Genomic DNA, 57,671 nt, shown 5'->3' on the forward strand with positions numbered 1-57,671 from the left:
AGGCAAGCCGAATGAGGCTTTCCTGAAGCTTGCCATCGAGTCGGCGGGAGCTCACTTTCCCACCGAACAAATATGGGTTGTCGGTGACGACGTCACGACTGATATCCGAATGGGCAGGTCCGCCGGAGTGACGACAGTTCAGGTTCGGACTGGAAAGTATGAGGCTCAGAGCGACTTGAATGATCATGCAGGACCGGTCCATCTGATTGACAGTCTTGCACTGCTTCCGTCGCTGCTCCAAGACATCTCGCCATGACTACCTATTGGCTTGTGTGGGACGGTGCTCCGTATTGGATAACTCAGGAACTTGTGCGTCGAGGGTCGCTACCCGGTCTCGCATCGGTTCAAATGGCTGGCATGGCGACGGGGCTATCCCCGTCGGCGCCGAGTTGCCAAACGCCGCCGGGACTCGCTTGCCTTTTCACGGGAACACAGCCCGCGGATAATGGCGTTACCGGATTTTGGGTACCGGGTGCCCTAGATAATGACATGACCTCCCAGCGGCGTGGATTTGAGCCAGGGGTTTGCCATGCACCGATGCTCTGGCAACGGCTGGGAAAACGTGGAGTGACGTCGATTCTTGTTCATGCCCCCTGGACGTTTCATGCGGACAACTCCGTGGATCCTGGTGTCCTCGGCGCTATCGAAGCCTATAGCGGTCGCGTCGCAAGAGAACGATTCAGTCCTTTAAAGCCTGGCGACACTTTGGTCTGGGATGATCTCGAAGAATCTGTCCAGATATACCGACCTGATTTCCAACCTCGAGTGATTCTCACTTCTCCCAATGGAGACTCGAACGAAGTTGGCTCGGAGTGGACCAGCTTTCCGTCTCGGTCCGACGGTGCTGGCTGGTATCGAACTGTGACTGTGGGTTCCCAGCTGCTTTGCGTGCGGACTGCCGTCTGGACCACAAGAGTCGCGGGTTTCGACTCTTCCCTGGTTGACGTACTTCAACGAGATATCGCATCGAGTCCGTTCTGCGGCGAGAGCACCGGCGCGCTGTACCGGGACGGCATCTACGGTCGCAAGCTAGTGGACGGCGGTGACGGGGCTGCCGAGGAAGTCTTGATTTCTGCTTCGAAGCTTGTCGCTGAACGTTTTCTTCGCTCCACCAGAGCCGCATTGTCCGTCTCAAGCGTCAAGCCTGGACTCGTCGTGATCTACGTTCCGATCACTGACGACCTAGGGCACGAACTGATCGGCCTGGTCGACCCGAGTCAGATAGCGATCGCACCTGAGACTCGCGAGCATGCCTGGGATCTCCTAGCACGTGGCTACCGGCAAGCTGACAACATCCTCGCCGAAGTCTTGCGATACGCCGCTGACGATGACACCGTCGTCGTGTCCTCCGACCATGGAATGGCGGCGGTGACCACGACTTTTTACCCGAATAACCTCCTCGTTAGCGCTGGCCTTGCCGTTCCTGGCGAAGTAGGGGACGACGGGGCAGACCCTGGCCTCTCGCTTGTGTTTTACCACCTTGCTAACAACGGAATGCTGGTTCGCGGCACCGGCACCCGTTATGACCTCGCTGAGGCCGTCCGACTACTCAAGTCCACTTTACACAGTGCAACAGGACAGCCTGGCGTCGACCAGCACATCCCTGCTGCCGGTATCCCCGTCGGAGAGGATGTGATACAGCTTATTTTCGGTGATGGAGTTCTCCCGTCCGCCGAGATTACTGATGATCGACGCGTTTTCGGGCCACCGCTAAGATCCGCGGCCCACACGACCAACAATGGCGATCCACGCCTGAACGCGATATTTGCGGCAGCAGGCCCGTCGGTCAAGTCAGGGAGTTCAGCTCCTGCGGTTCGACACAACGGCGATGTAGCTGCGTTCGTCGAGCGATCTTTACTTCTGGCACCGCAGGCGAGTGATCGCAAACACGCAAACCAGATCCGGCTTTGCGTGATTGGACAGTCTGGTGCAGGCAAGTCGACCTTTTTCGAGATGGCAAAGGAGTTCGCATCGGTCGGCGGATTGACTATCGCCAGGCTGAAACTAGCCGAACCGCTCTATACGCTTCAGCAGGCGATTCGATCTGTGGCTGGGGTGACGTTGCCAGCAGATCGACAAGATCAATTGCTGATGGAATCACTGGCGTCCCACCTCCGTCGGTTGAACCCTCGAGCACTTGTAGCACCCGTGATCGCGCTGCTCAGTGGCGAACATGCCGACCTGGTGATTATCGACGATCTTCGCGACCCGTACGTCGACTTTCCAGAACTTTTTGAACACGGTTTCCGGGTAGTGCGTATTGAAGCATCCAGTCAAGTTCGACAGGAGCGTCTCTGTTACCGTGGCGACGAAACAACCTCAGGCACTTCAGCGTCCGGCATCGATCAGATCCCTGCTAACTACACTATATTGAACGATGGGTCAATTGATGAATTCCGGCGTAATGTCAACGAGTTACTGGAGGTTCTAGTTGATTCTCACAGGTAGCGAGATCGCTCTCGAGGTCGAGCGCGGCCGAATCCATATTGATGATTTTGACTCAAGCCGTATTGAACCAAACAGCTATGGCTTCCGATTAGGTGCCACTATTCTCGAATACAACGACGAAATACTCGATGCATATCAAGAGGTTCACACAACTAGACGCGTTATACCTGAGGTTGGTCTGGTCTTTGAGCCAGGAAAGATTTACCTTGGCGCAACAAAAGAGAGCATGGGCAGCGATTTCTATGCTGCAACCCTGTACGCCCGACTGTCTGTGTCGGCCCTCGGCGTATGGATTCAGCATTCGGCACCGTTAGGGCATTGCGGCGCGATGATGCCCTGGACGTTGGAGATTAGAGTCGCCCAGCCTGTCAGGTTGTACCGGGGCATGCTGATAGGGAAGATAGCGTTCTGGAGTGTGCTGGGGAGTCGACTTAAGTATTCAGGAAGATACTCCGATTCAAGAGACGCGGTGCCGTCACGGTTTTCCCTTCGAACCCCCGCGACCGGTCAGAGCGGTGTGGCATGAAGCTGAACGACCAACGATTGCGCACTCTTCTCATTGGCACGAACAAATTCGGCATTACTGACACTCTGATCAGCCGTCGTGATCTCCAGGTCACAGTGCTGACCGAACCCTGGTATGCAGAAGCGTATCGGGACCGTGGGTTTAGCGACGTCCAAGTTGTCTCCCGAATCACAGACCTCACCGAAGTGCTGCGTGTTGTGACGCCACTCATGCAAGACAGCCCCTTCGGAGCCGTCTTAGCTCCCTCGGAGCGGAGTGTTCAGATTGCGGCTTTTCTCAGAAGTCGATATGGCATACCGGGGACTTCGTTCGATGTGGCCGTGCGATTCACAGCGAAACACGTCATGAAGTCCTGCTTCGCGAACGCGGGACTGCCGATAACAGACTTCGCAACAGTTTACGGACTGGGCGAGCTTCGTGACACAGTATCCAGAATGGGAGCTCCACTAATCGTTAAGCCAAGTCTGGGAACCGGTACCCGTGGCGCAGTCGTGCTCTCGTCAGACCTAGATGTGAAGCGATTTCTTGAAGAGCCACCGAAAGAATTGTGTGAACCGGACCCAGCCGCAGTTGTGGAACGATTCCTGACCGTAAGCGCTGAGTTCCACATCGACGGCCTCGTAACAGACGGAACTACTCGCTTTCTATCTGTCGCTCAATACGGTAAACCGTTGATTCGTCGTAGCCCAGCTGAACCGCTGTGCACCAAGCTTCTCTCAGAGGATCATCCGCTTCGCACCGTCTTGTCCGATCTGCACGACCTATCAGTCCGAGCGCTGGGCTTACCTCACGGTATTACCCATCTTGAGGTACTCCAGACAACAGGCGGCCAACTGGTCGTCGGCGAGATTGCCTGCCGCCCCGGAGGTGGATCAATTGTGCCGTTACTTGATCGGGCCTACGGGATTGACCTGTGGGATCTCTTCATAGATGTAGAGGCGGGCCTGCCCGTGAATACAAAGTGTCTACCAACCTCCCCTAAACAGAACATTGCACTGTGCATGCTTAGTGTCGCGGCTGGGAGGGTGGAATCCGTCACCACGGCACAAACGCTAATGACGATTCCCGGAGTGATTGAGGCCACCGTCCAAGTGATTCCCGGACAAGTATTGGGACCGAGGTTTACTTCTTCGTCGCAGGCCGGTTATGTGCTGATCGAGCCTTCAGCAGAACGGCCTTTCGAAGCCGTTCTGCACGATATCAATAACTCATGGCACTTGGAACTCGTCGATGATGCCACGGAAGGGGCCCAATGACACGCATCCTGCTCCTGCAACAGCCTGCTTCGACCTCGCCGCTGGATCGCTGGATCATCGAAGCTGATCCTTCAACGCAGATCACCATGGTGACTGGCAAGGACCATCGACGAGACCTGGAAGACATGGCACCTGGAACTCAAATTGTGACTGTCGATGATTATTTTTCAGATGAAGCTACCGGGACGATCATGGATGTAGCTCGAGACCTTAAGCCGGACCGCGTGCTATGCAATGCCGAGGATGATGTTGTGCGCGCAGGAACTCTGCGTTCGCTTCTGTCAATCCAGGGGACGACTGCATCACTTGCAATGCAGTTTCGCGACAAGCTGCGGATGAAGAGAATCTTTCACAATGCTGCTCTCACGGCTGTTCGATGGGTCGATTGCCAATCAGTCGATGACTTGTTTGCCGCGTCGGATCAGTTCGGCGCAATTGTCCTCAAGCCACGTGCTGGTGCTGGATCTAAAGGTATCCGGATCTTTGAGGATAAGGAAACCGTGATACATGCCGTCGCGAAGGATCCTGCACTGCTTGCCAGCCTGCACCAGCACGCGCTAATTGCCGAAGAGTACGTTGCTGGCGATGTCTTCCATACAGACGCGGTCCTCGACGGGGTGAACGTGTTACTTGCCTCCGTCTCGCGTTACGTATACCCGCCACACACATTCCAGGAACATCCGGTGATGTCGGTCATGGTGGATAGTGGGTCTCGAGACGCCCAGGACATGTATGAATGCACGGAAGCAATAGCTCAATCACTTCCCGAAGATCATGGAATTTACCTTATTCATTTAGAGACGTATCGCCGTCCCACCGGCGAGTTACTTGCTGGTGAGATCGCCGCCCGGTTGGGTGGCGGAATGATTAAGGCCTCGATATCTCGTGCCTACGGTGTTGATCTCTCAAAGGAGTCATACCTTTTGGGCGCAGGACTTCGACACGCGTCTGTCTTGGCGAGCCAGCCCACTCCGCCGAAGAAGTTGACGGTCGGACAAGTCTTATGGACATCGACGGATCCGGGTCTTTCCGAAGAGGTACTCCCAGAATGGGCCAGCGGCTACTGGAGCAAGCCGATTAGACCCGAAGAACACGCTGTTCATTCGACCGACGCGTTTGGGGGTGTACTCGTCGACGGCAAGGATGAAGTCGAAGTCATTGAAAGGATGGTGTCGCTTGCCTGATCAGGATCGACTATCTCCCAAACAGTTGCTCTCTGCGGTCAAACCTTCAACAATTGCTCACCTCTCCGACTTACACCTCGACGGATCACGTGAACGCTCTGAGGTGCTTGAGCGGACAATTGCCCTGTTGCAGGAGATGAGCGGAGAGCTTGATTTGATTGTGGTGTCCGGAGACTTATCTGAGCAGGGGCGACTCAGCGACTACGAAGAACTTATTGCAGCGTTCAAAGCGCTGCAGGTTCCAGTACGCATGTGCCCCGGAAATCACGACGACCGATCAAACTTCGCGCTCACGGTGCTGGGTCAGCAAGAAGTCAATGGTCCGGCCCACCAGCATTGGCAAGAAAGCTCCGTCTCGGTGTTGGCGCTCGACTCGACCGTCCCTGGCCGGGACGAAGGAACGCTCACTCCCGAGACCGGCGACTGGCTCGACCGTGAACTCGCGAGAGTACCGACGGGCCGGCACGTCGTTGTTATGCTGCATCACACGCCCATCCGCTGGCAAGGACAAGACATCGCCTCTCTTGACGATCAAGGTACCCGTACTCTCGGAGACGTTCTAAATCATGAAGTTGGAGTTACCGCAATTCTTGGGGGCCACATGCACAACATGATGATCTCTTCTCTTCGAGGCACACCTGCAATTGCAGCGCCGTCGCTCGCCCCGCGTGTTTCACCGCCATGGAGTTGCGTGACCACCTCGCAGCTAAACGACCCGGCATTTGCGATACACGCTATTGATGCTAATGGCCTTTTGACGACGTATCTTCAAAGAATTCCGTGAAGTTGTTCGGCATCTTTCGGGTCTCTGATTACACGTCGGACCAGCGTCGCTTCACCGTCGCCATGGTGATCAACTCGATAGGTGGAGGCCTCTTCGTCACCGTATCTGCGCTGTACTTCACTCGCATTGTCGGGATGTCTCTGGAGTTTTTTGGTCTCGTGATCTCCCTCGCAGCCGGATGTGGACTGATAGCTGGCCCTCTTATAGGACATTATGCAGATACCACGGGAGCACGTCGGCTATACGTAGTCGTGCTTCTCTTCGAGGGCGCAGGCTCCATCTTCTACGTGATTCTTAGAGGGCCTGCCGTGGTGGCTGTTCTGCTGTGCGCGGTGACGGTCTTCGATCGCGGTGCTGGGGCTACTCGCGGTGCATTCATCGCCGACCTCGTTGCCCGGGAGGGTCGAGTAAAATTTCGTGCGGCGGTTCGCTCAATGTCTAATGCCGGGGCAGCGGTCGGAGCCGCAGCAGGAGCCGCGATTCTTGCAGTCGATACTCCTTTCTCCTACAGGGTTGCGATCGGTGTCAATGCCGCTTCTTATGTTGTCACCGCGGCTCTTATATTTTCCACGTCGGCATCGCCGAAACTTCATGCGCCAGACAATTCCGGGAAATCTATCGGCCCGGCCCCTCCAAAAGCTCACCTATTCGGTCATGACAGCGCTCTGAGAAATATGCCTTTCATGGTGATCACTCTTCTTAACGCCGTCCTGCTCCTGAATGGCAGCATGATCACAGTGGCCTTACCGCTGTGGGTCGCAAAGCGAACTGACGCTCCTCTCTGGATCGTCTCAGTTGTCTTGGTGATCAACACTGTTGCTGTCGTCTTTCTGCAAGTGCCAGCGAGCCGTCGAGTGAATTCCGTACCCTTGGCAGCACGCGCCGGTCTTCGAGCCGGAATTGCATTGGCGGCAGCGAGCTTGCTGATTGCACTCAGCGGCTTGACGACTGGAATACTTACCGTCGCGATCATCGTTGCAGTAGCGCTGACCCAAGTTGCGGGCGAACTGTGGCAGTCAGCGTCATCCTGGGCGCTCGTCTTCGAGTTGGCCCCTGAGCGTTCCCTGGGCCAGTATCAGGGCTTCTTCAATGCTGGGGTGGATATCGGTGCTCTCGTCGCTCCGGCTCTCTTCGCCTTGATCGTGGCGGAGGGCGGATTCCAAGGATGGGAAATACTTGCCGGAGTATTCGTTATCTCAGGGATGCTCCTGGTCCCGGTCGCACGCTGGGCCAGTCACTCACATGGTTCTGCGCTGCCTCCTTGATCCTGATTGACTCCCCAGGCAAGTGAACGTGCTTCATACTTGCACTGCCCCGATGCACTCGAAAGATTGTGGGATGGGTGCAGCCCAACGCCCTATCTATCTCAAGGTTCAATCCTTTTGCCCGCAGCCGGAATACCCACTGAGCCACTCATCCGGCGCATTTAGCTGAGCCAGTTGCCCTCAAGGTCTGGGCCGTCACCGACGCACGCCCCACAACTCTGCGCTGCTGCTGAAAGAATATTGATCCGCGAGCATCACCGTTCGTGATGATCGGATCGTTGGCGAGTTCAAGCGGTCAGTGCAACGACAGCAGCACTGTAGCGGTCCTTGGCTGACCCCCATTGGAAGATTCTCCGAGGCATGGTGTTGAGGCGGTGACTGATCACGTCGAGGTCCTCTTGCGAGTAGACCGAGAGGTCGGTGCCCTTGCCGACGTAGCATCGAAGGAGCCCGTTGAAATTCTCGTTGGATGGGCGTTCCCACGGACTATGGGGGTTGGCGAAGTAGACATCGATGCCCACGGCGTTGGCGAGGTCGTCGTGACGAGCCATCTCACGACCTTGATCCCAGGTCAGCGTGCGGTGTAGCTCTGCGGGCACGCGCTCGAGTAGCTCGATGCAGCACGCCAGCACGTTCTCGGCTCCGTAATTACCGGGTAGGTCACCGATGAGATTCAAGCGGCTGGTCCGGTCGATAAGGGTGACGATGGCCGACTTGCCCCGAGCCCCGATGATGAGGTCGCCCTCGAAGTGACCGACCTCGCTGCGGGTACTCGCTACCTCGGGGCGCTGGGTGATCAGGTTGAACGTTCCTAGTGTCCCTCCTCAGAAGTTTGCGGAGAAACAATAGGCTCCAGGTATTTGCGCATAGAAGCGAAGATCTCGTCGGCGCTCTTGGTCCAGATGAAGGGCTTGGGGTTCTCGTTCCAGGCCTTGGCCCACTTGGTAATCCCTCGGTCTAAGTTCGGTCACAGTGTGGTGAACGCTGCGCTGGAGGTACTTGGTGGTTAACGCTGAGAACCACCTCTCTACCTGGTTCATCCAAGAAGAATAGGTTGGGGTGAAGTGGAACTCGAAACGGGGGTGGGCAAGGAGCCAGGTTCTCACCGACTCGGTCTCATGGGCTGCGTAGTTGTCTAAAACAACGTGAACTCCCAGCTCCTTGGGTACTTGTCGGTCGATGAGCTCTAAGAACTCGATGAACTCTATCGCCCTATGGGCAACCGTCATCTTGGTGATGACCTTGCCCGAAGCGACATCGAGTGCAGCATAGAGATTGGAGATACCGTTGCGCTTGTACTCGGTCGTTCGCCGCAGAGGCACCCCTGGCACCATGGGGAGCATGGGCTGGGTACGATTCAGAGCTTGCACTTGGGTCATCTGTTAACGGTCACGGCTGAGGTGGATCAACTCTTGGGGGAGTCCATCTTCGATCGAGTAGATCTTTACAACGCCATTCTCCAGGTGCTCCTGCAGTTGGAGACAAGGCTCCTTAGGACACCTAGGAACATATCTATGATTGCTACTGAAATTAGCGGATTTCCAAAATTTGATTCTGTGGATGAGCCGGAGATCCGGGAGGCATTGTGGGACTTAGCGCGAGCGAGCCACGGAATGCTTTATGTTGCGGAGGATGGTACCGTGTCCGTGCTCGGTTCGATTGATGAGCTGCAACGACGCGTCGTCAATCTGACTGGCGCGGATGTCCCCCCTCGTAGGAAGGGAACGTTTCGGATTGATGAGGGCTGAGGAAGTTAGTGACATATCCGCTTATTGCCACCGTTTCGTGGACGTATATCGCTTATAGGCTTTGTGCGAAACCAACTAAATGCTCGAAGCGAAGCGGACCTGGCATGAGGGGCAGTCCAGCGATGTGATGTAAAGGGTCTGTCCTGACGTGGTGAAGAAGGTTCGCTACTCGGCTGCGCATGCCCGATGAATCAATGGTGTCGAAAAACTGTGTGCGGGGGAACCTCATGGATCCTTTGATAGGGGTCTGCTGGTTCCAGGCGGTGGGCCTGAAGGTGCCCCGCATGGCCTGGTTGGGACCTCAACCGCGGTTGGACGGTGCTCCAGCAGTGCCCTACCTTACTCGTCTAGCGCGCTAGCGAGGTGACCTAGTATGTCCTCGCGGAGGGCGGGAGATTGGTCTTCGTTGGGGGTTCCTTGCTTGCTTCGCTGTACGAACGCCATTGCCACTGGCTATTCTTGTACTCCTGAAACCACTTTCTTGTAACTTGTGAAAGCCGATTCTTCTAACTCCTGAAACCACTTTCTTGTAACTTGTGAAAGCCGCTAATTCTATCTCCTGAAACCACTCGCTTCTAACTCCTGAAACCACTCGCTTCTAACTCCTTCAAAGGGTCGGCCGAGCGCTGAGATCCCCTCTCCTCGATCCCCTTTGGTTATCCTCCTTCCTCGTCTTGGTTGGACTCCTCCTGGGCTTTGACTTTGCGCATCGATTCACCGGTGAGCTCAATGACCCGTGAGGCATGAATAATGCGGTCCATGATGGCATCAGCGGCAGTCGCATCCTCCATGAGTGCATGGAACTTGGCCACCGGGAACTGAGAGAGAAAGATCGTCGAGCGCAGATCCACTCTAGCATCGATGATCTCTAAGAGTTCCCGAGAGCTCGTCACCGAGACGGGCGAGAGTCCAAAGTCATCGAGGATGAGCAGATCGAGTCGGCGAAGGTTGGCCATCAGGTTCCGGTAGCTCCCATCGGCCCTCGCGAGACTGAGACGCTCGATGAGATCAGAGGTTCGTAGGTAGCGCACCGAGTACTCCCTGCGAATCGCCTCCATGCCAACGAGACAGCCGAGGTAGGTCTTACCGACTCCGGTAGGACCGGTGATGATGAGACCATGTCCTTTGTCCATGAACGCAAGTGAGGTAAGGCTCGCAAAGGTCTCCCTTGAGATCCCGCGATGGGTCTCAAAGGAGAACTCCTCCTTGTAGGCCATGACTCGAAGAGAGGCCTCGCGGAGTTTGCGGGCTACCCGACGGTTGTGACGCATGGTGATCTCCTTGTCGAGGATGAGATCGAGCCGGTCGATGAAGTGCAAGGACTCGACGGTCGCATCCTGGAGCTGGCGCTCGTACTCGGCTCTGGCATCAGGGAGTCGAAGCGCTCGGAGGTGTTCGAGATTGGCAAGATGGCTAGACATGGGTGCTTAGACCCTCCTTTCGGTGTTGGTGAACTCGTCGTGGTGACGGAGGTTGTCATGGATGGGTGAGACCGGTGGTGCTGGTTGATCCCCGGTGAGATAGACCTTGGTGGTAAGGATGGACACGAGAGAGGCGAGACTCGTCGTATTGTTGGCAAGTGCCCAGCCACAGGCAGCCTCGAGCTCATCGGCACCATGGATGTGGTAAAGATCGAGGAGTCGGGTGAGTGAGTGACGCTTTCCCTCTGTGAAGGGAGGCTCACCGCCGAGAAGCTCGGCGAGTTGACCAACACTTGGACCAGCCTCAATGAGGCGAGCCTTCAAGGTCTCTGACGAGAGTGAGTCAAGATAGGCGGCGTGCTTTGGGTGCAGGTGGGCCGGATCGGTCATGACCTCACCCGAACGGTAGCTGCGCTGATGAGAGGCCACCCGTTGACCGGCGTGAAAGATCTCCACGATCCCTTCCGTGATGCGTACCTCAACGGTCTTTCCAGTTAGTACATAGGGCACCGAGTAGGAGACCTCGCCGATGATGAGGTGATAGTTGGGAGGAACCCTGAGGCTCAACCAGCGCCCATAGCTAAAGGGTGTCTCGGGGAGGGGACGAAGGTATGGGCGCTCTTGGCAGAAGCGCTCACTCCTCGACCCTTCCATCTTGGTGAAGGGACGATCGTTGAGCTCCTTGACCCCGCGAGCGATCGCCTCATTGAGTGCGGCTAGCGAGGTGAAGTGCTCATCACGCAAGGGAGCTAGCACCCAGTTCTGAACGGCTTTGACCCGCTCTTCGACCTTGGCCTTATCCCGTGGTCGACGTACCCGTGTGGGGTCGATCCAGAGATGGTAGTAGCTGGCTAGTTCAACAATGGCCCGAGAGAGTCGGATGACCCGCTTGGTGTGAGAGATAACCCCTGCCTTCAAGTTATCTGGCACCAGGGTGGCCACGACACCGCCAAAGAAGCTAAGAGCACGCGCAATCCCATTGACAAAACACTCCTCGGACTGAGCACGCTGGGCCTCGGCGTAGGTGTAGCCAGAGTAGGCGAGGGTGGCAACGAGGATCTGGGCACAAAAGAGCACCATGTGCGTGATGGCGTCATAGATCGGGATGGTCATGCCGGCATAGTCAAGGTAGCACACCTCACCAGGGGTGTGCGTTAACACCATGGTGACCTGGTGGCTTTGCTGGTACTCCCTCAACTGAGCACAGAAGTTGGAGTAGCTATAGACCTCGCCTCCCTCATTGGCCTTTGCGTACTCCTGGTACAGAAGCGCTCGGGTCATGGATTTGCGACCTAGTTCGGACAGCACCCAGGCGAAGTCGATCGGAGCCTTGGTCGTCGATGGTTTTGGACCAGCTGGATTCGGATACATCAACGCTTTGAGCTCAGTGTCGCTAAGCGCCAAGAGCTCGACTCCGCGTTCCCCGGCGAGCGAAAGGATCCGCGTCACGGTCGCATGGGAGATCCCAAGCGACTGGGCGATCTCGTTACGATTCTTCTCGAGTTCATAGTGGAGGCGAATCACCTCCCTGACATAGTTCATTTCAACTCCCCACGTTTCTTTCTTCTTTGCCACCTGTCGGCCCCCTCCTCCCATGGATCCCCTCTTTGGGGCTCCTATGGACGAGTATGGCCGATTCGTTGTACCCATCAATCACTTGAAGGAGTTAGAGTTCTCCGGTTTCAGGAGTTAGGGTTCCTCACTTCCAGAAGTTGGAATTGAGAGGTTTCAGAAGTTAGAGTCGATGAGCTTCAGAAGTTAGGGTTGAGACGTTTCAGAAGTTAGGCCCGTAACCAGCCACCTCCGCTTTTAACGGATCAACCCGCTTTGATGACCCGCCTCGATCGTAGCAGTATTCGTTAGTCATATGACTCATGAATCAGGAAACCGGCTAGGGTGGTGAAATGGACTCGACCTACCGAACTCTCCGCGCGGCTGCCGATCTGGGCTCATTCACCATCAAGGCGCTTGCGCACACGGCGCGCGTCAGCGAGGTGACGGTCCGGACCGTGCTTAAGCGGAACTCCTGCTACTTCGAGCGAGGCACCGACCAACAAGACGTAACGCGTCAACGAGGTGGACAGGCACACGCGTGGTTGGTCAAGCCGGAGCGACGAGACGCGCTGGAGGACCTACTCGCGGAGCGTCTCGCAAGCCTTGAACGCAGTCAACTCGCTGTGACAGAGCTAAGTTCGACCGGGCAGCTCACCTTGCGCTCACCAAGTCCTTCACCGGAACTGCTCAGTGCAGACGAGTTGGACAAGGGTTTACTGATGCCGGAGGTCGAACTTCTTCCGCGCCTTCTTCAGCGCCTCTTTGCGGTGACGAAGGGCCTGAGCGGCCTCACGATCCGTTCCGGTGCTGGAGTCCTCGTCCAAGGTTACGACGGTGTCGTTCAGTCCCTCGAAGGAGTGCCGCCGTATGTGCCAGCAGGTCCGAGCGTGTGGGAACTCGGCGCGGGAGGAGATGCAAAAAAGAAGGCAAATAGCGACATTCGCGAGCGAACGACTAACCCTCGCAATGTCGTGACTAAGCGTACTGCGTTTGTGTTCGTGACCACGCGGCGGTTGCCCGATTGGACCGGGGGGAAGCACTCCGCTTCTTGGCGCAAGGTTCTAGTCATCGACGCCGACGCCCTCGAAACATGGATGCTCTCGCAGCCGGCGGTACACATCTGGGCTTCGGAGATCGTTGGCCTTAAGCCGCTTGAGATCTCGACGATTGAGCACTGGTTCGATATCTGGCGCCAGCACACTCATCCCGTGCTGCCCGCTCGTCTTCTGGCGCTGGGCAGGGACAAAGAGGCTGCAAAGGTTCGAGAAGTCGCGTTGGGCACAGGAGGCGACGTCGGTATCCACGCAAACTCCAGAGCGGAGGCGCTGGCGTTCATCGCTTCAACATTGGGCACCACCGAGAACCTCGGGGTCGAGGAGGAATACCGCCTCCGGTCGGCCTTGCTCGTGGAGACACCAAACGAATGGACCCGGCTCGTGGCGAGCCTCAGTTCGGGAATTCTCGTCCCAGATTTCCCCGACGCTGATGTCGCAGCGGCAGTCGGCAAGGGTTTGACCGTTTTCGTTCCGCTGGGGCTCGGCGATCCTGTCCGTCACGGCGACATCGTGCTGCCGCGCATTGACCGCGTTCGTGCCGCGGAAATGCTGCGAACCGAGGTCCTCCTACATGATGTGGAGTTCGGGGTCAGCGAGGAACCAATGAGTCTCCAGGCCGCCGACCAGCTAGCCGCTGAGACCGATCAGAGCTTGACGGCGTTTCGTCGGAGCCACGGACGGAGTCGAACTAGCGACAAGGCAGCATGGGCAACCGATTCGCGGATATCGACGTGGCTCGCGCCGTTGGTCCTCCTCGGAAGTTGGGAACCCGCGTGTTACGGTGATAAGGAGATCGTGTCGAGGCTTGTGGCCCGCGAGTACGAGGAGGTCGAACAACAGCTTATTGCGTTAGCCGCTGCCGAGGACCCACCCTTCTTCAAATCCGGTGGTGCATGGCGACTCTCCGCCCCCGCGGACGCGTTCGAGCAACTTGGCCGAATCATCACAGACGCGACAAGTGCGCGTTGGGCTGAACTCGCCGTTGATGTACTTGGTGAGTACAACCCAGTCTTTGCGGTCGAGCTACTCGACGACGTCCCTGACGCGTTGCCAGACCACCTGACCTACTCCAGTTCGCTTCGCTCGGGAATCGCTCGCGGTGTCGCGTTACTCGCCGTGTTCGGAGATGAGGGCAAATCGATACCAAATGCTCTGGTGCGATCAGTCGTTCGAAACATGCTTGAGCCACTCGATATCGTGTGCTGGTGTTCGGCAGCGCCGACGTTTCAGTCGCTTGCAGAGGCAGATCCCGATGCCTTCCTCGCTGCGGTCAATAGTGCGCTGCGAGATCCGGGAAGGCCGTTGGAGGCGATGTTCCGCGACCGCGGGTACGGAGGCTTCGGTGGCACATCACCCCACGTCTATCTGGTGTGGGCGCTAGAACTCCTCTGTCGGTCCCGTGACCATGCGCCAGCCGCGTGTTTTGCGCTTGCCGGGCTAGCGCAGGTCGACCCTGGGGGAAGAAATGGCAATCGGCCGGCCGACAGCCTTCGCAAGGTGCTCCTACCTTGGTCGCCGCAACTAAATGCCACGGTTGGTCAGCGACTTGACATTGCGAGTGTGATTCTGGAGCAGTACCCATCGGTCGGCTGGCAGCTACTCATAGGTCTTCTGCCGCAGCTGCATGATTGGACCGGGTCGATACCGGAGCCGACCTTCCGCAACTGGAGAATCGGCCTGGACAACCCTACCGACAAGGTCTATTACTGGCAAGCGCTTGTATCGTTGGCAATCAGCGCAGCCGGCGGCGACCCGGTCCGTTTGGAAGAACTCGTGAAGCGGCTACCTGCCCTCGGAACCAATGAACGTGAGTCGATTGTCAAGGCGCTTGAGCAAACGGACATCAGCAGCTATCCCGATGCTGTGCGGACGAGGGTCTGGCAGGCACTGCACGACGAGGTCGCGCATCACCGCCAGTTTCCCGATGCCCCTTGGCGATTACCGGACTCGTTATTGGTACAACTTGAACAGGTGATCGAAGCCTGGAAACCGAACGATCGTATCGCCCGATCGGCGATGTACTTCCAGCGCCATCCTCAGCTCCCATTGCCCAACCTAGCTGACTACGAGAACTATCAGCGCGCCGTCGAAGAGCGTCGCATCGCCTCATTCTCTGAGCTCTGGCAAAACGAGGCCGCTGCAGGACTTGAGCGCCTCGCTGTCGAGGCACCTGAACCGGACACAGTGGGATGGGCGGCGGCATCTCTCTTGGGTGACGAAGTGAGATCGCTCATGCTCGGCTGGCTTCCCGTTGACACCCCGAAGAGTCAAGTCGCCGTCGGGTGGCTCGGACATATGGCTGCGAACCAGCCCAATGGTTGGGTCGAGCCATTCCTTGAGGAACTTGGTAAACGCGACTCTGCCACGAAATTGGCTGGCTATCGGGCGCTCCAAGACCGTCCGGAGACGATCGCACGAATCTCAACAGAGGATGCAGAACTTCAGCGAGGTTTCTGGCAGAGCGCTGACCAGCGGATGCATTGGAATCCCAACGTCGAGGGTGTCGTCCGCGGTCTCGTTGCACACGGGCAGGCGAGTAGTGCAATCCACGTGTTGGGGCTGAAGCTCGGTACCGATGTCGTCACACCCGACCTCGTCAAATCGACACTCGATGCGGAACTTGCGGCGGATACCGATGCTGCACCAGCCGACGCGATGCGGGGGTTTCACATCGGCCGTCTGCTCGATTTCCTTGGTCAGAACGGCGTCGACCGTAGCCAACTCGCGCGCCTTGAGTTCTCGTTCATCCTGGTCCCTGGGATCGAGCACCAGCCGACATCGCTCCATTCCTTGCTCGGTGAGGACCCAAAGTTGTTTGTAGAGCTTGTCGGCTACCTCGTGGGTCGTGGTAGTGATGAAACCAGCAGCAAACAGGTCGTGACGGTTCTCGGGCATCGCAGTTACTATGTGCTTCGACAGTGGAGGACCCCTCCGGGTTCGAAGCCAGGAGGCGAGATCGACATTGACATCTTGGAGGAGTGGGTCTACGCAGCTCGTGAGCTTTTTGCGCAGGAAGACCTAAGCGATCTCGGGGACGAGTTCATTGGTCAACTCTTGTCGGGTGTTGGCGAGGGTGCCGATGGCATCTGGCCGAGTGAGCCGGTGCGAGTTGTTCTCCGAGAGGTGCCGTCAGATCATCTTCGAGCGGGCATCTCCATCGGTCGTTTCAACGCGCGTGGCGTGACGATTCGGGATCCATTCGACGGTGGTCAGCAAGAGCGATCACTCTTGGAGGTGTATGCGAGTGGAGCGAGGAAACTGGCGGCGCGGTGGCCCGAGACTGCCCGCCTGCTCCGAGAGCTGGCTGACCACTACCGCGACCTTGCGAATCAACAGGACCACATCGCCGATCGCTTTCGAGATGGGCGGTGAGTAACCCGTCGGGAGCCTTGTAGAGGGCGATTTGTCGGGCCGAAGTGCGAGTTCGGCGCCCGACGACGGGAAGTTCTCTCCCGCCGCCCAACTTTGCCCGTTCAAGGACTATTCAGGAGCCGAGAGCGAATGGATGCTGTACTCAGTCTGTCGTAACTTACGGAAGCTTGCCAGTGAAAGAGTGAATGTAGGGTTGGTGCTGGTTAGAACGCGAGTGAATAGCTTCAACTTGGGATCATCGAGCCAAATTTGAGACCGAAGCTAAGAATTCAAAGACCACAACCCGAATTTGGGCAGATTCTGGGGCCCCAGTCCTGGATCCGGGAGGGGATTCGGACCGACGTCCCTAGTAGAAGGGATGTAGCAGACCCTAATCGGGTAGCGCTTGCTCAAGCAGTGGTATGCATCAAGATCATACATGTTGCGGTGAATATCTGTATATCCAACTTGGAGAATGAAGTTGGGTGCTACACCAAGTACTGCACTCGTCCCTAGGTCTCAATAGAGGTATGTACAGATATTGTGTACGGAGCATTCTAAATCCGTGATCAGGACCAGTTTGGATGTCGGTTGCTGACAGGCTAACCAAGCAGGTGTGACTCCTCTTCAAGCTTCTGTGTTGATGGCAGCAGTGGATACCAGCGAGAGACATCTACAGGACGGATAGATTGACGCTGGCGCATGCTACTTGGGTGCAGCTGTGGATGAACTGCTTAATTTTGTCCGTAAATCGAAGAGAGATCACGGCGCTACAAGTGTCGGCGGACGGAAAGCAGCCAGATGGCGAGCCGGTGTGGAGCCGTCAATTTCGACTTTCCCAACGGCCTAAAATAGGTTTTGGGCGAGATCAAGCCAGCCTGGTTCTAACCATCGTACGCACATCGTCGGCCGAAGCAGGAAACGTCGTGGCTCCTCGGCGAATGTAGTAATGTGGGTTCGCTGGATCGACGCCGTAAGGCGGTGAGGTGCCTTCTTGGACCTCGACGTGAAGAACCCTCAGCCCATGTTCGTGCCAAAGGATGTCAAGAGAGAAATCAAGGTGTGGATCAATAAGATCTGCTATCCAGTGTGTGACTGTGTCCTTGAGAGTTCGGCCGTCATGGTCGGTGTTAATCCCGACGATCTGGCCGTCGTCATCCACGCCGAATAACAGGTGTCCGCCGTGGTCGTTCGCGAATGCGGCCAAGGTTCGACACACCTTTTTCCGCTCATCCCGAGTTTCTGGAGCCTGTCGTTTGAACTCGATTTGTGGTCCTTCCCCTGCCGCGACCAATGCCTCGATCATCGAGACGGGCTCCTCTATGATCTCGACACCTGGATCCGGACTCGAATATTGCCAGTTCAGAAACTTTCGGTCCACGCAAGTAGCAGCCGTCTTTAGCACGACCCATGCCTGCGCACCCAACCCGTCCGGGGTAGGAAGCTCAACGGTTTGGCAGCGAGCCCTATCCTGGAGCCGCACTTGGGGTCCCGGCACCTGTCCCGCGAGCTCAAGGGTGAGTCCTGACAACGTCTCGCCTTCGAGATGAACTTCGACTTTCGTCGGGTGGATAACCACTGAGCTGATGCGGCCAGTGCGGTCCTGCGTCCGTATCGATGAGCTCGGAAGTTGCGAAATGATCCCGGTCACCCCTGTTGCTAACCCGAGGAATGCTGTGGCCGCATCCAAGAACCCGAGGAATGATGGTGCCCCTTCTGCAATGAGCATTTCTGTTGGTACGTAGGAACCCCCACCAGACCTAGGAAGTGTGTAGGACGTAGCTGGCCAAGTCAGTGGCATATAGGAATCCCAGCTTTGACGACTAGCCAGCCCGTAGGCTTGTATAGTGGCATTCGGATTATCAAGTGGCAGATCGGGGAGCGCGACTTCGAGATTGCCGAAGATCACCTTGCCAGTCTCAAGCCAATCTGCGATGTTTTGACCGTTCTCCACGAAGGCGTAGAACACAACGCCGGGGTACTTCCAAGTTCGCTCCTCCCAGTCAGGTGGTTGCGCCAATGCGACTGCATCGAAAGCCAACACTGTCCAGGTCTTCTCCTTGAGCGCAGCTCCGATGCGCACCCAGATGCGTTCTTGGGAGCGAACTGCGGCGACAAGCTCCTGGAAGGTCACCTGACCGTTCTCGATCAAGCTACGGCCTCTGCGGCCAGACGTTCGGTCTGGTCCATCACGAGGGCGATGGTGCACTCCTGCTTGTCGGGAGAGTAGCAGTACTTCACTAGGAGACACCTGATACGACTGGGTGACAATGCACGGACCTCTCCCACTTCGTCCCAATCGACACTCGTGTTGCGCCGTCCAATGGTAACCACTTCTCGGGCGATCTCTTTGAGGGTCTCATCTCAGAGTTCCATGATAGCCGAGCCGCTCTGGCTCACCGCATCTTCGAAGGCCAGCTTGTCGCCATGGAGACCCGTTTGGTTCCGCGGTCATACTCCAGGTTGAGCTGCTGGGCCATTCCCTCAATCTTCGTAATCACTCCCGTGACGAAGAGCGAGCGTTGATTGTAGAACCGTATAGGTCGTGCCAACATTTCGATGAAGTTTCGTTTGGAAACGATGTTGATCTTTGAGAGGCTGCGGACCTGTGAGTAGAGGAATTGGCGGAGCAGTTCGGTTCGGTGACTGGGCTTTGTGTCGGTCGCGCCACGAACGGCGACACCCTTGTTGATGAGGCTCAGATCGGTTGCGCCACAAAGTGGCATAACCAGTTCCAGGGCAACTTTCAGTTTACGTTCTTATCGCCCATCAGTACGGTATCCATACCCCCTGCCGCCCCTAGTGGAATCCCCCTTTGACGAACCAGGCGATGATGGATAGGGAGAATCATGACGTGATGCCTTACGCTCTTCGTCGCGAGCCTTCTCCCTGGCCTCCACTTGCGCGAGCTTGGCGAGTAGCCTCGCACTGGGCGCGTAGGTCTCGCCAGGGACTATTTCGCGAGGCTTGGTGATGTCGACTATCTCGTTAATTCTTGCAGAGGTGAGGTGGTGCTCGACTGAGTTGCGGTACAGGTGGCTGATCACCCGCTCCCTTCGCGCATAGTCAACGGCCCAGGTACCGTCGTCGGCTTTGTAGAAGAATCCCTTAACCCAGTCACGTTTGACCCCTTGGGGAGCCGCCTTGGAGTCTGGCTGAACCGGGGATGACACCTCGTTCGCAGGTGCCACAACGTCAGTCTCGCTGTGTTCTTCGACAGATGGCCTTGGCCTTCTCGCTTTGCGCCACTGAATTTGGGGCATGGGCTCACACGCTGAATGATTAGTCGCAACAGTGGTGTCGGCACCGCTACTCGGACTTCCCGCAGGCGGCACCCACTCAACGGTATCCCATCCAATATCATCGATGTACTCATCCTCAGACGCTATGTTTGTGATGGGTAGCTCATCGTCTCCAATGTCAATACCGTTCCAATCCTCGTCACCGTAGTAGTCATCACTCGCGTCATCGTCACTAAAGTCCGGCGCGATCTGATCCCACGACTTCGCCTCTGCTTCACGTTCTCTAATCTGTGCGACTGATTCGCTTACCCGATCAACCAGTGCGACAAGGGCTGGGTCAACATTGGCCTTGAGCGACTCCTCTCGTAGGGCCCTGAGCGTCAGCTGGTGGCCAACAGGGGTGGGGTTGAGCCGCCCAATAGCTATGGCCGCCATTGCTTCTCGGATGCGTCCTCGATCGCGATCGGTGATCTCAAGACGACGAAGGGCCGCCTCGATCGTGATACCCTCACGCATCATCTGGTCGTAGATGTTGTCCGCGATTACCATCCAGTCTGAGGCCACGCGGTAGCTCACGTTGCTAAAGAGCTTGGCCCTCTTGGCCTCCTCGCTGCCCTCTTCACTCTCGAAGACTTCACGCGCTGACATGTCAACGACCTCGCGCGAGGTGTTCTCGGGGAGAGGAACCTCTATCCTCTCGGGCGCATCGACCCACGCGCCCTGATCCTCAGCGATTGCGATGGCATCGTCGACGAGTGCAATACGATCTCGGACATAGCGTGCATCAAGCACTACCTTGCCCTCGGAGTCACCGAGGGCACCCTTGGCATGTCCGATAAAGGCATCAAAGAATCCCATGCGAGTGAGTTCTCTGTCAAGGGAGGCTACTGCCACTGAAGTGTGATCGATCTCAGTACCAAGGTGGGTCTGCATCTCGGGATCATCGGTCCCACGGAGTCGTTCTTCGAGTTGGCTGAGGCGATCCATGAGGTGCTCGCGCTCCTCGTGAGCGGCCCGGGTGGAGGTATCAAATGATACCTCTAGTTCGCCACTTCGCAGGTGGTCATTGAGCCAAACGTGTAGCTCGTTCAGCATCCCGATATCAGTCGTTACCGCGAGCGTGAGGGTCTCGCGCTCTCTTGCTAAGCGCAGATAGGCAGAGTCTGGTTCTTCTCCTCGGCTCTGGCGAGCAAGGTAGAGAGTGAGGGTAGCACGAGCAACCTCTGCCTTGTCGGCCTGGGCCAAGCGCTTCTCAGTACCCTGATCGTTCTCGGTGTCGAGTGCTGATCGGAAGATGAAGTTGGTGTGTTGTCGTGCTCGCGATGCTGCTACCAAGAGAGCATCTAGGTTCATACCCTCGGTCCCGATGACTAGAGCGTTCCCATCGCGTGCCTCAACATTGACCCGCTTCATACGATCAGCCGTCTCTTGGCTGAGGGTAACTCGAGATCGCTCAACGGTAGCGACCCTGCCATCTTCTAGTCGAACGGTGATCTTGTCGCCCTTGTCCTCTAAGAAGGTGGCCTCGACCCTGCGCAAGTGCTCTGGTCCGCGCTTTCGCATCCTTACCAGTACTGGCGTATCTGCGACGAGGGCACCTTGCGAGTCAGCCACTGCAAGAGAACCCCCGGACATGCCGAGCTCCATCGATTGGGTGCGAAACACGGTGGAGGCCCAACCATAGGAGAACATCCCTCGGTTGTTCTCCTCGTTGATGACCGATCTTGGAATGCGGACATGGCGGGCTGAGGATTCGTCCTCAATGTAGAGCACCACGCTCTTGTCGGTGATATCGACGATGCGGCCACGTTGACCGTTGAAGAGTCGAGTCGTCTTGGCGACCTTCACACTGCGCCGGATAGCGACCAGATCACCCATTCGCAACTCCAATGTTGACCCCGCGAACTCAGCTCCGAGCACCGGGTTCTCATCGCGAGCACGGTGTAAGCGTTGCTCATAGAGCTCGTTTGAGATTCGGTGATGCTGCTTTTGGGTCTTTAGGTACCCCTGGACCCACGCGAGGCGGTACTCATCCCAGATCTCATGAGCCAAAGCGTTTGCCGCCATCTCTTCTGACTTGGTGTTGGTGATAACGAAGGAGTCAGTACCCAGGCTGAACTCATTGCGCAACCAGGCACTGGCTGATTCCATAAGTGCGAGACCGTCGTCGGCGACCTCGATCCTTCCCATCTGGTCGTAGGTGCGAAGCGCCTCTCGAAGATCACCCATGCGCAGAGATGCCTGAGCAACACGATCACCCGCATTCGCTGCTCGTCTGGTCGTTACCAATCGCGTACCACCGAGCTTTGCATACAGGGTTGCAAACATTCCTCCATAGCGCACCGATCCAAGCTGGCGATCATCTCCGACCAGGATGAGCTTGGCTCCAGCATCTCGCACGATGTTGAGCACCTCACCTAGCTCAAGTGTGTCTACCTGAGAGGACTCATCCAAGATGATGCAGGTGTTGGCCGGGACCTTCAAGAACCCAGCGTTGACCTGCCAGACGAAGGACTCGATCGTCAAAGCCTTGGCTGTTGGATCAGTTATGTGCAAGGTATCTGCGAGCTTTTGCACAGCGGTCCCCTGGGGAGCAAGGCCCCAGACGGTGATGTCATTCGCCTGGGCGAGCTTGGTGAAGTGGCGAAACAGTGTGGTTTTACCCGCTCCTTGTGCCCCCATGAGGAGTGCTACTGTCGTGTCAGCACAAAAGAGGTGCCTTAATGCATCTTGTTGTTCCCCGGAGAGGAGATACTGCCCGGCCTCTCGTTGAGCCTTGAGGGTCTGGGCCAGGTAGTCATTCACCACATCAGGGCCAAGTATGCCAGCCATTGTGGGCTCGGATGCGATCTCTAGAACGGTCTTCTCGGAGTTCAGCACTCCAGATGTTGCGTAGTAGCGAATCGGCACCCGCTCTGGATTGACGCGCTTGTCTCTGACAAAGAGCGCGGGTACGAGTGGCACCAGACACAAGGTGGGATCGCGTCCCTCGCCAGTCACCAGCTTTGCTATGGTCTCTTTGAGCACATCACCATCGACGAACCCACCAACCAAGTTATAGACACTCGCGTGGATGTCCTGGACCGTGACATATGCCTTGGAGCTGAGCACACCCTCCTTGGGTCCAGACCCATAGAAGAGCACTCGAGCGAGATAGTCCACCAGCTCGTCTGCGTTCTCGACCAGGGGTATCGGCCCATAGAGCCCAAGATGGGTAGGGATACGTAACCACAGACCCGCTTGGTGCACATCGGGACGAGGATCTTCATAGACTCCGAGGATCTGATCCCACTCACTATCTCCTAAGTTCCACACGGACTTGAGTTGAGCATGTAACTCCTCTCGAACCTCGTCGATCTTGGCATCACCTTGGCCAAAGTCCTTGGCCTTGCGGGTGCGTACCGCAACCGATCTGCGTGTCTTTGGTGAGATCGTGCCGGTAGGGGAGAGGTTCTCAAGACGCTCGCGTAACTCGGCCGCCTCCTTGTGGCGCATTGAGAAGGCCGGCAACAACTCCGCACCATCCCCACCTCGCCATTCGGCAAGCCCGGTGAGTTCTGCTCGCCATCCATCGGAGTGGATACTCCATTCAGCGTTGGTGAGGTGACCCATGTGTTCTCGTAGGCTTGCCCGATAGATCGCGCCTGCGCTCATGTACCAGCGATAGAGCTCCTTATTGTGCAAAGACCGCCACTTGCCGTCCTCGCATCGCACGACATTGGGTACGAGAACATGGGTGTGTAGGTGGGGTTCGATATCGCGATTGGTGTAGTGGGTGAATCCCGCAAAGACCATCTCACCCGGTGCAATAGACACCTCGCCCTTGACCGTCAAGCGAGTTATCCCGGCCTTCTCCTGTAAGAATGCGATCGCATTGTTCACAGCCAAGCGGTGGGCGAGTGCTAGCGCATCTCGGGTGCGCTCGTCAGGATGGGCAAGGTAGGCCAGGGAGATCGACTTGGCTGCTGAGAAGGTGAGATCGTACCCGGGTGCGCGTGGCCGCTCAAGACTTGCCTGATGCTCTTCAATGTCGTTGATGCCGTAGGTGGCTCGTTGATCCGATGCAATAGCGACGGCTGCTTTGGGTCCAATCGCACAGAGTGCATAGAGATCGTCGGCATTGACGGGCTGACCTTGGCTGAAGCCAAGCGCGTAAGCACCAAGACCGTACCAGTAGCTACTGTTCAAAGACAGTGCAGCCATCCGGGCGTAGTAGTCACGGACTGCCTGTGCAGCGATGGGCGTGATGTTCAGCATGCCTATGGATATGCACCGGCAAGGGCTGATTTGGGGAAGTTTTACCATCTTGTCCAAACATCGCTCTGACCAGCGGTTTTCAAGACTGCTTAAGGTGTGGTCACCACGAATACATCCTCCGACCCCCCTTCTACGCGCTTCCAGAACCACCATCCAGCCACACCAACCCGAATCCGAACCCCACCCAATACCAGCCACCCATGAATCCAGACCCGCTCGCTCGCTGCCAAATGCCACCGACACGCCTATCACGACACGCAACCATGACAGGTACCGGCAGCAGGTGCCTTTGGGTCAAAAGGATGCAATACCTCGGAGAGGCATTGCTGAGTTAGAGTCGTGGTCCTCGCGGTGAGCCAGGAGGCGTGGACGAGTCAGGATGCTGCTCGCCCTTTGGCTGTGGACGGTTCTGTAGGTCGGCGAGTCGCTTGCGCGCATCTGCGACGCTTGCCGGTCGGCTTTCAGCGTCAGGTCGACCAGATGGACGGCGCGGAAATAGTGTCTTGAATTGTTCAACATCCAGGCCAGCAGACTCTGCATAACGGATGAGAACGGGCAGTACCCGGCGGTCCTTTGGACGGTTCGCTTCGCGTTTGGACCGAATAACATCCACGAGCGAAGCGACGAACACAGTACGACCCCCGACTGGAAGTGCCGTCGCGCGGGCAATGAGATCGTGGTATCCATCAGAAGCCGTTGGCGCAAACACGAGGTCGAAGTCACCCGCTGTGCAGGTGAGATTAAGTATCGTGACACCTGATAGAGAAGCTGCATTATGGGCGAAGGGGATCGGCTCAGAACCATCGACTCGGATTCCAGCACCCAGCTCGTCGATTGCGTCAGACAGACGAGTAAGGTTTTCATCGTCGTCTGCTGGCGTGAAGTCGACATCTCGTGTCGGTTCAGGTAGGACGACTCCTGCAGCTTCGGCGGCGGAGGCACCTACCACGACGAAGTTGACGGCGTGTCGTTGGAAAACATCAATGATCGCCCCGACATCAAGATTAGGACGGGGAGTTGTCGGCGAGCCACTCACGCGGTCTCTGCCGATATTTGTTGGAACATCGCTCGATTACGAGTCTGACGCTCATCGGCTTGCCGCCTTTCATCGTCGCTCATCGCGTCGTAGAGGTTGGAAAGCACCTGATCATGGTCATCGTAAGCGACAAGGTAGACTCGTGCCTCCAAACCTGCTCCACTAAGGATCTTTTGAAGAACAGGGAACGACGGCTCGATCTCACCGCGTTCGATTCGTGATATCTTCGACTGAGAAACGCCGGACCTGCGGGCAAGTTCGTTCTGGGAGAGTCCCGAAATAAACCGGGCCTCCCACACGTAGGTCCCAAGAACCCCCCTTGATGCGTCTGCGACATTGAAAGCCATATGAACATTATACCTGATCTGGCATAACTCATGCGAACCTCCGTCCGCTTACAGAAGGGGATTACGCTCCCGTTCGTTCAAACTGCTTAAGGTGTGGTCACCACGAACACCCCACAAGCCCCTGACTCCACCCAGCCAGGGGCTCGCAGAATAGCTCAAACTCTCACCACGCGCCCATTCTCGATCGCATACCCGACCGGCAGAATCGTTGACTCATCGATCAACGCGCCCCTGAGATCAGCACCAGTCAGATCAGCACCAGTCAGGTCAGCTCCCCGAAGATCGCTGTATCTCAGGTTCGCCCTCCTGAAATCCGCGTCTCGCAAATCAGCGCGCCGAAGATCTCCGCGCTTTAGGTTCGCCCTCCTGAAGTCCTCGCCCCTGAGCGGTATGTCTGCAAAGTCGGCTCTTTGGAAGTTGTTGGCAAGGCGATCCATGATTCCGCCTGTTCTCCCATAGTTCTCCGGCTGCCTCACAAAATATCGAATCACTTAGTCCCTCCCTCATTCCCCCTGCTCACCAGGGCTAATTGTTATATACGCACACCGATGCCCGCGCAAATGCCTGGCACCCAATCACCCGTCCTCCAGAGCGCACCAACCGTGCAGGCACCAACAGGTCCCCACGGTCCCCCGCGTAGTCCAGTACCAGCCCCGAGACGATGTGAAACGTGCCCGGTTCAGCATCGGGCAACCCAGTCACCTGTCCAAAGCGAGTCCGCATCACCGGCACAACCGTGCCATCGAGATCGAGCACCTCAGCCTTCTCTTCGAGCACCTCGACCCGTGCGACCAGGCCACTTGGTGGAACGCTCAACACAACCTTGCCCATGTTCATGAGCCGCGTGGTGTGAGGTACCAAACTAACGATTCTCATGCTCTCGTGCCTCTTGCATGAACTTATCCCGCAACGCAGAGCGATGGAATGCCTTCGCCTCCTTGTACTCGGCCTCAAGCCTTCGTGCCTCGACTCGATTCGCCTCAGTAGGGTCTGCGCGGTACCTGTAGTAGGCCATGCTGTAAGCCTTGCTTGCCTCATGCTGCAGGTCAATTGCCATGCTGAGGATGCAATCGAACATCTCCATCTCGTCGTCCATCTCGATCTCCTTTTCCCTACTCACAAGGGATATACTCACCCGGTCTCGTCAATGCGAGCGATACTCACGCACACCCGATAGCGTTTTGACCTCAGATCATTTTGAGAGCTAGCGGCCAGGCTGGGAAGTTGTGTTCACACCGTCCGTCGGGCTCTACGGAGTCACACCCGTCGGTAGCACTGCACACGCCGTCGCTGATCATTTCTCGGAGCTCGTTGTAGCCTGGCTGCATTCCGCGACGATACCGTACCCAACCCTTGGCCAGCTTGTGCTCCACATACTCGGCGGGGCTGATTCCCTCCACGATGATCGCCCAGGCTTTCCACCCGCTGGTCAGGGGGTTCTTGTACAGCACATGGCCGTCCGAGCGTATCGCGTACCGGTTGCCAGACTTGTAGCTGAATAGGTTTGCGATCACACTGGCCGATTTGGCGCTAAGTTGTGCCATCCTGAACTCCTTCTCGTTCCCCTGTACTAGGGCTGAGTGCGATATATGCACCTCGTCCCACCCGCACGAGACTCAGCAATCGGGCTAATCACCCACTGAACGCGCTCACAAAGCCCATAAGACACAATTGGCACCCATTCACCACTCTCCGTGGCTTCCTGACCGTCTGAGAGCGCAATGTGAGCACACGAGACCCATCACCCAGGGCTAGCGTTCCTTGCGTTGGTGCGCAGTGGGAGTAAAACCCATGGCGGTCAGGTGGTCCAACAGTTCGGCTCGTTCTTCTTCGTCTCCAACCCAAAAGAACTCTTCGTAGATATTCACCAGCTCAACATGGGCATCTTGGCATTCGGGACAGACAGACAAGTCCCGATGCCGACAGGCGACACCACCTCCGCTTACGGGTTTCCAACCCTTTGGTAGTCGATTGCTCAAGATCCCTCCTTGAGTAGGTAGCGCGCCCGGCCATCGTCGTTGATAACCAGGCGTGCCTGTCAGCTCTAACCCGCTATTACCGGTCGCCCGCATGAGGCACAGACCTTGTTAACCCCTGGTGCGGGCACCAAAATCGGATCGCTAAGACCCCGTTCACGCCGCTTGAGCTTCATCACAACGCCCTTGGCAGCGTAGGTCTCGTCCAGTGCGGTTCTCCAGCAGAATGCGATACTTGGCAGTTCCCCATCAGGTCCGCGAACGAAGAGTTCACGCGCTCTCGAGTCCACCTGTGCCCGGTCCTCCCTGTTCAACACCCTGAATCGGAGCCGATCATGATCATTGTGGGGTCCAGAACCAAACAGTCCGCATTTCAGGCTCTCTGAAAGGCGATACCATCCGTCACCGTCTGGGTCACTCGGTAGTTCTATCCATTCACCCTTGCGACTTCTGAAACCTGCCATCTTGTTCTCCTTCACATTCCCCCTGTTCACCAGGGCCACTTGGGATATATGCCCACGATTTGTTCCCGCAGTCCTTCAGATGTACCCACTGACCAGCGTGAGCAGTCGCGTACTCCCCTTGGATTGCTGTAGCAATGGTGGTCATCGGTGGCCTTGCCCAGGCCAAAGCTATTTCCTGGCGTTTGTCTACGTTGTTCATCAAATACCAGCGTTTAATGGGCGAGTACCAGCGCTGCAAACGGGGGTGTGCATATTCTCGGCTCGGTAAAGAGTTCCAGCATGGAAGGCGCAGAAAGCAGAAGCCAGGCCAAAGGCTATGTCTTGACGTTGGTCTACGTTGTTCGTGGATTTTGCAGTGCTCGACAACATATTTATAGAAAAGCGGCCTATCAATATCCATAGAGAGCAAAAGGAGCAGCGAAAATGATGAATAAGGGGTCATCCACCCAAATCATCCGAGCCCACTTCGACGAGATCACTCTGTCGCGTTCCCAGGGTGCCTCTTGGTCGGCAATAGGTAATGGACTACAAGTGCACGCGAACACACTCAGCATCCTTTACCGGCGTGAACTCGCGCGACGCAGCTCCCCTGAGTACATCGTGGCCTCGCATTGGGTCGCAGATAACCAAGCCACAATCACAAACCTCCGGTCTCGTGGGTTTAGTTGGGTTTCCATCACAAACCTTATTCCTGTCGTTCCAGGGTCGGATAGTACAATACCCACGCTTGAGATGCTCATCACGGAATACGAGTCCGTCGCTGCTTCACACGGTGACACACCTGATCATCGTGCCCTCGAATCTGAGTCAAGTATCGATTCCAAGTCCAATCCCAGCCCGGCATCCGTTGTACCGGGCGATCCACTACCGCAACAAGGCATTCAGGCTCTTGCTCAACCCCGTGAAACCGAAGATGATTCTCCATTGATCTGCACTCCCAGCAGAGGAGCGCTGCTTACACAAATGGTCCGAGTTCACTTCGATGAGATCATTGAGTGGCGTGCACGGGGTGTTCGCTGGTCAGAGATAGCCAAACAGATGCAAGTAGCCAGTAGAGAGATGAATAGCAACACGCTTCGCACTCTTTATCGACGCGAACTTATCCGACGAGGTTCCCCTTGCTCTGTCGCAGCCGCTCAGTGGGCACTTGCCAACAGAGGCGAGATTGCCGAACTACGTGAGCTAGGCGCAACCTGGCTGGCGATTCTAGATAGCATTCCGCCTCAACCTGCTAGTGACGGCGCAATCCCTACCGTCGAGATGCTCGTCACCGAGTACGGACTCGTCGCAGGTCGCACGCCCGTCTCCGCATCTATCCCTATACGCAAGATTGGCAGAGAAGTGGGAACGTACTTAGGGACAGTCCGAGTCAGTTCCGTTGAGTGATGCGGTGGCCACAAGCATCAAGGAGATAGAGATGACGATCGAATACACGCCAACCCAAATCATCCGAGCCCACTTCGACGAGATCACCCTGTGGCGAGCCGATGGGATCTCATGGGCGCAGATTAACAAAGAACTTCAATTGTCCGACAAGATCAAAAACGTGAGTGCTCTCCGCGCCATCTACCAGTATGAACGCCAACGGCGCACGACTCCCCAATATCGTGCAGCTCAGCGTTGGGTAGCAGCCCATCAACGCGAGATAACCGATCTCCGTGCCCAGGGCTTCAGTTGGCTAGAAGTGATGGACATGATCCCGTCAGCAGAGTCCAGCGACGGCTCAACCTCGTCTCCTGAAAGTGTCCCACCCAAACCACCTTACAAGATCCTGATCGAGATATACACGTCCATCGTCGGCCGAGTCGCATCAAATCGAACGTTAGCCCCACCGCACGAAACCACCCCTAACCCCAACCTCGCCACCAGCACCAACCACGACGACCCTCCTGCGCCGCAACCCATCCCCGACCCAACCCCAGTCGCGCTCCAGTCTCCCACAAACCCGCCGTCCCAGCCCAAGACACCCGGCCCCCTCCCCAATCCCACACCCCAGCCTGTCACCACTCAGAGCCAAGAGGTGAAGGGTCCCTTCACGGGACGAATGAAGGAATACAATGCCCTGTTCATGGAGGCTGACGCGAAAAGGAAAGCAGAGGATGCAAAGGCACAGAGAAAGAAGGAGTACCAGATGAACAGAAAGAGCGTCTTTCATGTGAAGGAGGATCCTTACGTAAGCGTGGCAGAACTCAGAGCAGAGTACGACAAGTGGTGCAAGATCCACAGTGAACGCTTCAGTCTCTACCACGAGATCCCAGATGACGACGAGAGCCAAGCCGACCTCAAGTTCGAGCACCAACGGCTCCTCGATGACGCCGAGGAGATGACAAGCGGGTATTACAAGCTCATTAACGCACGCGCCAGTCATCGTCTCACCAACCGATCAAAGCTCTGCGTACTCTCAACCGCCGCCCTCGCCTGTGGCGTCTACGTCCTTGCCGATACGAACACGCCCGCACCACCCGACGCGATAACCCTCTACGGCTTTGACCGCCCTGACACGATCCCAGGAATGTCCGAGATCCCCGACCCCGTGATTATCCGAGCAAACCTCACTCCGGATGAGATCGAGCGCCGAGATGCCGCCTACGCGACAACCGAGTACGCCGCCGCTCAGGTGCCAGCCTCGCCCAAGAGGCTCCTTGCCGAGGCTCTCATCCTCCGTGGAGCCTACGAGTTCCGGCATAACGGGTGGATCCGCTATGACGAAGTAGTTGAGCTTTCTGGCGACGATATCCCCACACCCTCGCTGTGTGGACACCCTGCGAGCCGTACCGAACTCACCCTCGCGCCACCACCGTTACCCGATGATCCCATGAAGGACGACTACCCAAGCGATCACCGACGCGATCTTGCACGCCAGCAACTTAAAGGAGATTGGCTATGAACCTACGCGAACAAGCCCTACAACAACTCACAGACCTTCATCAGCGCCAAGTGGTGGAGACCCTAGCCCAAATGCAAGGCTTGCCCGATGATCACCCGATATGGGCCACTGTTGCCCTACTCGGCACCGTCATCGCCAAGGGAGGGGAGGGGAGTGAAACCCAAGCCACCCTTGAGGCCACCGCTCAGCTCAACCGCCAGATGCCCGCGTTCCTTGCCAGACTCGAAGAGGTGCTGGGCGCGATGCAGAACTCGCTCATGGCTATTGAGGCCCGTCTGGCCAGACTCGAAGCTCATTCACGCGGTCACCAAGGAAGTTAACGAACCACTGTGATCCGACCTGGTGTACCCAATGGGGACGTTGAACATCTATGTCACACTGCCAAAGCCGAAATCACGTTTGGATCTTGGGATCGACGTCTCCTGACCAGCTCGAAGTGCCCCGGCATTGCTCGCCATAACGCCGATAATTTCCTGTTCAACATTGTCTCCACGAGCAGCGAGGAGAAGATAATCGCTGATTCGGGTATCGTCCGGCGGTATGTATATTTCTGGATCGTAACCATTGGCTTGCAGCACAAAATGGGCAACAGCTAGTGCTGTTCGCTTGTTGCCCTCCGTGAATGCTTGTGACCGCGCTAATCGACTCATCAACAAGCCAGCCAACAAGATGGGATCGGAGATGTTCTCTGAAGCCTGAAGTACTCTTTCGACTCGGTCTAGATCGTCTTCATCGTCGAAAAACTCATCCGGGTCCCTGACTGAGGTATTGATGATGACAATCAGAGCCAGCGAAGGACGAATCAATGACTTTGCAAGTATTCGAGCATCCCTGCGTAGCGATTACGAAAGTCATCGAGCCACGCCTCAAAGTCTTCTTGACGAAGAGTTACCTCACATGCGCTCGTATCTGCCTCTACAATAACGCTTATGTCACCTGTTTGAATTGGAGCGCTCACTAGCGGTACGCGTCTACCATCGCTCTGAACTCTAGCGTTCATGTTGCCCCTCACTCCTCTTGCTTAGCCATTATACCCCCCGCAAATGGCCCAACTCAACCGTCAGATGCCCGCGTTCTTATCCCGACTCGAAGAGGTGCTGGCCTCTACCCAGAAGACCCTCGCGACTATCGGGTCTCGCCTGGCCAGACTGGAAGCCCGTTCATGCGATAGGGATCGAGACTAACGCATCTTTCGTCGGTGTTGCACGGCTGGTGTGTCTCGAACTGTGTCTGTTGTCCTCGGCGCGCTCCGTTAGTCGTTGGCCTTTGCATCATTGGCTTTTTCATCTGCCAACCGCTGGAGAAGCCCCGTAGGTCCCAAAAACTTCTCGCGCTTGGGAAGCGACTGCGATGGTTCGTCGAGGGCAATCATCGCTCCCTCCAACACCGTCGCTGCCAACGCGGTTTTGACCCGATGCCAGGTGAGCAACAACGTCGCGCTAAGGATGGGATCAGACTGTGCCGCTATTTCGGAGATAGACAACGGGCTGCGATGAATCGCCTCAAGCGTAGATGCGGGAATCTTTCTGATTTCCATCGTTCTTGCTCCCATCCGTGCCATTGCATCTGCACGAATATCGTACCAGAACGGCTGACCGCGATAGGAACATTGAAAGAGCGGTCGAATGATCGTGAGATGTTTTAGCTCGACAGCAGAGAGCATCCCGCCATCCATGCTCGTAAACAAACCGTCGTCGTCTCCGATGTTCGTAACCCGATCTGCGTTGATCGCCAAAGACCAGGCGACTCGAGGTTCACGCCCCAACGTTGCCAACACCATGGGAAGCTCGTCGAAGATACGTACTCCACTTGCAGGGGTATTGACAATCACGTACTGTGCGTCGAGTGATTCGACTGCCTTGCCCAGCAGTTCTATCCCTGACTCGTCCGTGAGACTCGACAGATCGACGTTGGCTACACGAACCTCTGGGTGAGAGCCATACTTGGCCTCAAGTGACGGAGAACGCTCGTCGCCCTCCAAACAGGCAACCGTGGCCTCTCCCTCGAGTAGAGCCTCCACCATCAGGATCGCTAGTGTGGACTTGCCAACCCCACCCTTCGCGCCCGTTGAAAAGATCAGCTTCTTGTCGGTCTCCATATCCATCTCCTCCGTTCAAGGTCGTTACCAATACATATAGGCCACTTTCTCGATCTTCTTCATTGACAGGCGCACAGAAGCGCTGTTTAGCGAAGGTAGGGTTCGCGTTCCCGTATGTTCGGAGTCTCCTAGAGACGTACGTTCCGAGATTGGCGACATCTAGAGAAATCAAAGAAAGTAAAACCAAGATGGCTGTGCTGACCACTTCGACGCCAGCGTTCGGAAGAGATCCCAATCGAACCCACCGCGCCCATGACTGGTCGAGTTGCATTTCAACTTCGCATGACGCTCGCAGCTAATACGCAATCGCGAATGGATTCCCTCTAGCTAATGCTCAATTGAGAGCTGTTCGGCACTGCACGAATTTTGAGCGTCGGATGCGTATGCAAGGTACTGCTAAGGCGGCGAAGCGGTCGTAAGGGTACTGTCTATTCTGATTGGGAGCCATGTTCGGTGGTTACAGCCGCCTGATAATATCGTTGCCCTCCAGACTATTGCCAGCCCGCACCTGGTTCTCGAAAGCGTTGCGGCGGAAGTTTTGGTCGAGGCGGTTGCTTAGCTATTCTCGTACCCTGGACTACGGTTTCGCTGCACTGCAAGCAAGCGGAGGTGCCGATATCCACGCGCGAGACCAGGGGATCGATCGTGATGGACTGCGAGATCGCTGTGAGGGATTGTCAGCCGAAGGCATCGGTAGCCGTGTTGTCGGCGATGCACCAAGAGGTGTGCTTTTTGATGGGCAGATGGTGATGTTGGGAGGTATCAGAGGTACTTCACAGTAAACGCCCCTCAAGCTTGGTGGGGCCAGGATCCAGCTAGGGTAGCCCGCCGACGACGTGTGTGCCCGGAAGGGATTTGCTTACCCGAGCTGGTATGCACAATCCAGGCGCTAAAGCATCAATGCATTCGGGGTGCTATAGCAGTGGATCACGCCGGATTTGCCGCAATGGTGTATTGAGGACTTCGCTTATTAGTCGTAGCCGATAGGAGCGATGCGAGGAGCGGATGAGGTGTGCCAGGCTTGCTTGAGGTTTGGGGAACAAAGAGGGTCGCGACGAAGAAGGGATGGGAGGAAAGCTCAAGGATTCGGGGTTCGCCCCCGCTGTCGGTCCCACTGAGCGTCAACCCTGCGTGGATAAGGGTATCGAGATAGTCCGGGTTCAGGCCGAAGTTGCAATAATAGCGTTCATTGACTGTCGCGGTTCGATAAGCGGCCGCTGCTAAGGTTCCCTCTTTGATATGAACAGTCATAGTCTGCCCAGCCAGGGAACACGAGAGCGGGGTGATAAAGAGCGTGGATGCATACGGATTGTATTCGGCGTGGTGAGCTTCCGGGAAACCAAGCACGTTCCGGGCGAATTCCAAGACGATATGTTGAAATCCACCACACGTTCCGAGCAGAGGCACTCCTTGTTGACGGGCGTGCTTGATTGCTTCTAATGCTCCATCGAGGCTGCGATACGGTGAGCCAGGAGCGATCACCATACCATCAAAGGGGGCAAGCGTCGCTGCTACCTGATCCGCGATCTGGTCGGTTCCAATCCACGAAACCTCCAATGCAACACCTAATTGATCGGCGGCATGTCTGAGGGCTGCACTAGTCGCAACGTGAGTCTCGTTGTCCGGGTCGTGATCTCCAATGACAGCGATTTGGATCATTCTGAGAGTCTAACGGCCTTACTCGGCGTGGAGGTAGCCCTAGATCTCCCTATCTGCTCCATACGCTCGTCGGCGAAGTCTCGTAGTCTATGGAGCGGTTGTACTTGTCGCGCTCGTGCCTCGCGACGAAGCCCGGTCTCAATGCCTTCGCCGAGCGATGCCTCTATGCCATACAGTCAGCGTTGTGTCGTTGTGGTGAGAGGGCCCTACGCCATTTGCAATCGAGCATGCTCCCACGCCAGCATCACCTGCTTCCTTGTTGTTCCCCAGTGATACCCCCCAAGCCCGCCATTTGCCTGAATTACCCGGTGACAGGGGATGAGATACGCTATTGGGTTCGCGCCTACTGCATGACCTATGGCTCTTGCTGATCCTGGTTGACCGATGAAGTTCGCAATCTGCGCATAGCTCGCGACAGAGCCAGGAGGGATCCGCAGGAGCGCTTTCCATACGTTGATCTGAAAGTTCGTCCCGGAAACGTACAATGAGAGCGAACTCTTCGAGTCATTGGTTTGCCTGAACATCGCGGCGACTACCTTCTGGGTTGAGTGCTGACTCTCATGTAGGACCGCATGTGGCCACCTTTGCCGTAGATCCTCCATGAGCTCGGAGATGTCTTTGCTCTCGGAAAATGCGATGTTGCAGACGCCCCTCGGCGTTGTTGCGATGAACGCATTCCCAAATGGCGTGTTGTGTACTCCAAATTCGATAGTCAAGCCCGTACCTTGGGCCTTGTACTCTCCAGGTGTCACGGCTTCCATATGGACGAAGTGATCGTACAGGCGAGAACTGCTACTGAGACCCAGAATGTTCGACGTCTCTAGCACTGATTTTGAATCGCTAAGTAGTTGCTTTGCTTGTTCTAACGTAAGCACCTGCAGGTACTTCTTCGGGGACACGCCTGCCCAGCGCGAGAAGATGCGCTGAAAGTGATAGGGGCTTAGGTTCAGATGGTCTGCTACTTCTTCTAGCGTCGGTTGCTCACACACGCGATCGGTGATGAAGGTAATGGCCTCTGCAACGCGGTCATAGTCTGTGGCATCAGATTTCGAACTCGAGCACGTCACAGGTCTCTTCCTTCTGCACATTGGCATGGTCGACATCAGGGCTTCGGTACAGGGACTCTGGAATCTCCCCTAGTGTAGAGTGGGCGAGTTTGGACCCGAGCCCGTAGAACTGCTGGAAACTCATGATGAGTGGTCGCCACTTGTCAGGGTCTATCTGGTTCGGTTCGTGTTCCATCATGATCCTCTCTTCGATATGCACTCGCTGGACCCGAACCTCGATATTGACAAGATTGCCGCGTAGTAGCAGGTTTTGCTCAGCGATACCGTGAATTGCCTCTACCACAGCCTCAAGTTGCACAGGACACTCTTGGACTCGCGGTGCCCCAACTGTCTCCGAGCCTACAGGCGTCAAGCCACTGATAGCGAACTTGTCAGGTTCGTATCGGTATCCCTTGCGAACCTTAGACTCTGGTACTGAGCTGGATCCAGTGGTACGGGCGAGCCGGTTCACCGCTGCAACCTCTCGGACCGAAGGTAAGTTCAAGACACACTCGCCGGTGCGCACTATGTTCTGCGTGGTCTTTGACTTCGCCGACAGACCAAGGATGCATCGCCATCCAAGCCAAAACGCCGAAGACATTGGCGCAAGGTTGTACGTGTCGTCTTCATTGAGAGTGCCAATCAGCACTACAGGAGTTCCAAAGTAAAGAATCGACGGCTGACACGCAATATGCATTGTTTATCCTCTCGTTGTTGCTCGCACTTTGCCAGGCATGCCACAAGTTAGTGATGGGATCGCTGGAAACCAAGCCGAATCTTGCTCTCCTGGGGGCTGTCATTCACCGTTGATGGTGTTCGCCATCCCGTGTCAAGGCAGCGTCAGGTAACCACATGATCTTCACGCTGGTTTGATTCATGGCAATCACGAGGATGTACCCCAGCACATAGCGTTAAAGGGGGACATGGACACCCAAGTTCTCTCGGACGGCCCACATCAGCACACTAGCTCTTAACAGCGTGGAGTTTGACCACTCCTATCCACTCGTGCAACGCATCCACAGCATCGACCGACAGCCGGTCACGAGCAAAAGCACACACAGCACAAAGCTCGACCTCATCAGCATGATCTAGCACCCAGGCGTCACATGCCTCGATACAGCTCCTTCGCCACCTAGTCACGTCCGCGATTAGTACCAGCGCTGCATCGAACGGGTCCGTCTCCGACGCCGAGAAACTCGCATGCCGTAGCCCGATATTCTCATCGTCGCTGATGGAGAAACCCAAAACGGTGTCGAAGATCCCGCCAATATCGGATTCGAACCATCCCCAGTCGGGACTCAGCCATACGGTATCTGCGCTTATCGTCCAGCTCAGCTCATTTTCGATTGTGACGCGACTATTGAGCATCACGGTCAGAAAATCTAAGACTCGCCCAAGGTCTCGCTGTCCAATGATGTCGTCCATCAGCGGGTACTGTCGACAGAGCTCGCCAACGCGATAGTGCTCCCAAGCAGCTAGACACTCTGGTGAGCAGCAGCCACGCTCGTGATGCCATGCCTGTGTACCTATGCTGGTATCGATCTCTTTCCCACATTCGATGCAATGCACGATGTTACCTCCTTGTTGTCGCCCAATTAGGACTCATTGGCGCTATCGAAGAGAACCGGTAGTGACTCCACTACCGGTTCGATCTTTTGTTGTTATTCTGCCGCTGTCGTCTGCGCTGATGCCGCGAGGTGTTTGATTAGTTGCGACGCCTCGGATCGGGTCAGATCTCTGAGAGTGGTAATCCCATGGCCGACAAATTGGGCTACGTACTCGGGTCGAAGCTCGCGAGCGATGCTGAGCGCGTCAAAGTACTCTTTGATTGCGTTGATCTGCCCATCTACCGCAGGGGCGTATCCCGCATCTACTGGCGTTGTCTCTGCCACCGGGGGAGTGGTCTCACCCTCGCCATCAACCACCGACAGTGTGGCTGTCTTAGCCGTCGTCGGGCTGGTCTTGGCAGAGGTTGCGGTGTTCGCCTTGGACCCTCTTGCGCCACTTGGAGCACTACTTGGCTCCTGTGACGCCTGAGCCATCTCATCAACCGTGTAGAGACCCGACAACTCCTGGGGGAACGCTTTGCGTAGAGCCAGAGCCTCCGCGCACTTAGCGAGTTGATTGTCACCCATCGTCGCCCACATCCGCACGACCTCCCCTGCGTTGGTCCGCTGCACATAGGAGGCATAGCGCGCTACGGCTGAGCTTGTGGTGATCACCCCACCAAGGAGCTTCTTGACAACTACCCTTGCTGCGGCCGGTGGCGTGTCCTCAAGCCAGACATCCTTCCACACACCATCCTTACCACACCAGAACGGTCCATCCTGACCCGCATAGGCGTGCGTGCGCTCCGCGATGAGCCGAAACCCATCGATAGATGTCTGGATACTCAGGATCTCGCGCTTTGCCCTCTTGTCGTAGCGCTTGATCGCATACACCTGGCGCGCGAAGGGATCCAATCCAGTGCGCTCACAGACCTCGATAAGCAGGTCAAACTCGTTGTCAGTCAGGGGAGAGTTCCCCTTGTTCGCTAGATCTTCGTCGATCGTGCGCCGCAACAGTTCCTTATTCAGCCCCAACCCTCGACTGTTGCTACTGGTCTCCACAGCCTTTAACATCGCCGTCTCCTTTGCATATCTCGCGATCTCTTGACCGCTGCCGGATATATATGCACATATTTCGGTGACGACGCGCCCGATCGTGCCTATTGATACTGGTAGAGACCCAGATACATGAGGAGCCCCGTTGTGCTAGTGACCAGAGACAAGACCAAGCAAACCCTGGTGGTTGCGTTCATCATGATAGGCCTAGGCGCGTTTGGATGGGCGAGTTCTCGTCCCAGTCCGCTCCCAATCATGCCCCATCACCCAGCGCAGGGCATCTACCTACCAACCATAACCCCCAGCGCCCCCACCCACCAGCCATTACTACCCTGAGAGGACCCACCATGTCGGACCAACCCCTAGTTGTCCTGTTAGCCGGTCTCCCTGGATCAGGCAAATCCACCTTTGCCCCACATCTAGCGAAAGCCATAGAGGCCAGTGTGCTCGACACCGACAAGCTCTTCGACGCGCCCCGTATTGCGGTTGGAGCGGCCTTAGGGCTAGGGACTCGGGTGGTGGATGAGCCCCAATGGAAAGATGCAGTGCATGGGCGACTCCTCAGCCTGTTTCTCGCTTTCGCCTCCACCGCTGCAACTCCTGAGCATCCAGTGATAGCCGTATCGCCCTGGACGGGTTTTCGCCAGCACTATCCCGAGGCGTTCGATCAGGCATGTGCTGGGCTCACATCGCAGTTCCGATGGGTGATCGCGACCTGTCCACCCGAGATTCGGCACCGACGCATTCGATCACGTGCCCGTGTAATGGATGCGATCAAGATCGCCACACTGGCAAGACCCGACCCTGTCCTCACAACCCCGCTCGGTGCCATCACAGTAGACCTTGGCTGTGATCTCGGGTCATATCCCACGCTCGCCTATCAAATAGCGCTCGAGTTAGCGAAGCCGCGTTTGGTATAAGAGCGACTGCGCCCGGAGCACCAGTCCCTTTGATGAGGGAGGGGAGGGGATCAACACCCTCAACCCACTGGCCTTGGTGCATATACATGAGCATGCAACTCACAAAGACCGGCCTTGAGAACATCATCGTCACCCAGGAGTACGCCGCACGCGGATGGGCAACCTACCCATTGGCGCCCGGATCGAAGAAGCCACTGAAGGGATCGCATGGATTCCATGATGCAACGACGGATCAATCCGCTCTCCTTGATGCGTTCTCTGATCCACCCGACCTCAACATCGGCATCCGCACCGGTGAGGCATCAGGTATCATCGTGATCGACATTGATGCCCACGAGGGAGCCGCGAATGGGTATGACTCAATGCGTGCTCTTGCGTCTCAAGGATTCCGATTCCCAACTGGCAACAGTCGCATAGGGTGTGCAATAGCCAAGACCCCAAGTGGAGGTCTACATCTCTACTATGCAGCCCCTCCTGAGGCAAAGATCAAGTCAACCACCGGTGTTCTGGCCCCTGGCCTAGATACTCGCGGCGAGGGTGGCTATATCGTTGCTCCGCCATCTGCGACCGACAAGGGTAGGTATGTATGGAAGCAGTGCCCAGACACGCTTCTCGAGTTACCCTGTTGGGTGATCGAACGGTGCAAAGTCACCCCCGTTCCAGAACGACCCAGGGTCGAGCCAACCGAGACGATTCCACCCACCGTTGCACAGATGCTCAGAGACCGCCTCGATCGCATCGCCCAAGCATCGAATGGTCAACGCAATGCGACCCTTAACCGCGAGGCATTCTATCTAGCTCAGTACGTGGGCATGGGTTTTGACCAACAGCAGTTGACCGAATGGCTCAGACACGCTGCCCTCAAGTCCGAGATGCCAGAATACGAGGCGCAACGGACCATCCGAAGTGCGCTTGACCGTGCACCGATGTCTCGCGCGTCGGACCCACAACCCCAGGCTGCCAACCGTGATTCGCACTGTACAATACCAACCATAGCCAGCACGAACCAAACGATGCCCCTCATTCGACATGCGACAGAGCGAAGTTCACACACCCAGGCTTCGAAGTCCCCAGCAGACGGTGCCTCCGAGGAGGCCCATGGGGGATATCGGCATCGACTCTGCTAGATGTCGAGCTAGTTTTGCGGGCCAGAAAACTAAAGAGGTTACCAATCCCTGCCGAAGTCACCTGATGCCAGTGACCTCCTGCTTAACGGAAGCCGCAGGCAAAGGCGAAAGAAGCGATTGCAATGCCAGGAGCTTGGAGGATAGTCGATCTAACCGGGTACGAGGGCAAGGTCTCGGCCGGCAAAGGGTCTTTGTATGTCGGAGATGCGACGGTACCACTGGCGGATCTTGCTGTTGTCCTCGTTGGACCACACTGTCTGCTGCACGAGAGCATTTTTGATCGAGCAGCTGCTTTCGACATAGCAATTATGCATTGTGATTGGCGCGCAGTGCCTATTGCCACGACGTTAACCTGGTCCAATAATTCCCGAGTCGCGACACGCCAGCGATGTCAGATTACAATGTCTATCCCGCGTCAAAAGAATGCTTGGATGCGGATTGTTCAAGCAAAAATCCGTGGCCAAGCCAACGCCCTTGCGGTATGCGATCGGCCCCATGCAAGTGAGGTCCGTGATCTAGCGAAGCTGGTTCGTTCCGGCGATCCCTCCAACGTGGAAGCTCGCGCCGCGCGAGCCTATTGGAGTGCTTTGTTTGATCAACCTCGGTTCCGTCGCAAACCAGGGAGTAGGGTAGATGCCAATAGTTATTTGGACTATACCTATGCGATTGTGCGGGGATTTTGTGTACGTGCCGTTGTGGCTGCCGGTCTAAATCCGACCCTCGGAGTGTGGCATCATCAACGGTCCAACAACTTCTCCCTCGTAGATGATATTATCGAACCCTTCCGACCTGCTGCCGATGTGGTTGCCATGCAGGCATATGGAAGCTATGATTCAATGACCCCTGACTGCAAACGGCAACTTGCGAGTGTATGTGATAGAAAATTCGCATCGGATGGCCGGACGACAGGTTCAAGCATCACCCACTTTACACAGAGTCTTGCTAATTACATGGAAGGGGAAGGCACGACTGTGCAGGTACCGGTGTTTGAGGGATCCCGTGAAGACGGATGAACCCGTGTGGGCTGTCGTCTTTTTTGATCTTCCAGTTGACACAAAGGCGCATCGCCGTGATGCTACCCGTTATCGAGTTCAGTTGTTGGAGCTCGGTTTCGGCAGGATACAGCTGAGCGTCTACGCAAAGTACCTTATCAATTCCTCCGGACTTGATTGGCTGTCCTCTCGTATTGCACTGGGAATCCCTGACGGTGGATTCGTAAGAATGCTTCACGTCAGCGATATTGAGTGGTCCAAGATGGTGCGGATAGAGGGAAGGAAGCTGATCGAAAGCGAATCTCGGCCACAGCAGCTGACCATCTTCTAGGGAAGTGCATAGACTCCCCCCGGCTAAACTGGACTACGAACGTGGGGTAGTGCTGTACCTGCTGGGAAGTGCATAGACTCCCCCCGGCTAAACTGGTGAACAGGTGCGCCATGTGAGCGATGGCGCTGGGAAGTGCATAGACTCCCCCCGGCTAAACTGGGCAAGACCAAGGCGAACCGCAGTGAGTGGCTGGGAAGTGCATAGACTCCCCCCGGCTAAACTGGCAGGTTCCCGTCCAGCTTTGAGAATCCAGCTGGGAAGTGCATAGACTCCCCCCGGCTAAACTGGCACCCAAACCTCCACCGTCCAGCCCTATGCTGGGAAGTGCATAGACTCCCCCCGGCTAAACTGGCAAGCTCGGCACCAAGCTCATACGTGAGGCTGGGAAGTGCATAGACTCCCCCCGGCTAAACTGGGACAGTGGGTTTGGTGGTTGAAGCCCCAGCTGGGAAGTGCATAGACTCCCCCCGGCTAAACTGGTGGATCGGCCGGCAGGACATACGTACAAGCTGGGAAGTGCATAGACTCCCCCCGGCTAAACTGGAACCCCCAAACAGTGCCGTCCTTATCCTGCTGGGAAGTGCATAGACTCCCCCCGGCTAAACTGGACTATTGATCGGGATCGGCGCGGTGACGGCTGGGAAGTGCATAGACTCCCCCCGGCTAAACTGGGGCTGTTCCGGCCACGTCAATGATCGTTGCTGGGAAGTGCATAGACTCCCCCCGGCTAAACTGGTGGCCACTCTCAAGCTCTGCAAGCCTATGCTGGGAAGTGCATAGACTCCCCCCGGCTAAACTGGTTGTTGAAGTCCCTGGCGAGGTTGACATGCTGGGAAGTGCATAGACTCCCCCCGGCTAAACTGGGACGTGATGGGGTTGAGACCGTGCTCGCGCTGGGAAGTGCATAGACTCCCCCCGGCTAAACTGGTTATCGACAAGATGGAGCGACCAGCCTAGCTGGGAAGTGCATAGACTCCCCCCGGCTAAACTGGAAGAAGCCACGCAGCCAACGAGAGCCGAGCTGGGAAGTGCATAGACTCCCCCCGGCTAAACTGGGCAAGCCTCGGCAAGGGCTCATCAGTGGGCTGGGAAGTGCATAGACTCCCCCCGGCTAAACTGGCATCCCGATCCCGACCGGAGTGTACGTCGCTGGGAAGTGCATAGACTCCCCCCGGCTAAACTGGTTTCACTCACGGTGTGGGACCTCCTCCGGCTGGGAAGTGCATAGACTCCCCCCGGCTAAACTGGACTCACACGCTGAACAAGAGCGCCCGACGCTGGGAAGTGCATAGACTCCCCCCGGCTAAACTGGAGGGAACTTGCACCCCGCTGGCTTAGAGGCTGGGAAGTGCATAGACTCCCCCCGGCTAAACTGGCCACTCTCCTGCGTGCCTTGATCGGATCGCTGGGAAGTGCATAGACTCCCCCCGGCTAAACTGGATGTTCGGGTGGTCGTGCTCGGGAACTAGCTGGGAAGTGCATAGACTCCCCCCGGCTAAACTGGAGATGCTCCACGTCGAGCGCGTCGTCCTGCTGGGAAGTGCATAGACTCCCCCCGGCTAAACTGGTCCAAGGAGAGCGGCGACAAATACGAGTGCTGGGAAGTGCATAGACTCCCCCCGGCTAAACTGGACGCTTTAGTCTTTCCGCGAATCTTGTCGCTGGGAAGTGCATAGACTCCCCCCGGCTAAACTGGCGTGGCCGTCGCCCCAACCGGAGCCTTCGCTGGGAAGTGCATAGACTCCCCCCGGCTAAACTGGTACCATGCGAGCGTACTTGAACATCGTCGCTGGGAAGTGCATAGACTCCCCCCGGCTAAACTGGACGAGACGGAAGGGAACCCTGGTGGGAGCCAGGGTTCCCTGTTGTTTGCGTGTCGAAAAATGGTTCACACGCATTCCATTAGTCTGTTGTGAGGCCATTTTTGCCATCGTCTAATAGTCTGATGGCTTCTTTAGATGGACTCCAACTCGTGGGTAGCGTATCAGAATGCCACCTGGGTCGTCCTAGTGTGGTGCGCCGGATGACCTGAAGAGTGGCGACTGCGCACACGTCGTTTACCACTGGCCGCCAACCCTTGCCCTTTATAACTTTGTGTATTATTGGATCCGGTTTGCCCAACAATCCTTCGGCAGCGAGATAGAGTGGTCGCAGGGTTAGGTTGGTAGCTGAGTCGTAGCCCGCAATCCTCCAACGTGTCTCGGGATAGTGGGTAAAGAACTCATGTGATTCTTTTCCCGGCATAGTCGCGATAGATCCAAAGTCCAGTTCGTCACCATCCGTTAGCCACCCGATGTACTGGGCTCCCTCTGAGGCTATTGCCGCCAATACTCTGTTATCAGCAAGTCGCCACGACTCCGACCACGATGGCAGCTCGGCTCGGAATAAATTTACCCCCTTTTTGCGGAACCCTATTCGGCCGAATTCTCCGCCAAAGACTCGGATCATTCCATAGCTAATGTTGCCCTTCCTATCACGCCAAGCGTATACGCGAGCATGGTGTATCGTGCCTAGGTTGAACCCACTGGTTCCAATGCGAAGCATCCCACCGCCTCCGTCAAAGAGCGTAATCTTGTCGCTGCCCCCGAGCGAAACCCCATGCTCATCGACTGCAAATCGGTTTGGATCTTCGGGGATCGCCCTTTCGTCATCCAGTTCCATGAATAACGCCTGGTACACGCGTCTGTCGGTTATACGCTGAATCTCCTGGGAGCTGAAGGTATCCCCTAGCTGCTTCGTGAGTAATGATCGTCCGGTATCGTCATGCATTCGTCCGATTTGAGGCCGGAGACGCAGAGGATAGATGACTGGCAACCCATCTTCATCGATGAGGGTCTTGGTAAGATCGCTTAGGATCTCCATCGTGCCTAACCACTGGCGAAAGAGTGTTTGATCTGCAAAGCTCTCTCCATAGAACTCTCTAGAGTTGTCGGAGAGCTCACCAAGTCGAGAGGCCTTGTAGAGATCATCACGTTCGACAAGCACCTTCGCCACCGATTGGCGCATTGAGGTCAGCACAATCGCGTCGAGAGCATGATGACGACGGTCCAGTCGCGTTTTCTTGGATTCGCCACGCAACATGATCTTCTGGTTAAACTGGCCTTGAATACGCGCTAGGGATGTTATGTTCCCGCTAAAAACCCGGACTCTCTGGTGTTGATCATTGGGGTCGTAGCCAGGTTGGCTCTCCAAGAACTGCTCGACCCGCTCTCGCACCGCCACTGCGGCGTATGAAGTGGGTGCCAAGCTTCTTTCATCGAGTGGGTCGTCGTTGGAGGTGCGCTTCAGCCTAGTGATCACGTCTTTCTTGTAGTTCGCGAATTCCTTGTTGATTTGCCTCTGTTGTTTGCCTTTGTCAAGCGCACCCACCTGTCGATCCCAGTTATTCACTCGTTCGATCGCAGCACCCAAACTAACTTCAGGGCGTGATGCCATTTTCGCCCATTGGCCAAAGGGTTGTTTGCCCTTCTCGGCGTTGCATCGGCGGCATACCGCTGCCAGGTTAGAGACCCGGTTTGACCCGCCTGTTGCACGAGGGACGATGTGGTCAATCTCGGTGTTGTCCCATCCGATTGACGTTCCGCAGTACAAACATTGGGAGCCCTGTCGCTCGATGAAGGTGTACTTGGCTATGTCTCTACGGGATGGGTTAGAAACTCCCTGGCTTTGGAGATGGACACGGATATGGTCATTGAAGATCCTGCGCTTGTCTTGCTCGTTCTTCAGCTCCCTCAACGCCACATCACCAAGGGATGCCTCTCGTGCAAGTTCTATGACGACCTTGCTTGGCGCTCCCCACTTGGCGGTCGCTGCGCTAAGAAACCGGCCCACGATCTTGAGATTCCGGTCTACAGTCGGTTGGCCGGTTGGCACGGCGAATGAGTCCTTAGACGGCTTCCAGTATTCATCCACGACATTGCCCTGGTGATCAAAAGGGTACGCCCGCTGCCTTGCCGTGTAGAGATCGCAGGATTGTTCGCGCATGATCTCATTCATTCGTGACAATGATCTCAACCCATAGGCCGCACGCCCACTCGGCAACTTGAGATCATCTAAGTTGGCGAGTTCCTTATCCGAAAGCCCTTCGCGCAGGTTCTCCAGCATTTCATTGTCGTAATTACCCGTACTGTCGCTGAGGCCAAGTACAAGATCTCCTCGCATATCCGAATCGGCGCTAGCCCACCACTGGGCCAGTGCCGGGATTTGTGAGTGTTCGATCGTGACCGAAGTGGTGTCTATCGGAGCACGAGTGCCGCTGGTCTCACTCAGACGTATCTCAAAGTGTTCCTCCACATTCTGCCAGCTAGGCGCGTTTTCGTCTCGCCAGCTGAGCAGATACTGTACGATGTCTTCCGAAATCCCTGGTGTGAGTGGCTCCTTCGCCTCGCGGGTCCGAAGATTGGCTATCGTAGTTCTAATGCGAAACTCCTGAAATGTTAGGCTAGCCATTGGAGCACGGAGTGTGCCGTCGAGGTCATCCCTGCCAATGCGGTCCGAGCGAACCGTCGGGGCTTCTTGTTTGAATAGCGCTTCACTGACTTGGTCGAAGAAGTCATCATCCAATTGTTGTACTTGAGCAATGAGTTGTAGTTCGTTATAGATATCCTCCTGTCGGATTTGCTCGAACAATATCTTGTCCTCTTTGGGTGCGCTCTTAGCATCCTTCCCCTCCCGCCTCTTTCGCTTGGCCGAGATCTGCCGTGGGCGAAACCAAAGATCGGAATCTAGTGTCAAGAGCGTCGCAGCTAGCTCGCCAATAGTACGCGTATTTTCCACATCTACGCCAAGACGCTCGGCAGCCTTGGTTCTCATCTTCTTCAAGTTGGCGCTAGGGCCTTGGTCTGCCAAGTTTGCGAGTTGGTTGAGCTTCGACCAGGGGTTCCGCCATCCTCGATAGCGTCCCATGTGCATGATTGCCAGTGCCAACAATCGGCTTCGTTCATCATCATTGTCAATCTTGTTCTGAGTTAACGCTGCCCTCGCTAGCCATGGTGCATGAAGGTCAACACTATCCAAATTGGGTGCCACACACCCAAAACTACTTAGTACCCGTTCGAGCTCGAGGAGACGTGCTCGACGTCGCCTTCTGAGCCGTCGCGTTCTGCGCGCTGTCCCCGCTCTGGCTTTGCGGCTTTCATTAACTTGGCCGTCAGGGTCAGCTCCACCGTCATGGATGTATGACACTGCTGCGAGGATTGTAGGTACTTCCTCTTCCGACGGGTATTCAACAGCAGCCAACCCAACGGAGTGTTCGCCCACGTCGATCCCCAAAGTCCAGTTGAGCGTGTTGGCACCATTGCTCTCCACGTTGTCGCGCATGCGTCTCCTTAGTATCCCTGTAGGGGAAAGATTACAAAAGCCCCTGATGCTAGTATGGCCGCAAACTCGGACACTGGACAAGCAAGGCGCCAAAAAAACGATTCCCCTCCGGACTTTCATCCAGAAGGGGAATTAGAAATCAATTTCATACCGGCAAACCAGTACGAAACTTGCTGAGAGCATTGCATAGACTCCTGGATGACAATCTAGCATACGTGGGTGCTTGGTCGGCCGCAGGTTTGCATGTAATTATACTCGTTCCCCTGACTGTAGAACCGAAGTACAACAAGCCCGCTGGTCCGGACAGCTTCGGCACACCAGATGGAGTCGCCAACACCTCTGACAGAAACCGAATCAAACACGACGTAACGGACCTATGGGAAGAACACGTTCCACTAGAGCGATGGCCAGAACCACCGCACCAGATCTTCGCCCAAACGTGTTTGGCCAAAGTGCAGGTCCTACGACTGGTAAGGAGCATGTGGCCGGTGCACTACGCTAGCGTGCTTGCCTCTGTGGGTGGGCGACGCGGTATGGCCTCAAGCACGAAGCCCTGATTACGAATTACTGGCCGAGTACCCATTTGTATTTCGGACGTGAGATGGGCAAGCGAAACTACGCGACCAGCAGAACGCGATACGGGGACTTCACCCGTAAACAACTCGCCGTCAGCATGCACAACAATCCTTACGTCGATGCAGATGGAAGGTCCCTCGAGGACGGAGCCTGTTCCGCCACTCGCAACTCATCAGTCACAAGTGGCGTCCCCTCATTGCAACGTTCACGGAGTTCGCCCCTAGGTTCTCATCACCCTCACTTCTCCGTCCAGTCAGTGCAACTTGGGCCAACCTGGCAAATGCCGCAGTGACATCATCGACACTCGGAGTCTCACCCCATATCATGGTCTGGCAGAATTGCTCGTACCGAATTCGCGTGTCATCATCGCAAACGTGACCAAGCTCGCCGTGGAGGACTTCATAGGGAGAATCAGCAAAGACCTCGAACTGGCGACCATAGGTTTCAACATCGCGCTCAATAGTAAGGGCGACCAGGTCACTAAGCTGCCCCCCCAAACTCAATCGCATCAAAGCCAGGTGAACTTGGCAGCTTTGCATGCACATAGTGGGTGTCGCACTTGTGGCGCACCAAGCGGTCGTCATAGTCTCCTCGAGTAAGACCGCTTCGTCCCTGAGAGGCGCGGAGTAGATCTGAGTTCACGCGTAATGATTACAAGTGTCGTCCGAATCCATGTCCAAAACCACCGATCGTCTGTTGAGGTTGTTCAGGTTGTGAGAGTGTAGCGGCTGCTTCCAAGAAATCTGTGGCCACCATACGGAATGTTTGGGAGACCTCATCAAACAATGGTTTTGACCCGTACACGAGGTCATCGACAAAGACGGCATAGTTTTCATGGGCCTCTATATCGGTTGCGAGAAGGTCGAGCTCATCTCGCAAAACACTCACAGGACGCTCCTTGAAAACAGGAAACCTTTCACCGCCGTATTGTTGTGTTTCTAGGGCGAGCGTCTCGGCGAAGATAGGAGCGGCCTCACCGATTACAGAGGGATTCGCCTCAACTATGCGGTGCACATCGTAAAGGTGCCTTACGAGTCGCGGATCATACCGATAGGTCAGTTCTGGATTCGCCTTGTGTTCAGCCGTGCGGCGAAGATACGAAATTACCTTGTCGGATACGATATCAGGCAAAGACACCATTGGGATCGCGTGTTCTTTAGACTGATCTCCCAGCTCATGCCTTTCCAGAATGTTTTGTACCGCTCGATTCTCAATGCCGAATGGCCGATCTACCCCCATCAGTTCCACCTTGACGAACGGGCGTAGTGCAGTTTGTCTTGGTGTAAATGCTGAATCATAGACCACCGAGGCTCGGATGTAGCGGTTACTATCCCTGCCGATAATCTCACCGTCAATCTCGAAGCCTGCGCCGCGTAGAGCATGGCCAAGCTCCGCCTTCAGTCTTGACAGCGCCTTGGATTTGGAGTTCTTGGATGGAAAATTTGGCGCGACAACACGGAAGTCCACATCTTCGGATATCCGCTCAATTAAACCCCAGCCCTGCGACAATGAAGTTCCGCCGGAAAATACAAGCTCGAAGCCGGAATCCCTGCCAACTTTTGCAACTTCAAGGACCACTTCTTTGACGATGACTTCTTTCTCAAGTATCAACGGCAGAAGAGCCTGTAAAGCGCCGGATTGGCCGCGCAGGACTTTTATGCCGGCGAGCTGTTGTTGGCTAAGACTTCTCATATTTGACTCCTCCATTGAAGAGCTTGCGCCGGATACGGCTTTTCCCCACATCAATAATTGCGTAGGGAGGTACCTGGGTGGATCGGCCTTCGTTGTACTCTCGAACCAGCAAACCCGGACGTGGGTCCACATCCATCTTTATTAAGAAATCCTCCGCCACAGAAGAGTTGTCAAACTTCTGGATCTTATACCCAGCGTAAGGCCCATCGGCAAAGGCCCTGGACGGCGTGTAGACTCCATAGCCTACGCGGTACAAAGTCTCGTCCTCCATTAGTTTGCGAAGCGCACGGGCAACCGTGGATCGGCTTCCGAACCGCACAAACTCACTGGTGAGGAATGCGGCATCTGATGATGAAGCTATGTACTCGCGTATTCTCTCTTCTACCGTAGCCAATGCTCTCACCTCATCCCGTGTGAAGATCGTTCCAACAAGTTCAATTATAGTAGCCCACATGTACTATATGTGCTGTTCACCGGTATGGGAGCGCAAGAAGGTAGCCTCACTTGGACGATCGTTCAGATACTTCTCAATCGCGGGTCTGATTTTCGAGGTGTACATATCTCCCTTATAGGTAGGTTGGTGAACTCGGCACATGTGTGCAGCCGAATTCATCATGCTGCTCCCACCTACAGAGTCTTTAAGAGCTGCTGGCGAGCACTCGGAAAAGAATGTCCGCCCCAAATCCCGTGCGTGGTGGGATTGGCCAGCGCCTCGTCGAGACATAGCGCTCTGGCTGCACAATCGGTACAAATCTCTTGTGCTAGATGAGCGTTCTCAGACTCGAACCACCATTTGGTAGGTAGTCCTACACAGACTGCCTGTTGTCGCCAGGCGTTGTCCTTCACGATCCCTCCTTATGGTAGACATTGCGCGCACGAGCAGAGCGCAACGCCGACCGTGGAGCCTGACGCACACTGTGGACCATGCCTTCTGAATCGTAACAACCATTGGAGCTCTCGCAAAGATGGAACTTGCGCAACTCTGCCTCAAGCTCAAGTACCCTCACCCGCAATGCCTTACAATCTGTCAGTTTCCAACTGTCCATTACGTATCCTCCTTCCTCTCTATATAGAGGTCGCAGACCACTCGTGCCAGCCCCTTGAGAAACATCAAGCACATCCGCTGCACCTCGAACAGGTATGTCTCACTCGCGATGTCCTCCACAGTTATCGCCTGCCCATCGGTGGCCACCCTGATCACAATGGCGGTGAAGTCTCCAAGAGGCAGCTTCGCTGGATTGATCGTGTCGATCCCCGCTACGTTCCACAGAAGTGCCCGTACATGTGCACGCAGATCATCATCCGCACCGGCAATGGCCCACGAGTATTCATTGGCTAGGACTGCTCGGTTCTCCGACATCGCTTAACCCCCTACGTGTAGCGACACTTCATGGACCCGGGCGCACAAAGTACATCACCGACATGGATAGCACCGCGGCCGCGCCTACCAGTACAAGAGAGGCGGCCCCAGGCCCAACCGCACCAGCAGTTACACCCAGAATCACGTCGACGACCAAGCACGCTATCATCAACATCAGGTTTGTATCATCCCTGATTCTCATCGCTAGAACTCCTCGATATGATGGGGTAGCGTACACTCACCCTCGCGTTCGATGCTGGCAAGTCCCAGCTCCGCCTGCTCTAGATATGTGTATTCCCCTGATCGATACTCATCACAGACGATCACATACCTCTTCGTTAATCTTGGCATCTTTCCTCCTCACCAGTACATATAGGCACGTCTCCAATAATTATTTGCCACTGCCGTTAATATCTCACGGACGATTCCCCGAACCGAGGCCTATGCCCTCTCGCTAAGACACGAGGTAGCCTCTAGTAACCGCCGGGCAATGGATTCGATGCTCACGGTCTCTTGCCTTTCCGGGCCCCCGATCTGCTCGCAACAAACAAGGTGTGCCCATCTGAAACGCAAACAGGTCTGCGTGCGCGAATCGATCGCTCTGACAACAATCACCCGTACACTCTCGTCCGTCTGGAAGCGCGAAGGGTTCCACGTGGTGGCTGCGACAATGATCGCAGTACCCATCGGTACCCGCTTTACCCTCACAACGGTCGTAGTAGGGGTCGGACACCTGGAATTCCCGCGGAGTGCCTTCTGCCAAGTAACGCGCAACGCATCGACAACGTAGCTCGGGATTCGGGTCAGTGGCCATGTCGTTTCCCTGCTAAAGATGTAGTTTGCCTAGCGCCCTGCTTAGAGAGGGGACCGCAGGCAGCGAATGTGCACTGAAGATAACCGGATGGCGTGAGAACCACAGGCCCGCTCCACCAATGACGAGCACATAGAGCACCAGGGCGAATACCTTCTCAGGCTTCCCGCCAGTCGTGCCAAAGACCGGTAAGCTCTGCCGTGAGCGATTTGGGTACAGTAGAGGGATACCCCCACTGGTTAGGAAGTCACCGGTCATGTGCGTCAGCCAGCCAAGGGCAAGAAATGCGATCAACAAAAACCCAGAGAACGGATGAAAGTGGTAGAAGGCATATCCGCCACCGATCCCGACAAACAGATACAACCGACGCAGCCCCGTGAACCACGGCACCACAATCCTCCACGCACCAGCAGCCAGGATGCCAAAGACGACTGCACTTGCCAATGGTCCAGTCGCCACCAGCACTAGGACCAACGTAATGATGCCAAGACCAAGAAGTGAGTGGGTGAGCTTGCGGTGCCCACCCGAGACCTTGTTCACGATCCAGGAGACCCCGTGACTGATGAATCCAAACTCATGGGCAACACTCGAACCTGGTTCGTCAATGTCAGGCAAGATCGATGCACCACAGGTTGCCACCGAAGCTATCATCCAAGTAGGGGAGTGAACCCCAAAGACCGCCAGTCCCACCCCGGCCCCGATTGCCAACCCAGTCGCTGCGTGTGCTTTACCCATCATGTGCCATATATATGCACCAGGTAGGTTTACACGTAGGAAAGCGCCCGGATGAGACCGCGACAACCGGACGCAAGGGCAGGGAGGATGTCACCGACCCATCAGCGGCGCATACATGGAAATTAGAAATCAGGAGGTCCAATCCGAGTCATAGTGTGTGGGGGTAGGGAATACACGGATAGCGATGCAATCCGCGAGCGACTTACTCAGCTACAGGCGGTAGAGCCAATGACGGTGATAATCCACGGGGCAGCACCTGGTGCTGATCTCTTAGCAGGGCACATCGCAGGAACACTGGGTTACAAGGTTGAGGCGCACCCAGCAGACTGGGCTCGACACGGGAAGGCTGCCGGCCCCATTCGGAACCAGAAGATGCTCGATGCCGGAGCAGATCTTGTGATCGCCTTTCCAGGTGGGAGGGGTACAAGAGACATGATCAACCGAGCTGAGAAGGCAGGTGTTCGCGTTGAGCGGATCGAGTCAAAGCCAACGGAAACGGAAACCGGTCAGCGATGCGAGTGAGGTGGCTTCGCAACGTGAGGACCGGGCGACAAATGAAGCACCTCTTCATACACGGTCAGCGTCCGCTCCATACCATGGGCCACAACCTGGATAATCGGGTTCGTTTCGCCCCGGTCTGCCGACTGTAAGGCGGCGTAGTATTGGAGTCGGTCCGCAGGTTCTATCAACGCAGGCAGATATTCATGTTGCAGCAGCCAGAGGTTGAGAAGCAATCGACCGGTACGCCCATTGCCATCGACGAAGGGATGTATCGCCATCAGTCGTGCGTGCATCTTGGCACCAACCGCAACAGGGTGTCCCTCTGATTGGTGCCATTGTGCAAACAAATCGTCAACCTTGCCCGGAACAGATAGAGGATCAGGCGGAATGAGTGTGCTACCCGAGATCGCTACAGGCACCTCGCGGTAGTGCCCTGCTTCGCCGGGTTGTGAACGACACAACACCAGCGCATGAAGTGACCGCAAGAGCCAGGGAGTAAGCGGTTGATCGGATTGTGACCACCGGATCATCGCATCCCAGGCTTCTGCGTGGTCAATCGCTTCTAGATGATCGCGCAGAGGTTTCCCTCCCACGGTGATGCCTTCAAGTACCACCTGCGTCTCAGCGAGCGTGAGATGATTGCCCTCAATAGCGTTGGATGTGTAGGTGATGCGTACTCTGAGCGCGTCTGCAAGGGAACGGCTGGTTTCTGAGGGCAATGGACGTAGCTGGTGAAGATTGTGCATTCGCTGGTCCAGCGATGCTAGCAAGTGTTCGGACTCGTTAATGATACCCCCTTTCCCTTGATCGTATCCTGACTTGGCTTCACCTCGACCGTAATGCTGGGGACAGGCGGCCCCGTCTTCGCCGCTGGTTGCGATCCTAGGTAAGATCATCGCCTTCTCCTGACACCTTCAACCTCACCAAGGGCGCTGTTAGCAGCTCGGACAACCGCTTCCAAGGCTCGGTGTGCTGCGGCAAGCGCGTGGATCGCCTCTACTCTATCATGGCAGAACCTCTGTAATGCCTCGCCATTATGACGCCATCCCCAAATCCTGTACGTGCTTGATGATCCGCACTTTGTCACCGTTTGGCATGACCTCTAGCTTCACGGTGAAGAGCACTCTGTGCCCAAGAAGACTCTGGGCAAGGTGCGCGACTCTGAGACCGTTTGGGTTGTCGGTCCTGTCTGTGCGAGCTGTCTCTTTGCCGTCTGGGTGCCGATCACTCGGGTTGCAATCCATGTAGACCACACCCCTGGTGGAACTTGGTTCCTTCACCACCTTGGTGATCGTGCCGACAAAGCGCTTAGCTTCGGGATCGAGCACGTCGTCTACAACGTTGGCCAGCGGTGAGCGTGGGGCGCATAGAGCTGCAACCCTAGCCACGGTATTGGCCAATCTTTCGTTGTATGTATCCTCGCCTTCGCCCGCAGCAGGCTCACCAGCTAACGTCAGAGCCGAGAGGATTAATCTGGCTTTGGTATCGTCGTCCATCGTTCGTTCCTTTCTGAGATGTCTGTCCGTTATATACACACCTAAGTCACGGGCGGCTGGAAAAACTTGATTGAATCGGCCCCAGCTCCTGGCGGTCTAGGTACGAGTCACCTCTCGGCAATGGCCGAACTATGCCCAAGCGGGTTCCAACGCCTCCCGTGCTGACCCCTGCATCTCCTGTCGGGTCCTAAATGTGGAGTGAGCCAAGATCTCCCTCAACGACACACGAGCTACCATACCGCGCTGGCGTGGGAGGAGAATGGCTATCTCGTCGATCCCAAATTGATCCTGGCTATCAAGTGCGACGTAGGCGATCATCTGCCCTAGTGCTCCCAACCAGAGCCTCTCTGGATGAATGGTGCACTTCACGTCGAACAGGGTGTGCTCCACAATAAAATCCCCGTCCGCTCCACCAACCCATTTGGCTCCTGCGAATACAGGGTTGTCAATGAAGCTACCGCTGGTAATCTGGGCCCAACCCTCACTCCCAGCTGCTGTGTCTGATACCCGTGCAATATCGTCTAGAACATCCTCGCTCACCGGCAATAGCTCAGCCAAAACCTGAACACAGGGGTGATCACTTGGCTCCACCCCGGCAATCTTTCCCGATCTTGCCAGAGCTATCTCTTGGGCAAACCCCTGCCAATCCGGCAGAGGTGCGAGCTCGCCTAATACACGCTCCACTAGAACAAAACCCTCGGTGCGCCCACTGCGATAGATCCCCTCCGAGATCCCCGCGAAGTACATGACCCAGGCGTTCTCATGGCTCGTGAGAGTGTCGTTTTGATGAGCATCCCACAGGAGTGCCAGTGCATCGTGAAAGAGTCTGGTGATGCTAGGGGAGTTGCTCACCCGTGCGGTAGATGCCGTAGTCGCAAAGTATGGAGTAGCTCGTGTTTGTCGTAACCGGAACTCAACCGCATGGCCTACAGTTGCCCAGGGGTAGTCCTTCAGGTAACCCGTGGGTCGAATGGTCTCTGTCGAACCTACTTGGGTGCCCAATAGCACAGCTACCGCGTCGAGTTCAAAGTTGGCAGCCAGCCACCGCGACGCCTTACTCTGTGGATTGCTTAATTCCTTGGTGATCGACATCGTGGCTCCTGTTCTGTGATCCTGGATGATATGTATGCACGCCAGTGGCTCAAGGCTCTAGCATCTTCCACCCCAGCTCGTGAATACGATCTTCTGGCTTGTGATCCAGGAGAGCAAATAGAACTGCCCTGAGTTCAGACTTGAGAGCCAACGTTGCGAACTCTGTGCGATTGGCATCTTCACCGGCGGTGGCGATAATGTCGTTGAACTCATACTGAGCCCTGGATAGCACGTGTGAAAATTACTGCTCCAAGTTGGACTTGGTGGCCTCTAGCCACCCGTAGCTTTCATCCGGCACCAGTTCCAAGAGGTCGTCAAAGTTCTCACCTATGCGCAGCATCTCCCACTCCTGGTGTTCAGTGAGGTCATTTGAGGCTCGATGAATCGTAACATAGCGAGGATGCTTGACCTCTACCCGCATTCTCGAACCGATTCACCCAACATTACAGACCCTATTGAACTGGTTGCTTCCAATGGATTCAGCTTCAAAACTTCGCACAGTGCCAGGCAACTATGCCCCTTGGGAACATTCGTGATTGCTGCTGACTAATCCTGGGGTAGGCGTCTACAGTGGCGTAGTCGAGACGGTTGAGTGCATACATTTGCCTCGGCATTGCGGGTGCGGATTGGGCTTCAATCTGCTAAGGCTAACCTCGGCCCAAGTCGTTAGGGGCCGATTGACTTGGAGCTATCATGCGAGAGGATAGATCTAACTTCGTCAGAGTCAATTGAGCCGGTTTTCAACCAGTATAATTCACCGAGAAACTGTCGTCTGATATCGAGGACGGTTGTGAAACTGTAACCCCGTTCTGGACCATGTTCACATCAATTTGTTGCTGTACACCACCATTGAGGTGGTTGCCAAACTTGAGATTGCTAAACTGCACGCCGGCAAACGGGGTAAGGTACGATTCTTGACCGTTGATCGTAGTCGCCTCGGTGATCCACTCGGCTGATGCTGCGTTGCCGTAGTACTGAAGATTAGGTATCAGATCGCCCTGCCCGGTAGTCTCATCTTCAATGTCGATTGTCCAGTTATTGTCATCACCGTTTTGGTAGATATCAACATACATCGTATCACCAGCACGAACCGTAAAGTTAGTCAGGTTCTGCTGGCTGGCTGGTAATATCTCCCACCACGGATTTACTCTGTATTCGTCAGTACCACTGATGGGCGATTCTTCGATGCCTGCCTGTATGAGGTTGGATGTGCCATTACCGCCGATACCGACCCACTCAGTCATCGCACAGTTGGTGCTGGGATAACCGTAGGATGTGTCATTGCATCCGGCAGGAGGGGTGTACAGAGAACCGACAGTGAACGTCGCGCTCGCAGCATCAAAGTCTTGCCCACTTTCTATGTAACCAGACCAGTTATTAAAGGCAGTAGAGGTGAACTGAGGCGATACCGTCAAGTTCAATGAAGCCGAGACGCTCGCCCCGCCCGAATCGGTTACCGTGACGTCGACGGTGGCATTCGATGACGTAGCGAATACAGGAGCGCCGCTGATCACTCCGGACGCGGACAAGGCGAGTCCATTTGGCAGGCCTGTTGCCGACCATGAATCTTGACCCGTTCCCCCAGATGCCACGAGTGTGACTGCGTAATCAGTGCCGACTGTTGCGGAAGGTAACGATGACGTGGTGATGGCAAGAGTCTGGGAGATGGTCGGTGGTGGAGTAGTGGTTGTGGTGGTCGATGAGCTAGAGGGGACAATAGCTATGACTGCACTATTGGGTGACCCGTCAAGTGAGAGGTTGGGAGCACCGCCAATGGCGATCACCTTCCCGTTAGAACACGCAATGTAGTAGCCCTGCCCGTCGGGATTGGGAAGTATCGATGTAACTGGCGCTGGCAACGGGTGTGAACCTCCAAGTCCTGTGTAACCGTAGTCATAGGCTGACCCTGAGAACTTCGCATCGCCGAAGTTAAATACCCCACCGTCGGCCGCCACCATGTAATAGCCCTGTCCATTGAGTGATGGATAGACGTTTACCACTGGTGCATCGAGTGGATGACTGCCCCGAAGCCCAGTGAGGCCCAAGCTGTAGGTCGACCCGTAGAACGGGGCTGTACCAAAGTTGAAGATACCGCCGTCCGAGGCCACGAGCCAATAGCCATTTCCCGTAGGGTCCGCAACCATACCAACGATTGGTTCGTTCAGCGGATGGGATCCTGTGAGTCCTGTGATCCCATAGGAATAGGTCGATCCGAGAAAGGAAGCATCACCGAAGTTAAATACCCCACCATCAGCTGCCACAAGCCAGTAGCCCTTGCCATTTGCGGTCGGAGCACCACCAACAATCGGAGCGCTCAGCGGATGGGATCCCGTGAGTCCTGTGATCCCGTCAGTGTAGGTGTCCCCGTAAAACTGGGCACTCCCAAAGGGAAATACACGCCCGCTGCTCGATACCATCCAGTAGCCCCCACCACCAGGTACGGCGAACGACGCAACGATATCTGCCTTGTGGTTAGTAAGGGCGCCGTCATCAGAAGACTGCCCTGCAGGGA

General features: G+C 55.9%; 54 protein-coding genes, 2 pseudogenes and 1 CRISPR repeat array (1 of these 57 only partly in view). Of the genes and pseudogenes, 18 read left to right on the forward strand and 38 right to left on the reverse strand.

All coding sequences use genetic code 11. The features are described 5' to 3' along the window. The 7 genes from M7Q83_RS08580 to M7Q83_RS08610 all read left to right on the forward strand — a co-directional run. The coding region (locus tag M7Q83_RS08580; protein WP_298337450.1) for an HAD hydrolase-like protein at window positions 1-256 on the forward strand (256 nt) is incomplete at its 5' end. Beyond that, window positions 253-2,448 carry an alkaline phosphatase family protein gene (locus M7Q83_RS08585; protein ID WP_298337452.1) on the forward strand — a complete coding sequence of 732 codons (2,196 nt, stop codon included), beginning with the start codon at window positions 253-255 and terminating at the stop codon, window positions 2,446-2,448. The genes M7Q83_RS08580 and M7Q83_RS08585, both read left to right, overlap by 4 nt. Continuing rightward, window positions 2,432-2,974, forward strand: coding sequence for a hypothetical protein (locus M7Q83_RS08590; protein ID WP_298337455.1), 543 nt, complete (start codon window positions 2,432-2,434; stop codon window positions 2,972-2,974). The genes M7Q83_RS08585 and M7Q83_RS08590 overlap by 17 nt, the downstream gene beginning before the upstream one ends. Beyond that, window positions 2,971-4,230: an ATP-grasp domain-containing protein gene (locus M7Q83_RS08595; RefSeq protein ID WP_298337458.1), complete on the forward strand. Its 1,260-nt coding sequence runs from the start codon at window positions 2,971-2,973 to the stop codon at window positions 4,228-4,230. The genes M7Q83_RS08590 and M7Q83_RS08595 overlap by 4 nt, the downstream gene beginning before the upstream one ends. Beyond that, on the forward strand, window positions 4,227-5,414 hold the full coding sequence (locus tag M7Q83_RS08600; RefSeq protein WP_298337461.1) for a hypothetical protein: 1,188 nt from the start codon (window positions 4,227-4,229) through the stop codon (window positions 5,412-5,414). Before M7Q83_RS08595 ends, M7Q83_RS08600 begins: the two co-directional genes overlap by 4 nt. After that, a complete protein-coding gene (locus M7Q83_RS08605) occupies window positions 5,407-6,198 on the forward strand; it encodes a metallophosphoesterase (protein ID WP_298337464.1) in 792 nt (263 codons plus the stop codon). Before M7Q83_RS08600 ends, M7Q83_RS08605 begins: the two co-directional genes overlap by 8 nt. Further along, on the forward strand, window positions 6,195-7,463 hold the full coding sequence (locus tag M7Q83_RS08610; protein ID WP_298337466.1) for an MFS transporter: 1,269 nt from the start codon (window positions 6,195-6,197) through the stop codon (window positions 7,461-7,463). The genes M7Q83_RS08605 and M7Q83_RS08610 overlap by 4 nt, the downstream gene beginning before the upstream one ends. A gap of 287 nt (window positions 7,464-7,750) precedes the next feature. Here the strand turns inward: M7Q83_RS08610 and M7Q83_RS08615 are convergent, their stop codons facing one another. Then, window positions 7,751-8,263: an IS30 family transposase gene (locus M7Q83_RS08615; protein ID WP_366526391.1), complete on the reverse strand. Its 513-nt coding sequence runs from the start codon at window positions 8,261-8,263 to the stop codon at window positions 7,751-7,753. 24 nt (window positions 8,264-8,287) lie between these two features. Further along, window positions 8,288-8,842: an IS630 family transposase gene (locus M7Q83_RS08620; RefSeq protein ID WP_298337469.1), complete on the reverse strand. Its 555-nt coding sequence runs from the start codon at window positions 8,840-8,842 to the stop codon at window positions 8,288-8,290. A gap of 135 nt (window positions 8,843-8,977) precedes the next feature. Between M7Q83_RS08620 and M7Q83_RS08625 the strand changes: the two genes are divergently transcribed. Then, window positions 8,978-9,211, forward strand: coding sequence for a hypothetical protein (locus tag M7Q83_RS08625; protein ID WP_298337472.1), 234 nt, complete (start codon window positions 8,978-8,980; stop codon window positions 9,209-9,211). Between the two features lie 656 nt (window positions 9,212-9,867). Here the strand turns inward: M7Q83_RS08625 and istB are convergent. Continuing rightward, window positions 9,868-10,632, reverse strand: coding sequence for an IS21-like element helper ATPase IstB (istB, locus tag M7Q83_RS08630; protein WP_298337475.1), 765 nt, complete (start codon window positions 10,630-10,632; stop codon window positions 9,868-9,870). Window positions 10,633-10,638: 6 nt separating this feature from the next. Further along, window positions 10,639-12,207, reverse strand: a complete 1,569-nt coding sequence (gene istA / locus M7Q83_RS08635; RefSeq protein ID WP_298337478.1) for an IS21 family transposase — start codon at window positions 12,205-12,207, stop codon at window positions 10,639-10,641. Window positions 12,208-12,536: 329 nt separating this feature from the next. Between istA and M7Q83_RS08640 the strand changes: the two genes are divergently transcribed. Continuing rightward, window positions 12,537-16,613: a hypothetical protein gene (locus tag M7Q83_RS08640; protein WP_298337481.1), complete on the forward strand. Its 4,077-nt coding sequence runs from the start codon at window positions 12,537-12,539 to the stop codon at window positions 16,611-16,613. An 847-nt stretch (window positions 16,614-17,460) separates the two neighbouring features. On the opposite strand, the gene M7Q83_RS08645 is transcribed toward M7Q83_RS08640, so the two are convergent. From M7Q83_RS08645 to M7Q83_RS08695, 12 genes and pseudogenes are all read right to left on the reverse strand, one after another. After that, entirely contained in the window at window positions 17,461-18,744 is a 1,284-nt protein-coding gene (locus tag M7Q83_RS08645) for an ATP-binding protein (RefSeq protein WP_298337484.1), read from the reverse strand. Continuing rightward, window positions 18,741-18,944, reverse strand: a pseudogene (locus M7Q83_RS14270) (type I restriction enzyme endonuclease domain-containing protein); the annotation flags it as partial. The pseudogene M7Q83_RS14270 and the gene M7Q83_RS08645, both read right to left, overlap by 4 nt. Before the next feature lie 44 nt (window positions 18,945-18,988). Then, window positions 18,989-19,318, reverse strand: a complete 330-nt coding sequence (locus M7Q83_RS08650) for a type I restriction enzyme endonuclease domain-containing protein (RefSeq protein WP_298337488.1) — start codon at window positions 19,316-19,318, stop codon at window positions 18,989-18,991. Between the two features lie 33 nt (window positions 19,319-19,351). After that, a complete protein-coding gene (gene mobF / locus M7Q83_RS08655; RefSeq protein WP_298337491.1) occupies window positions 19,352-24,091 on the reverse strand; it encodes a MobF family relaxase in 4,740 nt (1,579 codons plus the stop codon). Window positions 24,092-24,422: 331 nt separating this feature from the next. Next, the gene (locus M7Q83_RS08660; protein WP_298337494.1) at window positions 24,423-25,127 is read right to left on the reverse strand and encodes a hypothetical protein; all 705 of its coding nucleotides are present in this window, start codon (window positions 25,125-25,127) and stop codon (window positions 24,423-24,425) included. Continuing rightward, window positions 25,124-25,474 (reverse strand): helix-turn-helix transcriptional regulator, encoded by a 351-nt coding sequence (locus M7Q83_RS08665; protein ID WP_298337497.1) that lies wholly within the window; start codon window positions 25,472-25,474, stop codon window positions 25,124-25,126. The genes M7Q83_RS08660 and M7Q83_RS08665 overlap by 4 nt, the downstream gene beginning before the upstream one ends. 155 nt (window positions 25,475-25,629) lie before the next feature. Beyond that, window positions 25,630-25,965 carry a pentapeptide repeat-containing protein gene (locus M7Q83_RS08670; RefSeq protein WP_298337500.1) on the reverse strand — a complete coding sequence of 112 codons (336 nt, stop codon included), beginning with the start codon at window positions 25,963-25,965 and terminating at the stop codon, window positions 25,630-25,632. Between the two features lie 34 nt (window positions 25,966-25,999). After that, window positions 26,000-26,350, reverse strand: coding sequence for a hypothetical protein (locus tag M7Q83_RS08675; protein WP_298337504.1), 351 nt, complete (start codon window positions 26,348-26,350; stop codon window positions 26,000-26,002). After that, window positions 26,337-26,570: a hypothetical protein gene (locus M7Q83_RS08680; protein ID WP_298337507.1), complete on the reverse strand. Its 234-nt coding sequence runs from the start codon at window positions 26,568-26,570 to the stop codon at window positions 26,337-26,339. Before M7Q83_RS08680 ends, M7Q83_RS08675 begins: the two co-directional genes overlap by 14 nt. A gap of 91 nt (window positions 26,571-26,661) precedes the next feature. Continuing rightward, complete coding sequence (locus tag M7Q83_RS08685) at window positions 26,662-27,018, reverse strand: hypothetical protein (RefSeq protein ID WP_298337510.1); 357 nt, start codon at window positions 27,016-27,018, stop codon at window positions 26,662-26,664. A gap of 207 nt (window positions 27,019-27,225) precedes the next feature. Continuing rightward, window positions 27,226-27,453, reverse strand: coding sequence for a hypothetical protein (locus M7Q83_RS08690; RefSeq protein ID WP_298337513.1), 228 nt, complete (start codon window positions 27,451-27,453; stop codon window positions 27,226-27,228). A gap of 65 nt (window positions 27,454-27,518) precedes the next feature. Further along, window positions 27,519-27,914, reverse strand: coding sequence for a hypothetical protein (locus tag M7Q83_RS08695; protein WP_298337516.1), 396 nt, complete (start codon window positions 27,912-27,914; stop codon window positions 27,519-27,521). 423 nt (window positions 27,915-28,337) lie between these two features. Between M7Q83_RS08695 and M7Q83_RS08700 the strand changes: the two genes are divergently transcribed. Genes M7Q83_RS08700 through M7Q83_RS08710 form a run of 3 tightly spaced genes read left to right on the forward strand, consistent with a single transcriptional unit; the run spans window position 28,338 to window position 31,121 of the window. Further along, window positions 28,338-29,300, forward strand: coding sequence for a hypothetical protein (locus M7Q83_RS08700; RefSeq protein WP_298337518.1), 963 nt, complete (start codon window positions 28,338-28,340; stop codon window positions 29,298-29,300). Window positions 29,301-29,331: 31 nt separating this feature from the next. After that, window positions 29,332-30,801, forward strand: a complete 1,470-nt coding sequence (locus M7Q83_RS08705; protein ID WP_298337521.1) for a hypothetical protein — start codon at window positions 29,332-29,334, stop codon at window positions 30,799-30,801. After that, entirely contained in the window at window positions 30,798-31,121 is a 324-nt protein-coding gene (locus M7Q83_RS08710; protein WP_298337524.1) for a hypothetical protein, read from the forward strand. The genes M7Q83_RS08705 and M7Q83_RS08710 overlap by 4 nt, the downstream gene beginning before the upstream one ends. Before the next feature lie 48 nt (window positions 31,122-31,169). Here M7Q83_RS08710 and M7Q83_RS08715 read toward each other — a convergent pair whose 3' ends face one another. Both M7Q83_RS08715 and M7Q83_RS08720 read right to left on the reverse strand, forming a co-directional pair. Continuing rightward, window positions 31,170-31,607, reverse strand: coding sequence for a Fic family protein (locus tag M7Q83_RS08715; RefSeq protein ID WP_298337527.1), 438 nt, complete (start codon window positions 31,605-31,607; stop codon window positions 31,170-31,172). A gap of 446 nt (window positions 31,608-32,053) precedes the next feature. Next, window positions 32,054-32,899: a hypothetical protein gene (locus tag M7Q83_RS08720; RefSeq protein ID WP_298337529.1), complete on the reverse strand. Its 846-nt coding sequence runs from the start codon at window positions 32,897-32,899 to the stop codon at window positions 32,054-32,056. 551 nt (window positions 32,900-33,450) lie between these two features. On the opposite strand from M7Q83_RS08720, the gene M7Q83_RS08725 reads away from it, so the two are divergent. Further along, entirely contained in the window at window positions 33,451-33,681 is a 231-nt protein-coding gene (locus tag M7Q83_RS08725; RefSeq protein ID WP_298337532.1) for a hypothetical protein, read from the forward strand. Window positions 33,682-33,826: 145 nt separating this feature from the next. On the opposite strand, the gene M7Q83_RS08730 is transcribed toward M7Q83_RS08725, so the two are convergent. From M7Q83_RS08730 to bet, 5 genes are all read right to left on the reverse strand, one after another. Then, entirely contained in the window at window positions 33,827-34,558 is a 732-nt protein-coding gene (locus tag M7Q83_RS08730; protein ID WP_298337535.1) for a hypothetical protein, read from the reverse strand. Between the two features lie 206 nt (window positions 34,559-34,764). After that, on the reverse strand, window positions 34,765-35,625 hold the full coding sequence (locus M7Q83_RS08735) for a methylated-DNA--[protein]-cysteine S-methyltransferase (protein ID WP_298337538.1): 861 nt from the start codon (window positions 35,623-35,625) through the stop codon (window positions 34,765-34,767). Beyond that, complete coding sequence (locus M7Q83_RS08740) at window positions 35,600-36,301, reverse strand: flavin reductase family protein (RefSeq protein WP_298337541.1); 702 nt, start codon at window positions 36,299-36,301, stop codon at window positions 35,600-35,602. Before M7Q83_RS08740 ends, M7Q83_RS08735 begins: the two co-directional genes overlap by 26 nt. 266 nt (window positions 36,302-36,567) lie before the next feature. Further along, window positions 36,568-37,173, reverse strand: a complete 606-nt coding sequence (locus tag M7Q83_RS08745) for a hypothetical protein (protein WP_298337544.1) — start codon at window positions 37,171-37,173, stop codon at window positions 36,568-36,570. Between the two features lie 92 nt (window positions 37,174-37,265). Continuing rightward, complete coding sequence (gene bet / locus M7Q83_RS08750) at window positions 37,266-38,225, reverse strand: phage recombination protein Bet (RefSeq protein ID WP_298337547.1); 960 nt, start codon at window positions 38,223-38,225, stop codon at window positions 37,266-37,268. Between the two features lie 329 nt (window positions 38,226-38,554). Here bet and M7Q83_RS08755 point away from each other — a divergent pair, with 329 nt between their 5' ends. The 4 genes and pseudogenes from M7Q83_RS08755 to cas2 form a co-directional block, all read left to right on the forward strand. Further along, window positions 38,555-39,127, forward strand: coding sequence for an AAA family ATPase (locus tag M7Q83_RS08755; protein WP_298337550.1), 573 nt, complete (start codon window positions 38,555-38,557; stop codon window positions 39,125-39,127). A gap of 86 nt (window positions 39,128-39,213) precedes the next feature. Continuing rightward, complete coding sequence (locus tag M7Q83_RS08760; protein ID WP_298337553.1) at window positions 39,214-40,254, forward strand: bifunctional DNA primase/polymerase; 1,041 nt, start codon at window positions 39,214-39,216, stop codon at window positions 40,252-40,254. Window positions 40,255-40,376: 122 nt separating this feature from the next. Then, window positions 40,377-41,267: a type II CRISPR-associated endonuclease Cas1 gene (gene cas1, locus M7Q83_RS08765; RefSeq protein WP_298337556.1), complete on the forward strand. Its 891-nt coding sequence runs from the start codon at window positions 40,377-40,379 to the stop codon at window positions 41,265-41,267. Beyond that, a pseudogene (gene cas2 / locus M7Q83_RS14275) lies at window positions 41,149-41,532 on the forward strand (CRISPR-associated endonuclease Cas2); the annotation flags it as partial. The gene cas1 and the pseudogene cas2, both read left to right, overlap by 119 nt. Before the next feature lie 41 nt (window positions 41,533-41,573). Continuing rightward, window positions 41,574-43,401: a CRISPR direct-repeat array (repeat unit 36 nt; unit sequence GCTGGGAAGTGCATAGACTCCCCCCGGCTAAACTGG). Between the two features lie 78 nt (window positions 43,402-43,479). Here cas2 and cas9 read toward each other — a convergent pair. The 10 genes from cas9 to M7Q83_RS08810 form a co-directional block, all read right to left on the reverse strand. Then, entirely contained in the window at window positions 43,480-46,896 is a 3,417-nt protein-coding gene (gene cas9 / locus M7Q83_RS08770) for a type II CRISPR RNA-guided endonuclease Cas9 (RefSeq protein WP_298337559.1), read from the reverse strand. 752 nt (window positions 46,897-47,648) lie between these two features. Further along, on the reverse strand, window positions 47,649-47,969 hold the full coding sequence (locus M7Q83_RS08775) for a hypothetical protein (protein WP_298337561.1): 321 nt from the start codon (window positions 47,967-47,969) through the stop codon (window positions 47,649-47,651). A gap of 154 nt (window positions 47,970-48,123) precedes the next feature. Further along, the gene (locus M7Q83_RS08780; RefSeq protein WP_298337564.1) at window positions 48,124-49,164 is read right to left on the reverse strand and encodes a nucleotidyl transferase AbiEii/AbiGii toxin family protein; all 1,041 of its coding nucleotides are present in this window, start codon (window positions 49,162-49,164) and stop codon (window positions 48,124-48,126) included. Further along, window positions 49,151-49,558, reverse strand: a complete 408-nt coding sequence (locus M7Q83_RS08785) for a hypothetical protein (protein WP_298337567.1) — start codon at window positions 49,556-49,558, stop codon at window positions 49,151-49,153. Before M7Q83_RS08785 ends, M7Q83_RS08780 begins: the two co-directional genes overlap by 14 nt. Window positions 49,559-49,791: 233 nt before the next feature. Further along, window positions 49,792-50,010 (reverse strand): WhiB family transcriptional regulator, encoded by a 219-nt coding sequence (locus tag M7Q83_RS14280; RefSeq protein ID WP_366526390.1) that lies wholly within the window; start codon window positions 50,008-50,010, stop codon window positions 49,792-49,794. Next, window positions 50,007-50,210: a hypothetical protein gene (locus tag M7Q83_RS08790; protein ID WP_298337570.1), complete on the reverse strand. Its 204-nt coding sequence runs from the start codon at window positions 50,208-50,210 to the stop codon at window positions 50,007-50,009. Before M7Q83_RS08790 ends, M7Q83_RS14280 begins: the two co-directional genes overlap by 4 nt. Continuing rightward, a complete protein-coding gene (locus M7Q83_RS08795; protein ID WP_298337573.1) occupies window positions 50,210-50,524 on the reverse strand; it encodes a hypothetical protein in 315 nt (104 codons plus the stop codon). Before M7Q83_RS08795 ends, M7Q83_RS08790 begins: the two co-directional genes overlap by 1 nt. 28 nt (window positions 50,525-50,552) lie before the next feature. Continuing rightward, the gene (locus M7Q83_RS08800) at window positions 50,553-50,726 is read right to left on the reverse strand and encodes a hypothetical protein (RefSeq protein ID WP_298337576.1); all 174 of its coding nucleotides are present in this window, start codon (window positions 50,724-50,726) and stop codon (window positions 50,553-50,555) included. 2 nt (window positions 50,727-50,728) lie between these two features. After that, a complete protein-coding gene (locus M7Q83_RS08805) occupies window positions 50,729-50,875 on the reverse strand; it encodes a hypothetical protein (RefSeq protein WP_298337578.1) in 147 nt (48 codons plus the stop codon). Between the two features lie 475 nt (window positions 50,876-51,350). Next, complete coding sequence (locus M7Q83_RS08810) at window positions 51,351-52,070, reverse strand: metal-dependent hydrolase (protein WP_298337581.1); 720 nt, start codon at window positions 52,068-52,070, stop codon at window positions 51,351-51,353. Between the two features lie 153 nt (window positions 52,071-52,223). Here M7Q83_RS08810 and M7Q83_RS08815 point away from each other — a divergent pair, with 153 nt between their 5' ends. Beyond that, the gene (locus tag M7Q83_RS08815) at window positions 52,224-52,592 is read left to right on the forward strand and encodes a DUF2493 domain-containing protein (RefSeq protein ID WP_298337595.1); all 369 of its coding nucleotides are present in this window, start codon (window positions 52,224-52,226) and stop codon (window positions 52,590-52,592) included. On the opposite strand, the gene M7Q83_RS08820 is transcribed toward M7Q83_RS08815, so the two are convergent. The 5 genes from M7Q83_RS08820 to M7Q83_RS08840 form a co-directional block, all read right to left on the reverse strand. Next, window positions 52,577-53,467 (reverse strand): Fic family protein, encoded by an 891-nt coding sequence (locus tag M7Q83_RS08820; protein ID WP_298337597.1) that lies wholly within the window; start codon window positions 53,465-53,467, stop codon window positions 52,577-52,579. The two genes, M7Q83_RS08815 and M7Q83_RS08820, sit on opposite strands and share 16 nt — an antisense overlap. A 138-nt stretch (window positions 53,468-53,605) precedes the next feature. Then, window positions 53,606-54,067 (reverse strand): hypothetical protein, encoded by a 462-nt coding sequence (locus tag M7Q83_RS08825; RefSeq protein WP_298337600.1) that lies wholly within the window; start codon window positions 54,065-54,067, stop codon window positions 53,606-53,608. Between the two features lie 129 nt (window positions 54,068-54,196). Further along, the gene (locus M7Q83_RS08830; protein WP_298337603.1) at window positions 54,197-55,159 is read right to left on the reverse strand and encodes a hypothetical protein; all 963 of its coding nucleotides are present in this window, start codon (window positions 55,157-55,159) and stop codon (window positions 54,197-54,199) included. A 241-nt stretch (window positions 55,160-55,400) separates the two neighbouring features. Then, a complete protein-coding gene (locus tag M7Q83_RS08835; RefSeq protein WP_298337606.1) occupies window positions 55,401-55,580 on the reverse strand; it encodes a hypothetical protein in 180 nt (59 codons plus the stop codon). Window positions 55,581-55,899: 319 nt separating this feature from the next. Then, window positions 55,900-57,671, reverse strand: partial view of a G1 family glutamic endopeptidase gene (locus tag M7Q83_RS08840; RefSeq protein ID WP_298337609.1) — the 3' portion only. The gene runs 109 nt beyond the window's last position; the window shows 1,772 of its 1,881 coding nt (coding positions 110-1,881); the start codon falls outside the window, past its right edge; its stop codon occupies window positions 55,900-55,902.

Origin of the sequence: Ferrimicrobium sp. (genome assembly GCF_027364955.1) — a bacterium.
Lineage (GTDB): Bacteria > Actinomycetota > Acidimicrobiia > Acidimicrobiales > Acidimicrobiaceae > Ferrimicrobium.

What these genes read in the sequence shown, in the direction of transcription:
- M7Q83_RS08585 (WP_298337452.1), top strand. Translation starts at nt 253, where the DNA reads ATGACTACCTATTGGCTTGTGTGGGACGGTGCTCCGTATTGGATAACT.
- M7Q83_RS08595 (WP_298337458.1), top strand. Translation starts at nt 2,971, where the DNA reads ATGAAGCTGAACGACCAACGATTGCGCACTCTTCTCATTGGCACGAAC.
- M7Q83_RS08600 (WP_298337461.1), top strand. Translation starts at nt 4,227, where the DNA reads ATGACACGCATCCTGCTCCTGCAACAGCCTGCTTCGACCTCGCCGCTG.
- M7Q83_RS08620 (WP_298337469.1), bottom strand. Translation starts at nt 8,842, where the DNA reads ATGACCCAAGTGCAAGCTCTGAATCGTACCCAGCCCATGCTCCCCATG.
- M7Q83_RS08625 (WP_298337472.1), top strand. Translation starts at nt 8,978, where the DNA reads ATGATTGCTACTGAAATTAGCGGATTTCCAAAATTTGATTCTGTGGAT.
- istB (WP_298337475.1), bottom strand. Translation starts at nt 10,632, where the DNA reads ATGTCTAGCCATCTTGCCAATCTCGAACACCTCCGAGCGCTTCGACTC.
- M7Q83_RS08640 (WP_298337481.1), top strand. Translation starts at nt 12,537, where the DNA reads ATGGACTCGACCTACCGAACTCTCCGCGCGGCTGCCGATCTGGGCTCA.
- M7Q83_RS08650 (WP_298337488.1), bottom strand. Translation starts at nt 19,318, where the DNA reads ATGCCACTTTGTGGCGCAACCGATCTGAGCCTCATCAACAAGGGTGTC.
- mobF (WP_298337491.1), bottom strand. Translation starts at nt 24,091, where the DNA reads ATGCTGAACATCACGCCCATCGCTGCACAGGCAGTCCGTGACTACTAC.
- M7Q83_RS08665 (WP_298337497.1), bottom strand. Translation starts at nt 25,474, where the DNA reads ATGGCTTTCAATGTCGCAGACGCATCAAGGGGGGTTCTTGGGACCTAC.
- M7Q83_RS08675 (WP_298337504.1), bottom strand. Translation starts at nt 26,350, where the DNA reads ATGAGAATCGTTAGTTTGGTACCTCACACCACGCGGCTCATGAACATG.
- M7Q83_RS08680 (WP_298337507.1), bottom strand. Translation starts at nt 26,570, where the DNA reads ATGGACGACGAGATGGAGATGTTCGATTGCATCCTCAGCATGGCAATT.
- M7Q83_RS08685 (WP_298337510.1), bottom strand. Translation starts at nt 27,018, where the DNA reads ATGGCACAACTTAGCGCCAAATCGGCCAGTGTGATCGCAAACCTATTC.
- M7Q83_RS08695 (WP_298337516.1), bottom strand. Translation starts at nt 27,914, where the DNA reads ATGGCAGGTTTCAGAAGTCGCAAGGGTGAATGGATAGAACTACCGAGT.
- M7Q83_RS08700 (WP_298337518.1), top strand. Translation starts at nt 28,338, where the DNA reads ATGATGAATAAGGGGTCATCCACCCAAATCATCCGAGCCCACTTCGAC.
- M7Q83_RS08705 (WP_298337521.1), top strand. Translation starts at nt 29,332, where the DNA reads ATGACGATCGAATACACGCCAACCCAAATCATCCGAGCCCACTTCGAC.
- M7Q83_RS08710 (WP_298337524.1), top strand. Translation starts at nt 30,798, where the DNA reads ATGAACCTACGCGAACAAGCCCTACAACAACTCACAGACCTTCATCAG.
- M7Q83_RS08720 (WP_298337529.1), bottom strand. Translation starts at nt 32,899, where the DNA reads ATGGAGACCGACAAGAAGCTGATCTTTTCAACGGGCGCGAAGGGTGGG.
- M7Q83_RS08730 (WP_298337535.1), bottom strand. Translation starts at nt 34,558, where the DNA reads ATGATCCAAATCGCTGTCATTGGAGATCACGACCCGGACAACGAGACT.
- M7Q83_RS08740 (WP_298337541.1), bottom strand. Translation starts at nt 36,301, where the DNA reads ATGCATATTGCGTGTCAGCCGTCGATTCTTTACTTTGGAACTCCTGTA.
- bet (WP_298337547.1), bottom strand. Translation starts at nt 38,225, where the DNA reads ATGTTAAAGGCTGTGGAGACCAGTAGCAACAGTCGAGGGTTGGGGCTG.
- M7Q83_RS08755 (WP_298337550.1), top strand. Translation starts at nt 38,555, where the DNA reads ATGTCGGACCAACCCCTAGTTGTCCTGTTAGCCGGTCTCCCTGGATCA.
- M7Q83_RS08760 (WP_298337553.1), top strand. Translation starts at nt 39,214, where the DNA reads ATGAGCATGCAACTCACAAAGACCGGCCTTGAGAACATCATCGTCACC.
- cas1 (WP_298337556.1), top strand. Translation starts at nt 40,377, where the DNA reads ATGCCAGGAGCTTGGAGGATAGTCGATCTAACCGGGTACGAGGGCAAG.
- cas9 (WP_298337559.1), bottom strand. Translation starts at nt 46,896, where the DNA reads ATGCGCGACAACGTGGAGAGCAATGGTGCCAACACGCTCAACTGGACT.
- M7Q83_RS08780 (WP_298337564.1), bottom strand. Translation starts at nt 49,164, where the DNA reads ATGAGAAGTCTTAGCCAACAACAGCTCGCCGGCATAAAAGTCCTGCGC.
- M7Q83_RS08790 (WP_298337570.1), bottom strand. Translation starts at nt 50,210, where the DNA reads ATGGACAGTTGGAAACTGACAGATTGTAAGGCATTGCGGGTGAGGGTA.
- M7Q83_RS08795 (WP_298337573.1), bottom strand. Translation starts at nt 50,524, where the DNA reads ATGTCGGAGAACCGAGCAGTCCTAGCCAATGAATACTCGTGGGCCATT.
- M7Q83_RS08800 (WP_298337576.1), bottom strand. Translation starts at nt 50,726, where the DNA reads ATGAGAATCAGGGATGATACAAACCTGATGTTGATGATAGCGTGCTTG.
- M7Q83_RS08805 (WP_298337578.1), bottom strand. Translation starts at nt 50,875, where the DNA reads ATGCCAAGATTAACGAAGAGGTATGTGATCGTCTGTGATGAGTATCGA.
- M7Q83_RS08810 (WP_298337581.1), bottom strand. Translation starts at nt 52,070, where the DNA reads ATGGGTAAAGCACACGCAGCGACTGGGTTGGCAATCGGGGCCGGGGTG.
- M7Q83_RS08820 (WP_298337597.1), bottom strand. Translation starts at nt 53,467, where the DNA reads ATGATCTTACCTAGGATCGCAACCAGCGGCGAAGACGGGGCCGCCTGT.
- M7Q83_RS08825 (WP_298337600.1), bottom strand. Translation starts at nt 54,067, where the DNA reads ATGGACGACGATACCAAAGCCAGATTAATCCTCTCGGCTCTGACGTTA.
- M7Q83_RS08830 (WP_298337603.1), bottom strand. Translation starts at nt 55,159, where the DNA reads ATGTCGATCACCAAGGAATTAAGCAATCCACAGAGTAAGGCGTCGCGG.
- M7Q83_RS08835 (WP_298337606.1), bottom strand. Translation starts at nt 55,580, where the DNA reads ATGCGGGTAGAGGTCAAGCATCCTCGCTATGTTACGATTCATCGAGCC.